We start from the raw sequence: 57671 nt of genomic DNA, 5'->3' as shown, positions 1-57671 counted from the left end.
GCCGTGCGTATTGCCGTGTCGTTCGTGCTGATCGTGTGCGTCGTGGTCGGCATGGTCGGCGCATCGCTCTATCACGCGACCAACTCCGCCCTCTCCACGCGTGCGGATTATCAGTTGATCGCCCGTGTAGAACACTATCGCGCGCTGCTGCACGACCTCTACACGATCAAGGAAATCGAAGCGCGGCCGCGGCTTTTCGAAACCATGCTCGGCGACCGGCAGGACGTGATCATCTTCCGGCGTGCGGGCGCGGCGCCGTTCATCGCCGTCAATCCCGAGAACATGCCGCTGCCGCCGCTGCAGACCGTGCCCGTGACACGCGCAGTCGCGCTCGACGATCTCTTCGAAGGCACGCGCGCCGATGGTGTGCGCATGCGCTGGCTCGGTGCGCAGGCGCGTATCGGCGAAAGCGGTGAAGTGGTTGAGATCATGGCCGCGCACGTGATGACGCAGGAAGCGCACGTGTTGTCGGCGTATCTCGTGCGCGTTTGGATCACCGTGATCGCCGCCGTGCTCGTTACGATGCTGCTCGCTTACTGGGTCACGAGCCGCGGGTTGATGCCGCTCAGGCTCATGGCGGACAAAGCCGCCGAGATCGCGCCGGACAGCATGTCGGCGAGACTCGACGTCGCGCACGCGCCGCAGGAACTCCAAAGCCTCGCGGCTTCGTTCAACGCCATGCTCGACCGGCTCGAACACGGCTATGCGCGCCTCGTGCAGTTTTCCGCCGATCTCGCGCACGAACTGCGTACGCCGATTGGCGTGTTGATCGGCGAGACGCAGGTAACGCTCGCGCATGAACGCAGCGTGGCGGAGTATCGCACCGTGCTCGAATCGCATCTGGAGGAACTGGAGCGAATCGCGCGCATTGCGCAGAACATTCTGTTTCTGGCGCAGGCGGATCACGAAACGCAACGCATCGAATGCGAGAAGCTCGATATCCGGGACGAACTCGACAACCTCGCCGCTTACTTCGAAGGCATCGCGGAAGAACGGCACATCAGCTTCGATATCGAGGCAAGCGGCCAGGTAGTTGCAAACGCAATCATGTGCCGCCGCGCGATCGGCAACGTGGTCGTCAATGCGGTGCGTTACGCGAGCGCAGGCACGGTCGTGCGCCTGTCGGGTCACGCGGATGCGGACGGCGCATGCATCGTCGTGGGCAATCGCGGCGCGCGTATAGAAGACGCCGAACTGGCGCGTCTCTTCGACCGCTTCTATCGTGGCGATGCGGCTCGTAGCGAGTTCACGGAGTCCAGCGGGCTCGGCCTTTCCATCGTCCAGGCAATCATGCGCATGCATGGCGGCAGCGCGTCGGCGCGTTGCACGCAGGACGGCTGGATCGAATTTGAACTGCGCTTTCCTGCCTCATCCTTGCTCAAGCTATAAAAATTCTTATAGCAAGTATTGTGGAAGAAAGGCTACAGCTTCCCCTCGAAGCGTTTACCGCTAGCTGACATTTCGCTATATTCCACGCGACATAACGATGGCGTTCATCGCGCAACGGTATGTCCGACGAAACCCTTCGGCGTGAACACAACAGCCGCACAAGCGGCGCCGCTTCGCATGGCAAATCGTCACTCGCGAACAGCAAATAACAAGGAAAGATCGATGAAGCAGAAAATCCTGGCGCTCGCCATCCTCGGGACCTTCGGCATGGCCGCGCATGCGCAAAGCAGCGTCACGCTTTACGGCCTGATCGACGCCGGTATCACCTATGCGAACAAGGTTTCGACCGGACCGAATAGCCACGACAGCCTCGTGAAGTACGGCGACGGCGTTGCATCAGGCAGCCGCTGGGGTCTGCGCGGACAGGAAGATCTGGGCGGCGGGCTCAAGGCCATCTTCGTCCTGGAAAGCGGCTTCAATAGCGGCGATGGCACGCTCGGCCAAGGCGGCGCGGAATTCGGCCGGCAAGCCTTCGTCGGTCTGTCGAAGAACGATGTCGGCGCGCTGACCTTCGGTCGCCAGTATTCGTTCTCCACCGATGTCATCGGCGGCAATTACACGATGGGCAGCCAAACGCCCGCCGGCAATTACGCGTACCACATCAACGATCTGGATCAGTTGACTTCGAGCCGTATCAACAACTCGGTGAAGTTCAACAGCGCGAGCTTCTATGGCGTAACCTTCGGCGCCATGTACGGCTTTTCCAATTCGACGCAATTCGCGGGCACGCCGACCACCACGGGCGCGGGCGCGACGCAAGGTTCGTCGAGCACGTACAGCTTCGGTTTGAACTACAACCAGGGACCGTTCGGCATCGGCGCGGCGTACACCAACATCCGCTTCCCGAATGGCGCGACGCCTGCATTCAGCACGAACATCGCGAACATCGCCACGGGCGGCCTGCGCGATCTCGAAACCTATGGCGTCGGCGCGCGCTACACGTTCTCCGCGGCCACGGTCTGGGCGAACTGGACGCATACGACGTTCGAACCGCTGGTCGCGGCATCGTCGAAGTTGAACAACTACGAAATCGGCGGCAAGTACAACATCACGCCGGCGTTCAGCGCGGGTCTCGGCTATACGTTCTCAAAGCTCGACGACAACTTCGAAGGCAAATGGCATCAGATCAACGGCGCGGTGGATTACGCGTTGTCCAAGCGCACCGATGTGTATTTGCTCGGCATCTATCAGAAGGCGTCGGGCAGCAACACGGTTGCCGGCCGCAATGTGCCGGTGCAAGCGGAAATTGGCTCGTCGACGGCCTTTATCGGCCAGAGTGCCGGAGCGAACACGCAGTTCGTCACGCGCGTCGGCTTGCGGCATCGGTTCTGACCGGCTTTCGAGCCTGCCTCAAACGAAAAGCCCCGCGAATGCGGGGCTTTTTCATCAAGCAACCGGTGCAGGCACCGCCTGTCGCCGGGCGAGCAAGCCGTGTATCTGCGCGACGACCGCCGCACCCTCGCCGACCGCGGCCGCCACGCGCTTGGTCGAACTCGAGCGGACATCGCCGATGGCGAACACGCCCTGCACGCTCGTCTCCAGCATCATCACGCCTTGCGTGCGGCCCTCGTGCGCTTCCGGCCCGGTCAGCACGAAACCCTTCTCGTCCGTGTTGACGTTGCAATTGGTCAGCCAGTCCGTGTTCGGGTCCGCGCCCGTGAAGAGAAACAGATGCCGCGATTCGAGCCGCCACGGCCCCTCCGGCGTCTTGCAGACGACGGCGCTCAACATGCGATCGTCGCCTTCGAGCGAGGCGATCTCCGTATGCGTGCGCACCGTCACGTTCGGCAAGGACGCAATGCGCTCGACCAGATAATGCGACATGCTGGCCGCGAGCCCCGCGCCGCGAATCAGCACATCCACGTGCTTTGCGTGCGAAGCGAGATACACGGCCGCCTGTCCCGCCGAGTTACCGCCGCCGACCAGCACCACTTCCGAGTTCTTGCACAACTTGGCCTCGACCGGCGACGCCCAGTAGTACGTGCCATGCCCTTCGTACTTTTCGAGCCCGGCAATGGCTGGCCGCCGATACGCCGCGCCCGATGCAATCACCACCGTCTGCGTCGCCACGCACGTGCCGTTCTCGAGTTCGATCCGAATGGGCGTCGCACCGCAATGCAGCGCCTTGATGCGCGTGGGAATGGCGATATGCGCGCCGAACTTCTGCGCCTGCACGAACGCGCGTCCGGCAAGCGCTTGCCCTGAAATACCGGTCGGAAAGCCGAGATAGTTTTCGATACGCGAACTCGCGCCCGCTTGTCCGCCCGGCGCGCGGCAGTCGAACACGGCAACCGATAATCCCTCCGACGCCGCATACACCGCCGTGGCGAGCCCGGCCGGTCCCGCGCCGACGATCGCGACATCGTAGACATGGCTCGGATCGAATTCCGGCAGCCAGCCGAGTTGCGTCGCCACCTGGTTCTCGGTCGGCGCGCGCAATACGGTGCCGTCCGGACAGATCACCAGGGGAAAGTCGGCTTTCGAAGCCGAGATGCGTTCGAGCAGCGCGATGGCATCGGGATCGGTACACGCGTCGATTACCGTGTGCGGATGGCCGTTGCGCCGCAAGAAACCTTGCAGCGAAACCAGACGCCCATCGTCGGACTGGCCGAGCAGCACCGGTCCGCTGCCTTTTTCGATCAAGCCGACGCGCCGCAGAATCAGCGCCCGCATGATGCGCTCGCCCAGTTCCGCTTCCGCGACGAGCAGCGCGCGCAGACGCTCGGGCGGGATCACCACGCCTTCGACATCCTCGGCGGCCATGCCATCGACGAGACACGGCTTGCCCGAAAGCTGCGCCACTTCCGCCAGGAAATTGCCCGGACCATGCTCGACAACCAGATGCACGCGGTCGAGCGCATCGCGCCGCGTCACGCGCACCGAACCGCTCAGCACGATCACCATGCCGCGCCCGAGATCGCCCGTGCGAAAGAGCCACTCGCCCTTGCGCCAGCGCGCCGCGCTGCCGAAGCGGCTCATGCGTTCGATCTCGTTCGCCGTGAGGATGGGGAACATCTGATGCATGCGCGAATTCAGCGGCGAATATGGCGCGTTTTCATCCGCTGCCGCAGGCTCGACGACGGTCGTCGACGGAACGACGTTCGGATCTTCCGACGACGGCACGCGCGCGCTCCATGCCACGACATTGGGCATATCCGCGCCGTGCTCGTTGTTCGGGGTTGTACTCATGCGCGATCTCCGTGTGGAAAACCAGCTTCATGCAAGGATGCGGAGCCCGTGGATGCCGCCGTCGCGGAAGACGCCGCAGCCGATGCGCCCGGCGCCTGTTTCACGGGCCACGGGCACATTGCCGCCATCTCGGCGACTTCTTCCGGCGTGGCCGCGACGATCTGGCCGAACTCGGTCAGCTTCGCGACATCGAAGCCGGCGAGACGCCAGGCATCGAGCCCGCCCGTGAGCGGCACGACATCGTTGAAGCCCGCGTTGCGCATGGTCTTCGCCATCCACGCAGCGGACACTTCATTCGGGCACGAACAGTAGATGACGATCTTGCGCGACTTGTCGTAGTTTTCAATGATCTTCGCCAACTCGCGTTCATCGGCGAACACGGAGCCGGGAATCGTGAACGGATCGAGCATGCGCTTTTCCGGCGAGCGGATATCGAAGATCACCGGCACGGGTTCGTCGCGCATCATCGTGTAAAGCGTGTCCACGCTGATGCGCGCTTTTTCCAGCGTCGCCATGAGCGCGCGGCGACGCCACCAGCGATACGCCACATACACCGCGAGCAGCACCGCGACGACCATGATGGCCTGCCGGCCGAGTTGCGAAATCATGGCGAAGACCATTTCCAGTTCGGCCGCGAACAGCACGCCGACCGTAAGGCCAACCGTGCCCCACAGCGCAATGCCAAGACCGTCCCAGGTAATGAAGCTGCGCAGCTTCACGCCCATGGCGCCCGCGAGCGGCACGGACACGAGCGACAAACCGGGAATGAACTTCGCCACGAGCAGAATGCGCACGCCCCACCGGCCGAAGAAGCGCTCGGTTTTCTTGACGCAGGTATCGCGCGACAGCGAGAGCTTGCAGATGGTCTTGAGCGTGCGGTCGCCGTATTTGCGGCCGCCTTGGAACCAGACGAGATCGCCGATCACGCCGCCCGCGACCGCCACGCACAGAACACCGATGAGCGGTGGCCAGAACGCCGCGCCATTCACCGCCATCAGCGCGATGGACGCGCCGACGACGATCATCGTTGGCATGGCGGGCACGGGCAGCCCGAGCGCCGCGCCCATCACATTGACGAATACGATCAACGGGCCGAATCGATCGACGAGCTGGTGGAGCAACATGGGATTCTCCGCGCAAGGGGCAGCCTGACGAGACGACGGGTTTTGCGCGTGGCGGCAGCGCAGATCGGCGCTGGAATGAGAAACGAGCAGGCTACCGCTCGTGGTTCACTGCGGTGCACGCGGCGCCGGACCGGCGTTCGTCACATTTAAGGGAGGAGTGTAGCGCGGAAAGGGGATACAAGCTTGCATCGTGCAACCTTTGGGGCGGTTGCCGGGTGCGCTGCGGGTTGGCTCGCGCGGACGCCGTGAAAACACGGCGCCCTGCCTCATTCAAACGCGCTGATCGGCGATATACGCGCGAATCACATCGGCGAAAGACTTGTCGCCCGTGAGCCCGAGTTCTTCAGCACGCGCTGGATTCCACGCGCCCGGCCAGCTTCCCACGATCTTCTCGATGCGCGGCTCCGGCTCGAAGTCGATGCGCGCCACGACTTCATCGCCCGCGACTTCACGCAGCGCCGCGACCATCTCGTTCACGCTCACCGAAAGCCCCGGCAGATTGATCACTGGCCGAAGACCCAGCTTCGCGCGCTCGATCTCGCATCCGGCGATGAGCGCGTCCACCGCGCTTTTCGGCGAGAGCAGCCAGACGCGCGTGTCGCCATCGACGGGACATACCGAGCGCTCGCCATTGAGCGGCTCGCGGATGATGCCGCTCGCAAACGACGACGCCGCCGCGTTCGGCTTGCCCGGCCGCACGCTGATGGTCGGCAGGCGCAGCACGCGGCCATCGACAAAACCACGCCGTGAGAAATCGGACAGCAGCAATTCCGCGATGGCCTTCTGCGTTCCATACGACGATTGCGGGTTGAGCGCGGTGTCGTCCTGCACGACTTCCGGCAGCGTTCCGCCATACACCGCGACCGAACTCGTGAACACGACGCGCGGCACGTGGCCCCGCGCGCGGCACACTTCGAGCAGCGCGCGCGAGGCATCGAGATTGATCTTCATGCCGAGGTCGAAGTCGGCTTCCGCCTGGCCGCTCACGATGGCCGCGAGATGAAAAATCGCTTCCGTCTTCGTATCGATGTAGCGCTCGAGCGTGGCCTTGTCCGAGATGTCGCCGGTTTCGGCTTTGACGCGCTTGTCGTCGAGAAGCGCGGCATCGCTCGGGCGCGCGACATCGAGCAATACGAGTTCGGTGACCGGCTTGCCGTCGAGTTCGCCTTTTTCCAGCAGACGTTTGGCGAGCTTTTGCCCGAGGAAGCCTGCGCCTCCCGTGATGAGAACCTTCATGTCGTCTCCTTTTTTATAGGTAAGGCTTGAGCCAGCCGAGGCCCGCGGACGTACCTGCTCTCGGGCGATACTCGCAGCCAATGTAGCCTTCGTAGCCCAGCGAATCGATGAGATCGAACAGATACGGGTAGTTGAGTTCGCCCAGATCCGGCTCGTGTCGATCCGGCACGCCCGCAATCTGAATATGGCCGATGCCCGCGTTCTCGCGTTTCATGTCGCGCTTGAGTTTGACCGCGATATCGCCTTCCACGATCTGACAGTGATAGATGTCGAATTGCACTTGCAGATTCGGCGCGCCGATTTCATCGCAGATAGCCTGTGCTTCGTCCTGACGATTGAGGAAGAAGCCGGGAATGTCGCGCGTGTTGATCGGCTCGATCACGACATCCACGTTCGCCGATTCCGCCTGCTTCGCCGCATACGCGAGATTTTTCAGGTAGATCGCCTTGCGCTCCTCGCGCGACTCGCCGGGCTTGATGAGTCCCGCCATGAAGTGCAGTTTCTTGTTGCCGAGCGCGGCGGTGTATTCGAGCGCCTTGTCCACGCTCTTCTTGAATTCGTCCTCGCGGCCCGGCAAGGACGCGATGCCGCGTTCGCCCGCGGCCCAGTCGCCCGGCGGCGCGTTGAAAAGCGCTTGCGTGAGGTTGTTGTCCTGCAATCGGGTTTTGATGTCCGATGCCGAGAAGTCATAGGGAAACAGGAATTCGACCGCCTTGAAACCGTCTTTCGCGGCTGCGCCGAAGCGGTCGAGGAACTCGTGTTCCGGGTACATCATCGTGAGGTTGGCTGCAAAGCGGGGCATTGCGGTTGTCTCCTTTTCAATGCGTTCGATTCCGGGTATTGACCACTAAAGTCAGCGCGTTACTTGCTCTTGGTTGCGGTCGCCGAGTGCCGCTGCGGCGTCGTTACCGCACGCGGCCTTCGCAACCTCGCACGGCTCTCACCAACGCGCACCGAACGTCGTGCGCAAATCCTCGAGCGCGCTGTCGGGCAACGGCGCAGGCCTCGGCATCGTCGATAAGTAAAGCTGCGCCGTCTCCTCCAGTTCCTCCAGCGCATACGACGCATGCGCCACCGACTTTTCCCACACCACCGGTCCGAGCCGCTCAAGCAAGACCGCGCGCACCGTCGATGCCAGCGCCGCCACTTCTTCCGCCACGGCCGGATCGCCCGGACGTCGATAGCGAATCAGCGGCACATGGCCGACTTTCATGACGTAGTACGGCGTGATCGGCGGCAACACGTCCTCGTTTTTCCAGACGCCCGCGAGCGTCAGCGCGACGAGATGCGTCGAATGCGTATGCACGACGCCGTGCGCATCCGCATTGTTCTCGTAGATGCGCCGATGCAGCGCCAGCGTCTTGGATGGACGTCCGCCCGACACATGCTTGCCTTCCAGATCCACCTTCGCGATATCCGCCGGATCGAGCCGGCCGAGGCACGCGTCGGTCGGCGTGATGAGCCAGCCATCGTCGAGACGCGCGCTGATATTGCCCGCGCTGCCCACGGTATAGCGACGTTCGTACAGGCTCGCGCCCGTCACGCAGATTTCCTCGCGGATACGGTTTTCGTTCGACGACATCATGCCACCCCGTCCAGCGCCTTCAAGGCCTTCGCGAAGAAATCCGTCGTGCCGAAGTTGCCCGACTTGAGCGCAAGCGCGAGCGGCGCATCGTCTGCATTGGCGCCGATGGATTGCGTCGCGGGCACACCCGGATCGATCTGCGGTCCGATACGCAACGAACGCACGTCGAGCGCCTGCACGACCGCGCCCGATGTCTCGCCGCCCGCGACCACGAACTTGCGCACGCCTGCGTCGCGCAGTTGCCGCGCAATCGCGGCGAGCGCGTCTTCAACCAGCTGTCCCGCCTTCTCCACGCCCAGTTCCTTCTGCACGGCCTTTACGTCATCCGGCGAAGACGTTGCGTAGATGAGCACGGTTTCATCGCCATGACTGCGCGCGAATTCCAGCGCCTGATCGACGACCGCTTCGCCGCGCGACAGCGCCAGCGGATCGACGCGAAAACTCGGCTTCGACGCGCGCCACGCCGCGACCTGCGCATTCGTGGCCTTCGACGCGCTGCCCGCGAGCACCACCGACCTGCCTTCGATCTTCGGCAGCTCGCCCGCATCTTCCGCATGAGCAAGCAGATTCGCCGCGCGATAATTTTCCGGCAGTCCAAGCGCGATACCCGAGCCGCCCGTGATGAGTTTGAGGTCACCGAGGGCGTCGCCGAGTACGAAGAGATCGGCGTCGGAAATGGCATCCGCGATAGCCAGGCGCACGCCATCCTTCTTCAGTTCGGCGATGCGCGCGCGTACCGCATCCGCGCCCTTCATGACCGTGTCGTAGCGAATCAGGCCGACCTTCGACTTCGTTTGCCGTTGCAGCACGCGCACGAGGTTGGGATCGGTCATTGGCGTGAGCGGATGGTTCTCCATGCCCGATTCATTCAGCAGCACGTCGCCGACGAAGAGGTTGCCGCGAAAGATCGTGCGGCCGTTTTCGGGAAACGCGGGGCAGGCAATGGTGAAGTCGTCGTTCAGCGCTTCGAGCAAGGCGTCCGCGACCGGGCCGATATTGCCCTTGTCGGTGGAATCGAAGGTCGAGCAATACTTGAAGATGAACTGGCGGCAGCCTTGCGCGCGCAGCCATTCGAGCGCTTCGAGCGACTGACGCACGGCGTCCTCGGCGGGAATCGTGCGCGATTTCAGCGCGACGATCAACGCGTCGGCTTCGATCTTCGTCCCGGCTGCCGGAACGCCGATGCTTTGCACCGTGCGCATGCCGCCGCGCACGAGCATGTTGGCGAGATCGGTCGCGCCGGTGAAATCGTCTGCGATGCAGCCAAGCAAGGCCTGCGCCATTATTTCGCTCCCTTCGGGACTTCGATGCCCGGAAAAATTTTGATGACTGCGGAATCGTCCTCGCCGCCGTGTCCGGCAGTCGAGGCCATCATGAACATCTGATGCGCGGCCGCCGAAAGCGGCAGCGGAAACTTCGACGTGCGGGCCGTATCGAGCACGAGGCCCAGGTCCTTCACGAAGATATCGACGGCGGATAGCGGCGTGTAGTCGCCCGAGAGAATGTGCGGCACGCGGTTCTCGAACATCCACGAATTGCCCGCGCTGTGCGTGATGACGTCGTAGAGCGCGTCCGGGTCCACGCCTTCGCGCAGGCCGAGCGCCATGGCCTCGGCGGCGGCGGCGATATGCACGCCCGCCAGCAACTGGTTGATGATTTTTACCTTCGAGCCCGCGCCGTGCTCCTCCGACAGCCTATAAACCTTGCCCGCGATGGCATCGAGCACGTCTTCGCAGGCGGCGTAGGCATCGGCGGGGCCGGAGGTCATCATCGTCATTTCGCCGGATGCCGCCTTGGCGGCGCCGCCCGATACCGGCGAGTCCAGCATCAGCACGCCGGTTGCCGCGACGCGCTTGCCGAGCTCCACCGCGAAACCCGGCGCGACCGTCGCGCAGGCGAGCACGACGCTGCCCGGTTTCATCGCCGGGACCGCGCCGTTATCGCCGAACAGAACGGCTTCGGTTTGCGCGGCGTTCACGACCAGCGTGACGACGACCTCACACTTGCCGCCCATTTCGGCCGGCGACGCGCATGTAATGCCGCCTTCGGCCGCGAACGAATCGAGCGCTTGCTGGCGGACATCGCATGCATGCACGGCGAAGCCCGCGCGCAATAGCGAGCGCGCGACGCCCAGACCCATTGCGCCCAGCCCGATGACTCCCACGTTTCTTGACATAGCGTTCTCTTGATTTTCGATGAAGCGGTTAGCAAAGGCCCGCTTCCGCCAGTCGGCGCGCGGCGTTGTAGAGATGTGTCTGAGCGGCGTTGCGCGCGGCCATGGGGTCGCCGGCGCGAATGGCCTCGGCGATGGCGGCGTGTTCCTCGCGGACTTGTCGCGAAAAGTCTTCGCGCAGCGCTTCGTTGCCGCGCGTGACGATGGTTCCGGCTTCGAGGTACTGGCTCAGGAAAGCGAGCGTCTTGAGGAAATAAGGATTGCCCGTGGCAGTCGCGATCTCGCGATGGAACGCCACGTCTTCCGCCACGCCGTTCTGGCCGGCGCGCACGGCTTCATCGATACGAACGAGCGCGGCGTCGATGGCGGCCATTTGCTCGTCGGTGCGGCGCATCGCGGCTTCGGACGCGACTTCGGCTTCGATCGCCCGGCGCAGCGCGAGGATATGCAGCACGGAGCCCGGCTCGACGGCCTGCGCGTAGTCGATCCGCAACGGCCGAATGCCCGCGCGCTCGACGATGAAGACGCCACTGCCTTGCCGAGGTTCGACCATGCCTTCGTTTTTCAGCCGCGAAATGGCCTCGCGAATCACCGTGCGGCTCACGCCGAACTCCTGCGCGAGCACGGCTTCGGTCGGCAACTTGCCGGTGGCAGTGAAACTGCCTTTCTCGATAAGCTTTTGCAATTGCTGCGCGACCGTATCACTCAGGGCGCGGGACGGAATCTTTTCGAACATACGGATGGACGGCTCTTGTACGGTCATCGGGTCATCATACAAGTTTGCATGGCCGAGATCGTATCAGCTTTAACCCCTAGCCGGGAAGCGGCTACTGCTCCAGAGGATCGTCGATCAGCGCCAGCGCATCGCGTATTTCGGACGCGTCGCCGGGACGAACGAGCCGCGCGACTTCCTTGCCGCCTGTCATGAAAATGAGCGTCGGCCACAGCTTGACGCGAAACGAGCGGCCGAGCGGTCGGCCGCTGCCGTCCTCGATCTTCATGTGACGGATATCGCGATGTTCCTGGAACGCCTGTGCGATCAGCGGCTGCGCGGCGCGGCAGAAGCCGCACCAGTCGGTGCCGAATTCGATGACGACGGGCGCCGTCGATGCATCGAGTTCAGCGCGCTCGGGCGCGGTTTTCGCGTATTCGGTGGTCATGGTCATGGCTTCGTCCTGGCTGTCTTGTCCGGTTCGATTTCAGCAGAAAGTGCGCCCGCGTGCTTGAGCCGGCCTTTGCGGAACCGCACTTCTAGCCCGGTTCACTGCCCGATTCCCGTCAGCCCGATCAGCGCTCCGCCCGCCAGCAACCACAGCGGATGCAGTTTCGTCTTGTACGACACGACCGCCACGACAGCGGTGATCGCGACCAGCATCCACGTCTGATCGGATGCCTCGGCGATCAGCAGCGCGCTCGCCGCCACGAGGCCCGCCGTGATCGGCACGAGACCGAGTTGCACATAGCGCCGCCACGGTCGGTCCCTGAACCGCTCCCACGCGTGCAGCGCGGCAATCGTCACGAGCGATGACGGCCCGAACTTCGCGATCGACGTGACCAGCACGCCCGGCCAGCCCGCGACATGCCAGCCGATCAGCGTGACGACCATCATGTTCGGCCCGGGCGCCGCCTGCGCCAGCGCAAAGAGCGCGGAAAAGTCGGCCTTCGTCATCCAGTCGTGTACTTGCACGACCTGCCGCTGCATCTCGGGAAGAATGGTGTTGCCGCCGCCGAACGCGAGCAGCGAGAGCTGGCTGAAGATGGCGGCGAGCGAAAGCAGATTCGCGATCATCGGCGCACCTTCCACGCAATGAGGACCGAGATCGGCGTGAGCACGAGCATCGACGGAAGCAAGGGCGTGCGCAGGAACGCGATGGCCGCGAGCATGACGAGCGCGATGACTGCCGCCTCGGGCTTCTTGCGCAGCGGCCACATGATCTTGATGGCCATCGCGATCAGCAGCCCGGCCGCCGCCGCCGCAAGCCCCGCGAACAGATGCGCGATACGAGGGTCCTGATGCGTGCGCTGATAGATCACGCCCAGCGCGATCACGATCAGCGACGGCCCGCCGATCAGCCCGAGCAGGCCCGCGAACGCGCCGGCCAGGCCACGAAAGCGCATGCCGATAGCCACCGACAGGTTGATCACGTTGCCGCCCGGCAGGAACTGGCAGAGGCCGAGGAGATCGGTGAACTCGTCGGCAGTCAGCCATTTACGGCGTTCGACGATCTCGCGCCGCGCGAGCGGCAACGCGCCGCCGAACGCGGTGAGGCCGAGCGTGAGAAAGCCGGTGAAGATCTGCGAGACGGTGGGCGGCGCGGCGGTGCGGCCGGTGAGAGCGGGATCGGATGACATGAGGCGCGAGCGTGAACGTTCATCGGGAAAGCCGAAAGGGTACAGCGTCCCGATGTGCGCCAGAAGAGGTGTTTATCGTTGTGGGTTGATTGAAAGCGATGCCGTACGCATGGCGGTTCGCCGCTCCGAAGGCGAAGGCGAAGGCGGCGGCATCGCCGTCCTCAGCCAGCCAGCCGCGCCCGCCGCGCTTCGTAAGCCTTCAGATTCGCAAACGCGATTGCCAGCACGGAAGCGCCATCCACCGGCGTCTTGCGCCGCGCCAGCAAGTCGCCGACGATATGATCCGCTTCGATCCGCGCGCCGTTTTCCAGATCGCGCAGCATCGACGCCGTCATCAGCGAACCGCGGTCCGTGAAGTAACCGCGTGCACGCGTGACGAGCGCCTCGCCCGGCGAATGACCGTTATCGGCCGCGATCCCGCTGCATTCGTCGAAGAGACGACGCAACACATCATCGCCACCCGGCGCGCTCACGATGTCGCCAACGGGCGCGCGCATCAGGCACGTTCCCGTGGCGAGCGTCGCCAAAAAGACCCACTTCTCCCACATCGCCTGGAGAATGTCCTCGCTCACCTGCAGATCGAACCGCGCGTCGCTCAATTGCGCGGCGATTGTGTCGATGCGCGCCGAACGCCCGCCCGCGCGCTCGCCGATGGTCATCGACTGCATCTCGTTCAGATGGAGCACTTCGCCTTCAGCGCCGAGCGTCGCGCCGATCACGCACTGCCCGCCGAGCACTTTTGCGGCGCCGAAGCGCGCATCGAGCACGTCGAGATGGCCCATGCCGTTCAGAAGCGGCAGGATGGCGGTGTCCGGTCCGACCGCGGGCGCGAACGAATCGATGGCGTTGGCCAGGTCATAAGCCTTGCAGCTCAGGATGACGAGATCGAACGGCTTATCGATGTCCCTTGCCAGCACGAGCGGCGGCGCGTCGAAATGGAGATCGCCGGCCGGACTTTTCACCACGAGGCCACTCTCGCGCAGCTTTTGCGCGCGGCGTTCGCGCACCAGAAAGGTCACGTCCCTGCCTGCTTCGAGTAACCGCGCGCCGAAGTATCCGCCGATGGCGCCCGCGCCCACTACCAGAATCCGCATGTCACGCTCCGTGTCGTTGATGGTGCTCGTGTTCGTGATCGTTCTTCACGCCTGCCAGACGCCATAACCCGCTTCGCGCAAGCCGATTGCAAGTTCCACTTCCATGTCGCGCGCGCCCTCGTAGGGCATCGGGTTGTACATCTCATACAGATGCGGCAAGAGCCGCAAGCCGAAATCGCGCACGAAGCGGTTCGACTGAATGCCCGCCTTGTGCTTGTCGAAGCGCACGTCGGGATCGATTCCCGTCATGCCGACATAGACGAACGGCTTGCCCAACACGTAATCCGGATTCGCACGACGAAAGCGCGCCTCGTTCCAGACTGCGTCCGCCAGCTCGACGACGTAGACCGAATAATGATGCGCTCGCGCGCGCCGGGCCTGCGCCATGAATGAATTGCCTCGCGGCGTGCTCGTTGGGCTGGTCATTCTATGACGACGCCGCGTGCGCTGCCCGAACGCCCTGCCGAGAGCGCGCTTTCCCTGCCGGATGGCGCTCAAAGTGGTAAATTCGGGTCGGTCTGCGTTCGCGTCAGCGGCCGCGCCGCCGGTAGAATTCCGGCCGCGCCGCAGCGCGTCGCACCGGGCCTTCAGCCGGCCCCGGCGCGATCCGCGCGTGAAGACGATCTCTTCATCCTGCGAACGCCGCATTTATCGATACGTTTCATCCCCGAAGCCTTGCGCCACGAGCCGCGGGCTTCGGCCATCCGGAGATCAAGCAATGAGCAAGCAAGCTATCGGCGTAGTGGGCCTCGCCGTCATGGGCCGCAACCTGGCCTTGAATATCGAGAGCCGCGGCCATGCCGTTTCGGTCTACAACCGCAGCCGCGAAAAAACCGATGAACTGATTGCCGAACATCCCGACAAGAAGCTCGTGCCCGCGTACACGCTCGAAGAGTTCGTCCAGTCGCTCGAAACTCCGCGCCGCATTCTGTTGATGGTCAAGGCCGGTGCCGGCACGGATGCCACCATCGACGCGCTGCGTCCGCTGCTGGACAAGGGCGACATTCTCATCGACGGCGGCAATACGCATTTCACCGATACCATTCGCCGCAATCAGGACCTCGCGAAGTCGGGGCTGCATTTCATCGGCACGGGCGTGTCGGGCGGTGAGGAAGGCGCGCTCAAGGGCCCGTCGATCATGCCGGGCGGCCAGAAGGAAGCCTACGAACTCGTCGCACCGATCCTCACCGAGATCGCCGCGAAGGCGCCGGACGGCGAACCGTGCGTCGCGTACATGGGCCCGGACGGCGCGGGTCACTTCGTGAAGATGGTGCACAACGGCATCGAGTATGGCGACATGCAATTGATCGCCGAAAGCTACGACGTGCTGAAGCGCGTGGCGGGTCTGTCGAACGAAGAACTCGGCAAGGTGTATGTCGAGTGGAATCAGGGCGAGCTGGACAGCTACCTGATCGAAATCACGTCGAAGATTTTCTCGAAGAAAGACGACGAAACCGGCAAGGATCTCGTCGATGTCATTCTGGATCGCGCGGCGCAGAAAGGCACGGGCAAGTGGACGAGCCAGAACGCGCTCGATCTCGGCGCACCGTTGCCGCTGATTACCGAAGCGGTGTTCGCGCGTGTTTTGTCGTCGCTGAAGGATCAGCGCGTGAAGGCGAGCAAGGTCCTCACCGGTCCGTCGCCGAAGTTCGACGGCGACCGTGAGGCATTTATCGAATCGGTGCGGCGTGCGCTGTATCTGAGCAAGATCGTTTCCTACGCGCAGGGCTTTGCGCAGTTGCGCGCGGCATCGGACGAATACGACTGGAACTTGCAGTACGGCACCATCGCCAAGATTTTCCGGGCGGGTTGCATTATCCGCGCGCGCTTCCTGCAAAAGATCACGGACGCATATGAGAAGGACGCGGGGCTAGCCAATTTGCTGCTCGATCCGTACTTCAGCGATATCGCCGCCAAGTACCAGGACGCATTGCGCGATGTCGTCGTGGCGGCGGTGAAGGCGGGCGTGCCGGTGCCGGCGTTTTCATCGGCGGTGGCGTACTTCGACAGCTACCGGTCGGAAACACTGCCTGCGAATCTCGTGCAGGCGCAGCGGGACTTTTTCGGTGCGCATACGTTCGAGCGCACGGATAAGCCGGGCAGCTTTCACGCTAACTGGGCTTGAGGGTGCTGGTTTGAGTTGAAGCGGGGCGGCTCTTTTGGAGCCGCTTTTTTTTTCGATGGTTCAGGCCGCACGCGCCCAGCCAAAAGAAATTCGAAGCTCGCGCAAAATGTCGAACGTGTCGCGAATCGGCACGCCGAAATTGACGCAGACATTCGGAATCTTTACTTTGGTCGTGTGCTCGTGGAAACGTTCGTGGGTCGCAACGCCGCAACCCATCGTTCGGGCTTTCGCAATGAGCCACGGGTCCGCGCCGCCAAGGAACTGATCTCTGCTCGGCCGGGTGTATCGGTCAATTGATTCGATATGCTGAACGATTTCGATAAAAGAAGATTGAGTTTCTTCGTCTGTCACATCCACGAACCAACCGGTTCCGCGCCGCGCCTCGATCCATTCCGCAAGACTGTCTCCCTTGCCCGCGAGTTCGTCGTAGACTTCGCCGATGCTCGCAATCAGCCCCTTCGCATTCGCGTCGTCCAGCCAATCCCAGAAGCCGGGGCAAATATCGCTTGCATAATACCGATTCTGCGCCTCGATAAAAATGTTGCTGTCCAACAGATACATGCTTACTTTTCCCCGTACACACTGTCCGCGAGTTGTCTGAGCTTTGCAGGACTGATTCCAAGCATGCTGCCTGCGTCGCGCAGCAGCATGCGGCCTTCGAGAGCCGATTCCAGTACCGCCTTCGTGAGTAACTTGCTGTTTCTGACCGCCAGCGTCTTGTAGGCATTGCCGCCGCGAGTCCTGCGCGCTCCGGCCGCGGCCCAGTCTCGACGTTCGGATTCGTAGAAGCGGCTGAATTCGTCCCACGTCGCGAAGCGCAGTTCGACCGCGCGACGACCGATCACGATTCCGCTTACCTTGAACATTCGCGCGAGCTCGCGCACTTGCGCTGCGAAGTCCTGACGCGGCGTCCAGCGGCCGCGAAGCTCCTCGGCGGGAACGAGGAATTCGGCCGCGGCAGCGTTGCATTGACGTTCGATGTCGCTATCGCGCGCCTTGACGTCCCCGAGCCGCTCGTTGGATATACCGCTCGCCCCGAGCCAGATATGAGCCAGTTCGTGTATCACCGTGAAGATCTGGGCGGCCTTTGCGTCCCTCGCATTCAGGAAGATGACGGGCGCAAGTTCATCGGCAATGGCGAAGCCACGAAACTCATCGACCGAAAGCGGACGATGCGTATTGTTCCCGACGATTCCCGAACGCATGACGAGAACGCCCGCCGCCTCGATGCGCCCGATCAACAAGCGCAAGTAGTCTTCCCAGTTGCCGCTTTCGGCGCGGTCCTGCGCGGTTATCTTGAGCGCGCGTTTCATATTGGCCGCGACGGTGGTGGCGGCGCTGCGCATGTCGAGCCGTCCGGGAAAATCTAGCGTTGGCTCGCCCTGCTGCTGCCGGTATTCCCTGAACCACGCTTGCTTCCTCAAGACGTCGTTTATCAACTCGCGGAAATTCGTGCTGAGCGGCTTGAGCGGACCATCGCCGACAGTCCGGAAATCTGCAATGGGCAGGGGTTCTTCAGGCGGCTCGGCAAGATAGAGGTAGCCAAAGGGTATATGCGTAAGCTCCGCAATCCGCTTGGCCTGCCTGAAAGTAGGCATTCGCACGCCGGCTTCCCACGAAGAGACGCGTGCAGCCGGTGTTCCCAGCTTGTCGGCCAGTGCGGGCGCGTCGATACCCGAACGCTCGAGCGCCCAGGAAAGTATCGCGGGATTGATTCGTGCCTCGGTCATTACAGGGAGTGTCGCTGCCACCTGCTGCCACCTCGATAGCGTCAAACGATGCTCAAGGTCCGGCCGCTAAGGAAACGCCTTGATCGTCATTCGGGAATGAATGACAAGAGCCTACCATTGGAAATAGCACTGTGTCGTTGACTTGAAGCAGGCACACCGCTTCAGTCAGATACCCCCACCCAAGCCCCATCCCTCCCACTACTCCTCAACACCGCCTCCACGAACCTCAACCCCGCGACGCCATCGTCGACCGTGGTCAACCAGTCATCCCCCTGCGTCGTCCCGCTAGCGATACACGCCGCCGCATCCGTATAAAGCTGCGCGAACGCCTCTAGATACCCTTCCGGATGCCCCGCCGGAACCCGCGTCGCGTGCAGCGCCTCGGCGCTTTGCACGCGTCCGCGCGTGATTCGCTGCGACGCGCCGCCCACCGGCGTGAACCACAATTCGTTCGGCTCCTGCTGATCGAACATTAAACCGGCCTTCGTGCCATAAACGCGCAGGCGCAACGCGTTCTCTTCGCCCGCCGCGACCTGGCTCGCCCACAACATGCCGCGCGCGCCGTTCGCGTAGCGCAGCATCGCTTGCACGTGATCGTCGATACGCCGCCCCGCCACGAACGTCGTCACTTCCGCCGCCAACTCCGACGGCCGCATCCCCGTCACGTAGTCGGCAAGCTGATACGCGTGCGTGCCGATATCGCCGAGGCATCCCGCCGGCCCCGCGAGCGCGGGATCGGTGCGCCACACGGCCTGACGGTTCGCCTGCGTTTCCACCGGCAACGAAAGCCAGTCCTGCGCATATTCGACCTGCACCACGCGGATATCGCCGAGCAATCCCTGCCGCACCATGCCGCGCGCATGCCGCACGAGCGGATAGCCCGTGTACGTGTATGTCACCGCGAACACCAGCCCCTTGTCGCGCGCGAGCTTTTGCAGCGCCTCGCCTTCGGCCAGCGATACCGCGAGCGGCTTGTCGCAGATCACGTGGATGCCGGCTTCGAGAAACGCCGTGGCAATGGGCGCATGCAGATGATTCGGCGTGACGATAGCCACCGCTTCCACGCCGTCCGAACGCCCCGCCTCGACTCGCGCCATTTCGCGATAATCGCCATAGCTGCGCGGCAAACCGATTGCCGATGCGCTCGCCGCCGCGCGCTGCGGGTCCGATGACAACGCGCCCGCCACCAACTCATAACGGTCGTCGAGCCGCGCCGCGATCCGGTGCACCGCGCCGATGAACGCGCCCTCGCCGCCGCCTACCATGCCCAGCCGCACGCGCTTCATCGCGTTTCTCCCATGCCGAGCACGCCGCGCAACTGCTCGCGATTCGCGCCGCTGCCCGCGAAGTCGTCGAAGGCGCGTTCGGCCACGCGGATGATGTGATCGCGGATAAACACCGCGCCTTCGCGCGCGCCGTCTTCCGGATGCTTCAACGCGCATTCCCATTCAAGCACGGCCCAGCCTGGGAAATCGTATTGCGCCATCTTCGAGAAGATCGCCTTGAAGTCGATCTGCCCGTCGCCTAACGAGCGAAAACGCCCGGCGCGCTCGACCCATCCCGAATATCCGCCGTACACGCCTTGGCGGCCATTCGGCCGGAACTCCGCGTCCTTCACATGAAACGCCTTGATGCGCGCGTGATAGATGTCGATGAACGCCAGATAATCGAGTTGCTGCAAAACGAAGTGACTCGGATCGAACAGGATATTCGCGCGCGGATGGTCATCCACCGCCGCGAGAAAGCGCTCGAAGGTCACGCCATCGTGGAGGTCTTCGCCGGGGTGCAGTTCGTAACACACGTCGACGCCCGCGTGCTCGAACTCATCGAGGATCGGTCGCCAGCGCGCGGCAAGTTCCTCGAATGCGGCTTCGACGAGACCCGCCGGACGCTGCGGCCACGGATAGAAATACGGCCACGCGAGCGCGCCCGAAAAGGTCACATGCGCGGCGAGCCCGAGCCGTTTCGATGCCGCCGCCGCGTACTTCAATTGCCCGGTCGCCCATTCGGTGCGCGCGGCCGGATTGCCTCGCACATGGGGCGCGGCGAAGCCATCGAACAAGGTGTCGTAGGCCGGATGCACCGCGACCAGTTGCCCTTGCAGATGCGTAGACAGTTCGGTGATCGCGACGCCCGCATCCTCGACGGTGCGGCGAATGTCGTCGCAATACGCATCGCTGGATGCGGCCTTCTCCAGATCGATCAGACGCGGATCCGCCGGCACCTGAATGCCCGCGTAGCCGAGTCCTTTCGCCCACGACGCGAGATGCGCGAGCGAGTCGAACGGCACGTCGTCGCCCATGAATTGCGCGAGAAAGATCGCGGGGCCCTTGATGGTCTTCATCTTTCGCCTCGATATTTGAACAACGCGAAGGGCCGGTCGAAACCGGCCCGCCACTCAGAACGGCGAGTTCGGGTAATAGAACTGCTTGGCGTTCTCCTTCGTGATGAGCACCGAGGGAATGATCGTGGTCGGCGGCAGCTTGTCGCCCTTCAGGCGCGCTTCGGCGGTGAGCTTGATCGCGTCGTAGATGAACTTCGGCGAGTACGAGACGTCGGCCTTTACGAGCTTGTCGCCATCCATGATGCGCTTGACCGCTTCCTTCGATCCCGCGCCGCCGAACACTTCCTTGATATCGGTGCGCTTTGCCTGCTCGATCGCCTTCAGTACGCCGATCATCATGTCGTCGTCGGCGGCCCACACGGCGTCGATGTGCTTGAAGCGCGTGAGATAGTCCTGCATGGTCTTGAAGGCGTCATCGCGATTCCAATTGGCGTATTTCGCATCGAGAATCTTCATGTCCGGATGCTGCTTGATCACGCCTTCGAACGCGGCCCAGCGTTCGTTGTCGAGGGTCGTCGGAATGCCGCGCAACGCGACGATATCGCCCTTGTTGTCCAGCGTCTTCGCGAGATATTCGGCGGGCAGCTTGCCGAACGCGGTGTTGTCGCCGGCGACGTACGCGTCCTGCGCGCTGGTGTCGGTCAAGCCGCGATCCACGACCGTCACGTACACGCCTTTCTTCTTCACCTGCGCGACCGGCTGCGTGAGCGACGCCGATTCGAACGGGAAAATCACGAGCGCATTGATCTTGTTGACCGTCACGAGATCCTGCAACTGGTTGGCCTGTTCGGGCGCGCCGGCCGCCGTCTTCACGATCACTTTGAGGTCGGGATGCGCCTTCTCCAGTTCCTTCTTCGCTTCGTTGGCCCACCAGACGATACCGCCCGTGAAGCCGTGCGTCGCGGTCGGAATGGCGACGCCGAGCACGACTTTATCGGCAGCGGATACGGACGTGGAAACGGCGAACGCGCTCGCCGTCAAGGTAAGCGCGGCGAGCGCGCGAAGCACGAGTTTCATGACGATGTCTCCTGTGTTTTAGATACTTCTATCGACGTCCACGCTGCAGGAAGGCCACGAAAATGATCACGGCGCCCTGCACCGCCGCATTCAGATACACGCTGATGATGCTCGTCAGGTTCAAGATGTTGTTGATGACCGAAAGCAGAATCGCGCCGATGACCGTGCCGATCACGCGCCCTTCGCCGCCTCTGAGCGCGGTGCCGCCCACCACCACGGCCGCGATGGCTTCGAGCTCCCATAAGAGGCCGGTGGTCGGCGTGGCCGAACCGAGCCGCGGCACGTAGAGCACGGTCGCGACCGCGACGCACAGTCCAAGCAGCACGTAGGTCGCGATCTTCACCTGATCCACGCGAATGGCCGCATAACGCGCAACCTGTTCGTTCGAGCCGATAGCCTGCACGTGACGCCCGAACACCGTGCGATTGAGCACGATAGCGCCGCCCGCCGCGACGATCAGGAACACCCAGATCGGCACGGGCACGCCGAAGAGACTCGCGTAATAGACCGGGCCGTAGAGATCGACGAGCGAATTGTCGAGCGTGAGCGCGCCGCCATCCGCGAGCCATGTCAGAAGCGCGCGAAACACGCCGAGCGTTCCCAGCGTGACGATGAACGGCTCGATGCGCCCCTTGGTCACGAGCAAGCCATGCGCGAGCCCGAACAACGCACCGAGCACGAGCGCCAGCACGATGCCGAGCGCGAGAATCGCGAGCGGCGGCACGGCATGTCCGCGCACGCCCTGCAGCAGCCCGTTCATCATGTAGATCATGCTGCCCGCGATGAGCGCGGCCATTGACCCGACCGACAGGTCGATCCCGCCCGAGATGATGACGAAGGTCATCCCCACCGCGATGATGCCGATGAACGATGTGCGCGTGAGCACGTTCATGGCGTTGTCGAAAGTGGCGAAGTCGCCGTTGAGCATGGTTCCGCCGACGCAAAGCGCGATCAGCCCGATCAGCGGCCCGACGCCGAACAGTATGCGTGAGTAGGCGGCGAGGCGGCTTTCCTGCGCGGTGTCTTCAGTGTGTGCCGGTCGCATGCGCGATCAACCTCTCTTCGGTCAGGAGTTCCATGCCGAGCGTCGCGACGAGCTCACCCGCGCGCATCACCGCGACGCGATGACAAAGCCCGATGAGTTCGATCAGCTCGGAAGAGATCACGATCACCGCGCGGCCTTCGGCGGCCAGGCGATGGATCAGGAAATAGATGTCGCGTTTGGCGCCGACATCGACGCCGCGCGTCGGCTCGTCGAGCACAATCACGCGCGGATCGGGATGCAGGAACTTGGCGAGCGCGAGCTTCTGCTGATTGCCGCCCGAGAGCATGCGCGCGCGGCTCTTCGCGTTGCCCGTGCGTATGCCGAAGTCCTTCACGGCGACATCGAGCGCCACGCGTTCCGCGTGCATGTCGACGAGCGGATGCGCGTAGCGTTCCAGCGTCATCATCGTGAGATTGTCTTTCAACGCCATGTCGACATGCAGGCCGCGTCCCTTGCGGTCTTCGCTCAAGTAAGTGATGCCGTGGCGCATGGCGTCGCGCGGGCTTTTGAGCTTCACGGTGCCATTTTCAATCGCGATGGTTCCCGCGCTCAGCGGCCGCAAACCCACGAGCGCTTCGAAGAGTTCCGTGCGTCCCGCGCCGACGAGACCCGCGAAGCCGAACACTTCGCCCGCGCGCACCGAGAAGCTCACGCCTTCCGCCCAGCCCGGCACCGACGCTTGATCGACCTTGAAGGCGACGGGCGCATCGGCGGCGAGCGGCGGCTTGTCCGGGAACATGTCAGAGACTTCGCGGCCGACCATCAGGTTCGCCATCTGATGACGCGTGATTTCATCGGTCGGCGAGCGCGCGACGAAGCGGCCATCGCGCATGACGATCACTTCGTCGGTCACGCGCTCCACTTCGTCGAGCTTGTGCGAGATATAGACGATGGTCACGCCCGCTTCCTTCAGCCGTGCCATCAGCGCAAAAAGACGCTGCGTTTCCGAAGGCGTGAGCGTCGCGGTGGGCTCGTCCATGATGAGCAGGCGCGCATTGCGCAGCATCGCCTTGGCAATCTCGACCAACTGCTTTTCCGCGACGATCAAGTCGCGCACGCGCGTGTCCGGGTTCTTGTGCAGGCCGACTTCGGTGAGCGCGTCGCGGGCGGCATCGCGCATGGCCGGTTCATCGAGAAAAAAGCCGCGCCGCAACTCGTGCCCGAGAAACATGTTCTGCGTGATGCTGAGATGATCCGCGAGGTTCAGTTCCTGGTGGATCAGCACGATGCCGGCATGTTCCGCTTCACGCGAACTTCTGAAGTCGGCTCGTCTTCCGTCGATCACCATCTCGCCTGCGTTGGCGCGCTCGTAGCCAGCGAGGATTTTCATGAGCGTGGACTTGCCCGCGCCGTTTTCGCCAAGCAAGCCGTGGATGCGTCCCGGCTTCAGATCGAAGCTCACGCCGTGCAGCACGCGCACCGGCCCGAACTGCTTTTCGATCCCCTCGAAGCGCACGGCAAGGCTCATTTTCACGCGCTCCTTCGTTGAATGAGTCGATGCGGCAGCAGCACGCCCGGCACGTCCGCGCGTGGATCGCGCAGGCGCTTGAGCAGCAGTTCCGCCGCCGTTTCACCGAGCGCCTGCATAGGCTGCGAGACAGTGGTAAGCGGCGGATAGACATGTGCGGCCACCGCGATATCGTCGAAGCCCACTACCGCGACATCTTCCGGTACGCGCAAGCCGACGCCGCGCAGACCGTTCATCACGCCGATGGCGAGCGTGTCTGAAACGGCGAAGATCGCGGTCGGTCTTGTGCGCTCGCCAAGCGAGGCAAGCTGCGTGGCCGCGCGTTCGCCGGCGTCGTAATCGAGGCTTTCGAGTTCGACCTGCCACGCCGGATTGGCTTCGATACCCGCGTCCCGAAGCGCATCGCGATAACCGGCCAGCCGCTGGCGTCCGTACAGATAGCCGTGTCCCGAGTTGATGAGCGCGATGCGTTCGTGTCCCTTGCCAAGCAGATACCGCACGACATCGCCCGCTGCAAGATGATTGTCGATGCCCACGTAAGGCACGCCCGCGCCCGGATCGAATTCGCAGCACGCTACCCACGGCAAGGTCGAGGCCTCTTCGGCAAGCGCCTTTTGCACGGCGGCGGGGTCGAGACAGATTGCGCCATCCGCGCGGCGTCCGCGTAACAGGTCGAAGTAACTGCGCTCGCGCAAGGGGTCGGCGCCGGTATCGCACATCAGCATGAAATAGCCGTTTTGTCGCGCCACGCTGTCGATGCCACGTACGATAGCCGCATAAAACGGATTGCCGAAGTCCGGCACCATGGTGAGCAGCAGACGGCTTTCCGCCGTGCGGAGATTGCGCGCAAGTTCGTTGATGCGGTAACCGCTCGCAGCGACCGCCACGCGCACTTTTTCGCGCGTCGTCTCGCGCACGTTCGCATGGCCGTTGAGCACGCGCGATACCGTCGCCACCGACACGCCCGCGCGCTCGGCGACATCCGCTATCGATACTTCCTCGCGTGTACGAACCGTATCCGACATGCTGCGCGCCACCGCGGCGAACGAGATGTAATGGATTACATTATTCGGCGCGAGACGCGCTTAAAGCAACCGGAATCGGCTAGGGATAAACGCTTAAGGCGCGCGTCTGTCGATTTGCTTGCGGCTGGCTCGTCGTATGGTGTGAGCGGGGAAATGCCACGCTTGCAACTTATCGAGGAGCATTCCATGCGTTTCATGATGCTGATGATCCCGCGCGGCTACGAAAGCGCGCAACCGGGCACGCTGCCCTCCGCCGAAGCCGTCGCCTCAATGATGAAGTACAACGAAGAACTGCAGAAGGCAGGCGTGTTGCTCGCGCTCGACGGACTGCATCCCCCTTCGATGGGCGCGCGCGTTTCGTTCGAAGGCGGCAAGCCGCGCGTCGTCGACGGCCCTTTCGCCGAAGCCAAGGAAGTGCTGGGCGGTTACTGGATGCTGCAGGTCAAATCGCGCGAAGAGGCGATCGAATGGGCGAAGCGTTGTCCCGCGTCGGACAACGAGGTGATCGAAGTGCGGCAAGTCATGGAGTTCGGCGACTTTCCGCCCGACGTGCAGGAAGCGGCGGCGGGCTTCGATGAAGCGCACAACAAGCCGCGCTCTTGAGCCAGACTTGCAGCACTCGTGCTTTCGCCTCAAGCCGTCGCGGTCAGTTCGAATAGCGATTGACGCAAGGCCTTCGCGCGCTTCTCTCCGAACTTCGCTTCGAACTCGGCCTGCGCGATGCGCCATTGCTCGACCGCTTTCTTGAGCGTCTCCTTGCCTTGCGACGTCAGCCGCAGCCCGACTGCACGCGAACTCGCCGCCTGCTGCTCCGCTTCGACGATGCCATCGCGTTGCAAAGGCTTGAGCGCGCGAACGAGCGTGGTGCGGTCCATGACCATGGCGTCGGCGAGATCCGCCATCGACACATCGGGCCGGCGCGCGATAGCCAACATGAGCGTGTATTGCGCGGCCGTGATGCCGGCCACGTTCAGATGCCGCTCGTACAACTGCGAGACATAGCGCGCGGCCTGACGGATTGCAAAGCAGTTGCAATCGAAGAGGGAAGAGTTCGGATTCGTAGCCATGCCGTTCAGCATATTTGTGCATATGCACTCTGTCAAGGGCCGCGTTTTCATCGACGCGACAGGAGGCTCTCGGGACGCGGCGCGAATCGTCGTGGCGCGACTTGCTCCAAATCCCGCAGTGCCGCATCCCGCTTGGGTATTCGGTCCGCCGACGCTATGCCGAAATCCGCATCCGTCACGCGACTTAACAACAAGACGCGGCGAATTTGGCTCCCTAAATTGCGCATGTCCCGCCTCGTTCACCGTGCGCCGGATGCGCGCGAGGGGAAAGCCCTTCTTGCCGGCGCACTTGTGGCGATGTCCCATTCGATAGTCGAAACAGTCAGTCAGACCAACAAGGAGAGGAAACCATGCGTATCCACACGAGCCTCAAGCTAGTCTGCGCCGCCGTCGCGCTTGCCGCGCTGCCGTTCGCCGCGGCCGCCGAGGACATGACGGTGAAAGTCGGCTTTGCCGCGCCGCTCACCGGCGCAAACGCGGGCTACGGCAAAGATCTCCAGAACGGCGTGCAGCTCGCGCTCGATGAAGCGAACGCCAAAAAGATCAGCATCGGCGGCAAGACGGCGAAGTTCGAAATCGCGGCGGAAGACGATCAGGCCGACCCGCGCATCGGCGTGCAGGCCGCGCAGAAGCTCGTGGATGACGGCGTGGCCGTGGTCGTCGGACACTTCAACTCGGGCACGACGCTGCCTGCATCGCCGATCTACAACACCGCCGGCATTCCGCTGATCGATCCCGCGGCGACTAACCCGACCATTACCACGCGTGGCCTGGAAAACGTCTTCACGGTCATTTCGAGCGATGCGCAGAACGCGGGCAACGCCGGCGCCTACGCGGTGACGACGACGAAGGCGAAGAAGATCGGCATCATCGACGACCGCACGGCCTTCGGTCAGGGCGAAGCCGACGAGTTCGAGAAAGCGGTGAAAGCGAAAGGCGGCACGATCGTCGCGCGCGAATTCAGCGACAACCAGACGGTCGACTTCAGCGCGCAGCTCACGCGTCTGAAGGCGGCCAACGCCGATCTGATTTTCTTCGGCGGACTGGATCGGCAAGCGGCAGCCGTGGTCAAGCGCATGAAGCAGCTCGGCATGACCGCGCAGTTCGTGGGCGGCGGCGGCGTGATGGATGCCGACTTCCTCAAGCTCGCCGGCGACGCGGCCGAAGGCGCGCAGGCGTGGGAATATGGCAGCCCGCTCGACAAGCTGCCGCAAGGCAAGGCGTTCAGCGACAAGTTCCAGAAGCGCTTCGGCGTGGCGATTCTCTCGTATGCGCCGTTCGGCTACGACGCCGCGTGGGCCGCGATCAACGCAATGGAGAAGGCCGGTTCCGCCGATCCCAAGGTGTATCGGCCGGCGCTAAAGAAGATTTCCTTCGATGGCATCACCGGTCCGATCGCATTCGATGACAACGGCGCGTTGAAGAACGCGTCATCGACGCTCTATCAGGTGAAGAACGGCCAGTGGGACACCGTGGTGACGAAGCACGGCATGTAAGCGTTGCACGTGCTCAGGCTTGCACGGCGTTCGTGTAAGCCTGGAGCGTCTCACGCGTCTGTGCCGCCTCCCCTTCCAGCCATGTCGCGAACTGCTGCAAGGTCGGCGACGGCGCGGGCCGCTCGGGGTAGACGAGGTAGTACGCCGCGCCGCTCGGCACACACAGCGAAAACGGCGCGATCACGCGTTTCGCGCGCAAGTCGTCCTCGATCAGCGACAAGTCGCCGATGGTTACGCCGAGACCCTGCATCGCCGATGTGATGGCGAGATCGAGCGTGTCGAAATGCTGCGCCTTCATCGAAGGAAGGCCGGCGTAACCATAAGCGCCGAGCCACAAGAGCCAGTCGCGCCGGTCGCGTGTGGGATGCAAAAGCGTCTTGCCGGCCAGATCGTCGGGCGTCGGTGCGCGGTCCCGCCGAACCTTGAACTGCTCGGGCGCACAGACGGGCGTCAACACTTCATCGAACAGATGGTGCGAGCTGACACCCTTCTGCGCTGGCGCCGGCGCGCCAAACACGATGGCTGCATCGAACTGTTCGGCGTTGAACTCGACACTGTGCGACACGGCTGCTGTCACTTCGATCACCAGTTCCGGACGCTCGTTCTGCAGACGAATGACACGCGGCAAGACCCAGCGCATGGCGCAGGTCGGACACTTCAGACGCAGTGTTCCGGACTGTGCGCCACCTTTCGCGAGCGCATCGGCGATCTGTTCGAAAGCCTGCTGCAACGGCGCAATGAGCAACGCGCCATGATGCGTGAGCGCGAGGCCGCGCGCCTGCCGCACGAAGAGCGCATAGCCGAGATGCGCCTCCAGTCCGGCAATCTGGCGGCTCACCGCGCCTTGCGTCACGTTCAACACATCGGCGGCGCGCGTGAAATTGAGCTTGCGCGCGACCACGAGGAAGGTCTTCAGCACGTCCAGGGATGGCAAAGGTTTCATGTGGTCGTTCGCGGGTTTATCTACGTAGCCATGAATTCGAAGCATGGCTAGTATGACAAAGTTTCGATTGTTCCGGCTTTATTGCCGCGGTTCAATCGACGAACTGCAATACCGGAGACATTTGCCGTGCAAAGCGCCTGCATCCCCGAGTCGAAGCTGCCGAGCGTCGGCACGACTATTTTCACCGTGATCGGCCAGCTTGCCGACGAACATCACGCGCTCAATCTTTCTCAAGGCGCGCCGAACTTCGCATGCGATCCGCGCCTGATCGAAGGCGTCGAGCGAGCCATGCGAGCAGGACATAACCAGTATTCGCCGATGTCGGGCGTGCTGGCGCTGCGTGAAGCCATCGCCGACAAGACGCACAAGCTGTATGGCGCGCAGTACGATCCGGGCACGGAAGTGACGGTTGTGGCGAGCGCGAGCGAGGGGCTTTACGCGACCATTAGCGCGCTCGTGCATCCCGGCGACGAGGTAATTTACTTCGAGCCGTCGTTCGACAGTTACGCGCCGATCGTGCAGCTTCAGGGTGCGACGCCTATCGCCATCCAGCTATCGGCGGAGAATTTTCAGATCGACTGGGACGAAGTCGCGGCGGCCATCACGCCGAAAACGCGCATGATCCTCGTCAACACGCCGCACAATCCGACCGGCAGCTCCTTCGCCGATGAAGACATCGCGCGTCTCACGGCGCTCACGCGTGACACGAAGATCATCGTGCTTTCGGACGAAGTCTACGAGCACGTAGTTTTCGACGGCGCGCCGCATCACGGCATGGCGCGCTACCCGGAACTGGCCGAGCGCAGCGTGATCGTGTCGTCGTTCGGCAAGTCGTATCACGTGACGGGCTGGCGCGTCGGCTACTGTCTCGCGCCAGCCGCGTTGACTGCCGAGATCCGCAAGATTCACCAGTTCATGACGTTTTCCGCCGATACGCCGATGCAAATGGCTTTCGCCGAAGCGCTCGCCGACGAATCGAGCTATCTCAACCTCGGACCGTTCTATCAGCACAAGCGCGATTTGCTGGCGACATCGCTCGCGGAATCGCGCTTCGAGTTGCTGCCGAGCGCGGGCAGTTTCTTCATGCTCGCACGCTACAGCGCGATTTCGGATGAAAGCGACAGCGACTTCGTGCTGCGCCTCATTCGCGAGGCGCGCGTGGCGACCATTCCGTTGTCCGCGTTTTATACCGACGGCACCGACAACCGCGTGATCCGGCTTTCGTTCGCGAAGGACGACGACACGCTGATCGAAGGCGCGCGCCGCCTTTGCTCCATCTAAAAACATTCGAGACACGACACGATGAAGATCAAATACGCCGCCACCGCCCTATTCCTTGCCTGCTCGTTCGCGAGCGGCGCGGCGTTCGCCGCCGATACCTTGCGTTTCGGGCTCGAAGCGCAGTACCCGCCGTTCGAGTCGAAGGCGTCGACGGGCGAACTGCAAGGACTCGATATCGATGTCGGCAACGCCGTGTGCGTGGCGGCGCAGATGAGCTGCAAGTGGGTCGAGACCTCTTTCGACGGGTTGATTCCCGCGCTGCAGGGCCGCAAGTTCGACGCCATCAATTCGGCGATGAACGCGACCGACCAGCGCCGTCAGGCCATCGACTTCACGACGGTGGTGTATCGCGTGCCGACGCAACTCATCGCGAAAACGGGCAGTGGACTCGAACCGACGCCCGCGTCGCTAAAGGGCAAGAGCGTGGGCGTGTTGCAGGGTTCGATCCAGGAGACCTTTGCCAAGGCGCATTGGGAAAACGAAGGCGTGAAGGTCGTGCCGTATCAGGATCAGAACCAGGTCTACACGGACCTCAAGTCCGGCCGGCTCGATGCCACGCTGGTGCTCGCGCCTGCGGGACAAACCGGCTTTCTGTCGAAGCCCGACGGCAACGGCTTTGCGTTCGTCGGCGCGCCGGTGCGGGATGACAAGATTCTCGGCAGCGGCATTGCGTACGGCGTGCGCAAGGGCGACGATGCGCTGAAGAGCAAACTCAACGCGGCCATCGCGAAGGTGAAGGCCGACGGCACGATCGACAAGTTCGCGAAGAAGTATTTGGGGGAAATCGATATTTCGGCGAAGTGAGGGATGAGCGGGCGTTCAGCAACTTTCCCACGGCACAGGCACACTGGCGGCTTGATTCACCACCCGCGGCGCGTCGAAGCGCCGCGGCGCCCTCACAGGAAAAGCATTGAGCACGCCGCCTCGAACGAACCCCGCCGCGCCTGGACAACCGGCCGCGCCCGCGCCACTGCAAGGCGGGCAACTGGTGCTCGCCACTTTCGCCGTGGCGCTCGCTACGTTCATGAACGTGCTGGATTCGTCGATCGCCAACGTCGCGATTCCGACCATCTCCGGCAATCTCGGCGTCTCGGTCAACGAAGGCACCTGGGTCATTACGGTGTTCGCCGCGTCGAACGCGGTTTCCATTCCGCTGACCGGCTGGCTCACGCAGCGACTCGGGCAAATTCATCTGTTCGTCGGCGCGATCCTCATGTTCGTGCTCTCCTCGTGGTTGTGCGGTCTTGCGCCCAATTTGCCTGTGCTGCTTTTCGCGCGCGTCTTGCAGGGCGCGGTGGCCGGGCCGCTGATTCCGCTCTCGCAAGCCATTCTGCTCGGCTCGTATCCGAAAGAGAAATCGTCGATGGCGCTCTCGCTCTGGGCGATGACCGCGACCGTCGGCCCGATCGCCGGTCCCGCGCTCGGCGGCTGGATCACGGATAGTTATTCTTGGTCGTGGATCTTCTATATCAACATCCCGGTCGGCATTTTCGCGGCGGGCGTGACGTGGATCATCTACCGCAACCGCGAGTCGCCGAGCCGCAAGGCGCCTATCGATATCGTCGGGCTCGGGCTGCTGATCGCGTGGGTCGCGTCCTTGCAGATCATGCTCGACAAGGGACGCGATCTGGACTGGTTCCAGTCGCCGGTCATCGTCATTCTCGCGATAACGGCAGCCATTTCATTCGCGTTTTTTGTCGTGTGGGAGCTGACGGCGGAGAATCCGGTCGTCGATTTGCGGCTCTTCGCGGGACGCAATTTTTTCGGCGGCACGGTGGCCATTTCGGTCGCTTATGGCGTGTTTTTCGGCAATCTCGTGTTGTTGCCGCAATGGATGCAGCAGTATTTGAACTACCGTTCCGTCGACGCGGGTCTCGTCACCGCGCCGCTCGGCATCTTCGCCGTGATTCTCGCGCCGGTAATGGGCAAGGTGCTGCCGCGCAGCGACGCACGCGTGATCGCGACCATGGCATTCGTCGGCTTCGCGTTCGTATTCTGGCTGCGCTCGAAGTATGTGATCGAGATCGATACCTGGCATCTCGTGCTGCCGACGCTCCTGCAAGGCATTCCGATGGCGATGTTCTTCGTGCCGCTCACGGCCATCGTGCTGTCGGGCTTGCCGCCATCGAAAATACCGGCGGCGGCAGGCTTGTCGAATTTCGCGCGGGTGTTTTGCGGCGCGGTGGGGACATCGCTTGCGGGCAACGAGTGGGATCATCGGATCGCGCTGCATCACGAGCGGCTGACGGAGCAGGCGAATATTTATAACCCGGCGTTCTTGCAGTCGCTCGGCATGTCGCAATCGACGCTGAATATCGGTGAAGCCCAGGCGCGTGGGATGTTCAACTTCACCGTCAACACTCAAGCCGCGATGATGGGACTCAACGATATCTTCCTCATTTCAGCGGTCATCTTCATTCTGATCATTCCGCTGATTTGGATTACGAAGGTGGCGAAGGGTGGCGGCGGTGGGGCGGCGGCGGGGGCGCATTAGATGGTGGCTCGCGGGCTGAGAAAGCCCGCGCATCGGGAAGTCAGCCGGGGTAGAACTCTGGTTCGAGTGCCTGGATCATTGGCCAAGCACACAATTCCGGAAATACGTCGATATCGATTCCCGTCTCCGCCTGCGCCAGATTTTTAGCCTTGGACCAAATAAGGTCGATCCAATCCGCGTCATCGAACTTAGCTTTAAGGCTCGGTGCTTCTCGCAAAACATACATTACGTCTTTGCGCTGCGTGCGGATCGTAAATCGCGAGCTTGTGCTACGCCTCTCCGGCTGAAACCGCCACTTCAACAAATGCGCTAGCAGCACCGACATGCGGCTTGCCAGTTCTCGTTGCTCGCTCTTGCCCACGTCTTCGATTTCCTCTGCGATATGCTCGATATCGATGGCCGAGAGCTTTCCTTCACGCAGCAGCGCGGCCTGTTCCTCGGCCCATGCCACCACGTCTTGCTCGTAACTCGTTCCCATCGGCTGACTCCCGTTCTTCAGCGGTTATCCGGTTCGAACCGGACATTGAAATAATAAACAATACTTGCAGCAGGCAAAGGTCGTCCATACAGCCAACGCTCACTTCAACCCTTCAACCCCAACTCCACCCGCTCCCCCGCGCCCTTATCCTTGATCCCGTCCGCGTTCAGCTTGGGCGCGACGACAAAAATCCGGCTGCTGTCGATCTTTCCGTCGAAGTACTCCTTCACCGCCTGCGCGCGGCGCTGCGCCAGATCGCGCAACGCGCCTTCATCGACCGGTGCGTTTTCAGTCAGCGCGCTCTTCATGTCCGCGTCCGGCACCGACTTCGTCAAGCCGATGAAGTTCTTCGGCTTCTTGAAATCCGCCGACTTATAAACCTTCGTCAGATACTTGTCGTAATCCGCATCCGATACCTTCACCGACTGCCAGTCCACATTCTCGCCGCCATCCGACATGTCGCGGACCTTCGCGCGTTTGATTTGGCCATCCAGCCAAGCGCTGCGTAACGCGGGTTCATCGACTTTCGGATCGACGCGCCCCGTCACATCCAGCCTGATCGACGTTTTGTCCGCGAGCGCCTTCGAAATCGTCTCCAGCTTCTTCTGCGCGGCATCGTTGAGCGTCGCCGAGCCTGCGTCGAATTCGACGTAATTCAGCTCCTCGCCACTGCCGCCGAACGCATGTGCGAGCAGCGAGAACGGCGCGGTCACCGCCTTTTGCACCAGATTCAATATGGCCTGCCAGACGAGCCCGCCAATAGAAAACTCCGGATTCGAAAGCGATCCCGAAATGGGAATGTTCACGTCGATCTCGCCGCGCGAATTCTTCAGCAACGACACGGCGAGCCGCACCGGCAACTTCGTCGCCGTCGAATTGTCGACGTGATCGCCGAACGTCAACTGGTCGATGAACAGGTGATTGTTCGCCGTGAGCTTGTCGTCGCCGAGCATGTAATGCAGATCGACGTTGAGCTTGCCCTTCGTGATCGGATAGCCCGCATACTTCGACGAATACGGCGTGAGGTTGGTGAGTTCGACGTCGTGCGCGCTCGCGGTCAAGTCGAGCGCGGGCTTTTCGATGAGCGGATTCACCTGTCCCTTGATCGAAACCGGTCCGTTCGCGGCGAGCTTGGCGGCGACATCGACGGGCGCGGGCGTCGTCGAATGCGTGCCGAATGCGCCGATGGTCCCGTTGATCGACACGAGATTCGCCGTGAAGTTGGGCTTGATGAAGTTGTCGGTGTAGGTGACACGGCCGTTCTGCAGAACGAGCTGACCGAAGCGCATGTTCACCGGAGGACCGGAGGCAGCCGCCGTCTTGACCGGCGCACTCGCCGCGACCGGCGCGGATGCCGCCGCCGATGCCTCGGGCTTCGACTGATCGCGCGTCACCGATTGCCGCGGGCCGTTGTCGCTTGCCACGACGCTCTTCAGGTTCAGCTTGCCTTGCGCGTCGAGCAACACGCGGCCGTAGAAGTTCGCGAAGGTCACGCGCGCCGCGTCAACGTCCGTGCCGCGCTCGCCATAATTCACCTTTACGTTGGTGAGGCCGAGCAGTTTCCAGCCGGCGAAACGGTCGGACGTCGCTTTGTCCTGCATGCGCACGTCTGTCAGCGAAACATCGCCCTTGTAGGAAGCCGCGAGCGTCTTGCCACTGCCCGACAAGCCGACATCGCCATTGGCGTTGAGGAACGCGCTTGCGATATCGACGTTGAGTTTGTCGCCGAAATACGGTTCGAAGGCGGCGGCATCGACCTGATCGCCCTTCACATGCAGCGCGAGCTTGAGCGGTGTGACCGTGACCGTGCCATTTATATCGAGCGCGCCACGCCCGTTGAGCGTGAGCTTGCCGGTAACATCGAGCGGTTTTGAAAGATCGTCGCTGAACTGCTTCACGGCAACCGACATCGGCGCAATGCGCAGCTTCACGGGCGTCGTGGGCGTCAAGTCGGTGACATTAGCCGAGGCGTTATCGAGCGCGATCTGGCCAATTTGATAGCGCCACGCCGGTCCCGCTTCCTGCGCCTTCTGAATCTTGCGCGTGGCGCTCGGCTCCGGCGCAACCTCATGCGCTCCAGCGAGCGCGGCCAGGTCGATACTGCCGTCCTTGCGGCGCGTGGCATCGAGCGAAAGTCCCTTCAACTGCACGCTGTCGAGCGCGACCTGACGCGCGGGCACATCCACCTTGACGATCTTCGCGAGCGCGGCATCGAGCTTGATGGGCGCGGCGGCATCCGCGCCATTCGATGCATTCGGCACGAGCGTGAGCGCGTCGAGTTTCACATCGCCCGCGCCGACCTGCACGTTGGCATCCGGCTTCGACCAATCGACCGACACCGGCAGATTCGCGCCGAGCGTGCCGCTCGTCACGCGCGCCGCCAGCGAATTCGCGATATAAGGCTGCAACGGCGGCAGCGCCAATGCTTCGAGCGCCAACTTGACGTCGGCGGTCTTGGCGGCCAGCGCGACGTTGCCGGAAGCACCGAGCGAACCGCCGTGACCGAACGCCGTCTTGAGCGTGTAGCGCGCGGGCGTCTTGTCGAGCGTCGAAAAACCATCGAGCGTGACGGCTAGACCTGTCAGTGTTTCCTGCACGCGCTGCTTCATCAACTGGTCATCGAACGCGATCTTGCCGTCGTCGATGGCAACGTGCTTGATGGCCAGATCGAGCGGCGGCGTGTCCTTCGCTTCGGGCTTCTTCACCTCGGCCTTCGCGGGCGGCGGCGCGAGTTTCTGCACGTTGAGCGTGCCGGACGGATCGCGCGCGAGCCGTACATCCGGGCCCGCAAGCGTCACTTCGTCGAGATGATAGATATCGCGCAACGGCTCGGCGTTGGCAATCTTCACATGCAACGCGCGCGCGGCGACGAGCGGTGCGTTCGCTTTATCGGTGACGGCGAGATCGGCCAGATCCGCAGTGCCGTCGATACGAATGGTCGGTGCATCGCCGGCAATGGCAAAGCGCACGTTGAGGTCGGTCGTGAGCTTGCCGCTCTTCACCGCGACGGGCACGGAAGCCGGCGCGTAAGACGCCATCTGCGGCACGTCGAGCCCGTCGAGCGTGAGCGCGATCTCCGACTCGCGCGACTCCGAAAACGGCTTCGTGCGGCCCTTCACGACGAGCGGCGAGCCGTCGATGTGCGCCTGCAATAACGGCGTCACGAAAATATCGGTGGCCGAGGGCAGCGTCGCGATGAAGGGGATACCGAGCGCGAACTGGTCGATGGTGTGCTTCGCCTTCAGGAGCCGGTCGTCGAACACGATCCGGCCGTTCTCCACGCGAATGTTCGACACGGAGAAGCGCGCCGGCTTGTCCGATGGAGGCGACGAAGGCTTCGAGAATTTCTCGATCAGATCGGAGAAATTGAAATGCTCGCCGTCGAATCGCACGATGCTGATGCGCGGCGAATCGATCTTCAGTTCATTGACGACGGGCGCGAGCCGGAAGATGGACGACCACGACGTGCGCACGACGAGCCGCGACACATCGACGAAACCGGCCGCCGCGCCGGGCGCTTTCGCGAGATTCGCGGGCGCTTCGCCGATATGCACGTCATCGGCTTCGAAATCGAGCGAATAGGGATTGAGCCAAATGCGCCGGATGGTCACCGGCCGGTCGAGTTGCTTGCCAAGCTGTTGCTCGGCGATATGACGAATGACCGGCGGCGCGACGAAGAAGCCGAGAAGGCCGATGACCACCACGAAGACGATCAGGCCAATCGCGATTCGCCGCGTACGCCGTGCATGCACGACGCCGCGCAGGGTTTGCCCGGCCGAGGCCAGTGAAGACTTGGTGACGCTTGCCATTCGATGCGCGCTGCGACGCGCGGCGGCGCATCGCCCTGTCAGGTAGAGGATGCTTCGAGTATACGACGAGGCATCGCGCAAACGTTCATCAAATGCTTCACTGCCGTTCGACGGCCGGCGGCGTCCACGTGCCGTCGCTTGCCTGCGGTTTGGGCGCGTAGAGGCGCATCGTCAGCTGAAAGTCGCCGTCGGGCGCGGGCAGCCAGTTCGATGCGCGCGCACGCGGCGGTGCTTCGGCCGATACGGTGACATCGACCGAACCGTCGCGGTTTTTCTTGAGGCGGTCGCGGTCGCTTAGCGACAGACGCGGCAGCTTGCCGTTGGCAAACGCGCCATCTTTCGTGTAGGCCGCGAGCGTCCAGAAACCGCGCACCGGCGGCAACTGGTTCGGCGCGAAGTGCAGCACGTAGGTGTTCGCGCCGTTGAGCGGATGGCCGTCGCTGTCCACGCGCGCAACCGGCTTCGCTTCGCCCGCCTTCGTCCCCGAAAACGGCTGATGGCGCGCGAGATAAGCCCGCAGAATGTAATCCGTGCCGTAGTTGCCGACATCGTCGCCGAACCACGTCCAGCCGTTCTTCGTGATCGCGTTCGATGGCGCCGTCGCGAGATGCGCGCGGCCATCCGCGACACCGGACGCCAGAAGCGGCGCATCGGCCTTCTTGAACTGCACCGGTTCGCCCGGCTTCACGCCGAGATCGGCGAGGCGGGACATCGCGGGCGCATCGTCGGCGGCGGGCGGATTGTCGTCGAGCGAGCGGGCAAGGCGCGCGAAAAACGCATTGGCGTCGAGCGCTTCGGCCTGCGCGCCGGGCGATGCCGTCGGCGCCGCGCTCGGCAAAGGCGGCACGCTAGGCGTCTGGCCCGTGGCATTGCCCGGCCACGCGCCCGTCACGGTCGAAGTAGGATCGGCGAGCGAGCCCTTGGTGGGCGTAAGCGTATCGATGCGCATCGACGTCTGCAGCTTTCTGACTTCGCGCACGTCGCGCATGCCGTTCACCCGCACGCGCACCGAAAGCCAGACGTAGCGCGTGCGCGTTTCGACGCGCGTTGCACCGGCGGGCAGCGTGCCCGTAAAGCCGGCGGGCACGAAGGCGATGAGTTGCGCCTTCGGAAACGGCGTCGTGTCGGCGCTCGAATACAGCGCGTTGCTCCATGCATCGAACGCGCGGGTATCGAGATAGCGTGCGCGCGGCGCGGCGGGCACGGTCACGATCACGGGATCGGCGGAGACATCGAGCCACGCGGAGGAATCGAGCGTATCGACGCTCGGCCAGCCGGTCGCGCCCGCGGGCGGCAACGCGATGGCGTGGCGGAACGTGTTGAGCGGCGCCTGACCCGGCCGCGCCGCCCCGCTTGCACGTTCCCGCGCGATGTCCGACGCGACGAGCGGAAAGCCGAACGTGTAGGCATCGACGACCTGGTTTTTTACCCAGCCGCCCGTATTTGCCGCCTCGGGCGTCGCGGTTCCCGCGCAGCCGGCGAGCAAGGCCGCGGCAGAAAGGCTCGTGCTGACCCATAAAGCGGCGTTGAGCGGAAACGTCCAGCGTCGGTGCTTATTCATTCGAATGGAAATCCGGTTTTATTTCGATGGGTTCGCAGACGAGCAGCCCGCCGCCGTCCTGATCCCCGAGGTAGCGCGCCGAAAATTCGATCTCGAAATTGGGGTTTTAACGTATCCGCTGATGATAGGCAAGACAACACGCATAAAAGGCGCTACTCGTCGCGCAAATACGTCTGACCACTCGTCGAGACTCGCTTCACGGCATCGCGTAACATGAATGTTTTGGAACCTTTCGAACGAGTCCGACGCATGTATATTCCCGCCCATTTCGAGGAAAACCGCCCGGAAGCCCTGCGCGCGCTGATCGCCGCGCATCCTTTTGGCGCATTGGTCACGCGTGGCCCGAATGGGCTTGACGCCAATCACATTCCTTTCGAACTCGATCCCGCCATCGGCGAACACGGCACCTTGCGCGCGCACGTGGCGCGTGCAAATCCCGTGTGGCGCGAAGTCGGGGCGCGCGAGGACGTGCTGGTGATCTTTCAGGGCGCGGAAGGTTATATCTCGCCGACTTTCTATCCGAGCAAGCAGGAAACCCACCGTCAAGTGCCGACGTGGAATTACCTCGTCGTGCATGCGCATGGCCGAATCACCGTGCGTGACGACGAAGCCTACGTGCGCGGCGTCGTTGCGAAACTCACGCGCAAGATGGAAGCGGGCGAAGCAATGCCGTGGAAAATGGGCGACGCGCCGCGCGATTTCATCGATCAATTGCTGGGCGCGATCGTCGGCATCGAAATCGAGGTGACGCGGCTGGTCGGCAAGGCAAAACTGTCGCAGAACAAGGCTGAAGCGGACCGCATCGGCGCGGTCGAGGGCTTGCGTCAGCGCGGCGGCGAGGAAGCCGGCGCGCTCGCCGACGCCATGTTCGGCTCGATCGAACCGCCTCGCGACTGAAATGCGCTCTTGACCTTCCAATCGTTGGAAGGTCGATACTGGCTTCATGCGTGGCCAGAAGGAGCGTTTCATCATGTCATCGGCACCAGTCAATCAAACCAGAACCGCGGAATTCGCCGTGAGCGGCATGACGTGCGCGTCGTGCGTCGCGCGCGTCGAGAAAATGCTCGGACGCGTGCCGGGCGTGGAATCGGTCGCCGTGAATCTCGCGACCGAAAAAGCCACCGTCCATACGAACGATGCCGTCACCGACCAACAACTGGTCGCGGCCATTACGAAAGCCGGTTATGAAGCGGCGAAGGTCGAGCCGGACGCGCCGCCTGTCGATGCGAAAACGCCGCAAGCGCTCGATGCCGAACTCGTCGCGGTGGTCGCGAGCGCGCTCGTCACGCTGCCCTTGCTTGCGCCGATGTTCGGCGCAGCGCTCTCGCCGTGGCTGCAACTGGCGCTCGCGAGCATCGTCCAGTTTGGCTTCGGCGCGCGTTTCTACGTCGGCGGTTATCGCGCGCTGCGGGCGTTCGCGGGCAACATGGATTTGCTCGTGGCGCTGGGGACATCGGCGGCGTGGGCGCTGAGTGTCTATCAGATGTTCGCGCACGGCGGCATGCCGATGCATCTGTTCTTCGAGGCATCGGCGGTCGTCATCACGCTGGTGCGCTTTGGCAAATGGCTGGAGACGCGCGCCAAACGCCAGACCACCGACGCCATCCGCGCCCTGAACGCGCTGCGTCCGACCACGGCGCGCGTGCGCGATCGCGCCGATCCTTCGCATGAAAGCGAGATTGCGCTCGCCGATGTGCGCGTGGGCGACATCGCCATCGTGCGGCCGGGCGAGCGCGTGCCGGTGGATGGCATCGTGCGCGAGGGACGCACGCATGTCGACGAATCGCTGATCACGGGCGAGAGTCTGCCGGTTGCGAAAGAGCCGGGCGCGCGCGCGACGGGCGGATCGATCAACGGCGAAGGCGCGATCGCGATCGAAACGACGGCCATTGGCGCGGAAACGACGCTCGCGCGGATCATCCGGCTGGTCGAATCGGCGCAAGCGGAAAAAGCGCCGATCCAGCGCCTGGTCGATCGCGTGTCCGCCGTTTTCGTGCCGGCAATCTTGGTAATCGCGCTCATCACGCTGGCGGGCTGGCTTCTGCATGGCGCGGATGCCGAGACCGCCTCGCTCAACGCCGTCGCCGTGCTCGTGATCGCCTGCCCGTGCGCGCTCGGCCTCGCCACGCCGACCGCCATCATGGCCGGCACGGGCGTCGCAGCGCGTCACGGCATCCTGATCAAGGACGCGGAGGCGTTGGAACAGGCGCATGCCATTAGCGTCGTTGCGTTCGATAAGACCGGCACGCTGACGGCCGGCCAACCGAGTCTCGTCGCGTTCGAAGCCGCGCCGGGATTCGAGCGCGCGGAAGCACTCGCGCTGGCGGCGGCGGTGCAAAGAATGAGCGAGCATCCATTGGCGAAAGCGGTAGTCGGTTTCGCCGATAGCACGCCGGACATTGCGCGATACGAGGCGACGTCGGCGAAAGCAATTGCCGGACGCGGCGCGGAGGCTTTCATCGGCGCGCGCAACGTGGCGATAGGCAGTGCGCGCTGGGTCGAGGAATTGCATGCGGCCTTGCCCGAAGCGCTTGCCGTCGAGGCGCGCAACCTCGAAGCGCAGGGCAACACGGTGTCATGGCTGATGGACCGCGCTGACGGCAAGGCGACCGTCCTCGCCCTGCTCGCGTTCGGCGACACGATCAAGCCGACGGCGCGCGCCGCCATCGAAAGACTCGCGCAACTGGGCGTGAAGGCCGCGCTCGTTACGGGCGATAACGCGGGTAGCGCGCAGGCGGTTGCGCGCGCGCTCGGCATTCCGTCGGCGCTGGTTTTCTCGCAGACCTTGCCCGCGGACAAGGCGCGCGTGATCGCGGAATTGAAGGCATCGAACCACGGCATCGTGGCGATGGCGGGCGACGGCATCAACGACGCGCCCGCGCTCACCGCCGCCGACGTCGGCATCGCGATGGGCAGCGGCACGGACGTGGCGATCGAAGCGGCGGGCATCACGCTCATGCGTGGCGACCCGGCGCTCGTGGCGGATGCCATCGATATTTCGCGCCGGACGTATCGCAAGATTCAGCAGAATCTTTTCTGGGCGTTTGTGTACAACCTGATCGGCATTCCGCTTGCCGCATTCGGCATGCTCGACCCGATGTTCGCCGGCGCGGCGATGGCGTTTTCGAGCGTGAGCGTGGTGGCGAACGCGTTGTTGTTGCGGCGCTGGCGTGCTCAGGCGGGAACCGAGGTGCCAGCGGAACGCGCGGGCAAACCAATTACCCGCCCCGCATAACGCGCATCGCACGCGGCAATCACCGCGTGCATATCGATACTTCGCGCCACGTCCTCATCGAACGAAGCCGACTTCGGCGCGCCGCTCGAATCGATGTGCATCATCATCTGCTCGCATGCCGATACCGGCTCCGCCTCGTCCGCTTCAAACATCTCCAGATAAAGATGCACGCGCTTCCTGTCGCGCGCGACAACCCACGCGTCCACTCGCACCGCCGCGCCTTCCTTGATCTCGCGCAGATAGCTCACATGGGCTTCGAGCGTGTAGAGCGTGCGCTGCCGCGCGCGTCTGCCCGCGTCGTCCAGACCGATGCCGTCCATGAACGCATCGGTCGCGAGGCTATAGATCAGCATGTAGTACGCGTCACGCAGATGGCGGTTGTAATCGACCCATTCGGCCTTCACGCTGTCGCGATAAATCGTGCTCATGAATCTCGCCCCGTTAGTCTTCGATACCGTGCCGTGCCTTCGCCTGCGCAATCGCCTCGATCACGCTCGTGATGCAGTCGTCGCGATACCGCTCCAGTTCCTTGATGCCGCGTCCGTTCGTCTGCCGCGACGTGCCGTCCACCACGCGGTCGATGAGTTCATCGGTGAGCGTCGGCGCGACGAGCTTCGTCCACGGCAATTCGAGCGCGGGGCCGAATTGCTGCATGAAGTGTCGCATGCCCGCCTCGCCGCCCGCCAACGTATAGGTCAGGAACGTGCCCATGAACGACCAGCGAATGCCCGCGCCGTACCGAATTGCATCGTCGATCTCGCCGGTCGTCGCCACGCCTTCGTTCACCAGATGCAACGCCTCGCGCCACAACGCTTCGAGCAATCTGTCCGCGATAAAGCCCGGCACTTCCTTCTTTACGCGAAGCGGCCTCATGCCGATGGATGCGTAGAAGCTCATCGCGGTATCGATCGCGTCGCCGGAAGTCAACTCGCCGCCAAGCACTTCGACGAGCGGCAAAAGATAAACCGGATTGAACGGATGCCCGACCACGCAGCGCTCGGGATGTACGGCGCGTGCGTAAAAATCGCTGGGCAGAAGGCCCGAAGTGGATGACGCGATAATCGCATCGGCCTTCGCCGCGCGGCTCACGCGTTCGTGCAGCGCGAGCTTCAGTTCCTCGCGTTCGGGCGCGCTCTCCTGAATGAAATCCGCATCGGCGACGCACTCCTCGACAGTTTCCACCACGCGCAGGCGATCCTGCGACGCGCCTTTCGCCAGTCCCACGCGTTCCAGCGCCGGCCACGCATTGGCGACGTTCGCGCGTAACTGCGCTTGAGCGCCAGGCGCCGGGTCCCACGCGGTGACATCTAGCCCATGCGCAAGCGCGCGCGCCACCCAGCCGCTGCCGATCACACCCGCGCCGAGCGCGGCGAATTGCCTGACTTGCATATCGTCCATCCGAATGTAGTGATCCTGAACCTATGCCAACTGCCCGAGTGCGCGACGCTCCAACAAGCGTTCGCCGCGCGCCGGCAAACCGAGCTTGCGACGCCCTTCCGCCGGCGTGAGCGCGCGTCCGCCAAGACGTTCGATGATCTCCACCGCGCGCTGCACGAGCGAACCGTTGCTCGCATGCACGCCGCGATCGAGCCACAGATTGTCTTCGAGACCCACGCGCACATGACCGCCGAGTAGCATGGCTTGCGCGACCATCGGCATCTGCATGCGGCCGATACCGAAGCCCGCCCAATGCGCGCCAGGCGGCAGGTTATCGACCATGGCCTTCATGGTGCCCGTGTCGGGCGGCGCGCCCCAAGGAATGCCCATGCAAAGCTGAAAGAGCGGCGGCGCATCGAGCAGGCCTTCCTTCAGCAACTGATTCGCGAACCAGAGATGACCGGTATCGAAAATCTCGAGTTCCGGCTTCACGCCAAGCTGCTGGATGCGCTTTGCCCCGGCTCGGAGTTGCGCGGGCGTCGAGACGTAGATGTAGTCGCCATCGCCGAAATTGAGGGTGCCGCAATCGAGCGTGCAGATTTCCGGAAGCAGTTCCTCGACATGCGCAAGACGCGTGAGACCGCCGACGAGATCGGTGCCCTTGCCGAAGCGCATCGGCTCTTCGCCCGCGCCGATTTCCAGATCGCCGCCCATGCCCGCCGTCAAGTTGATGATGACATCGACATCCGATGAACGAATGCGATCCACTACTTCGCGATACAGCGCCGGGTCGCGGCTGCCGCGCCCGGTTTGCGGATCGCGCACATGGCAATGCGCCACGGTCGCGCCCGCACGCGCGGCCTCGATAGCCGCTTCGGCAATCTGCCTGGGCGTGACGGGTATTGCCGGATGTCTGGCCGTTGTGTCGCCTGCTCCCGTTACCGCGCAGGTCACGATCACGTCATGGTTCATGGTGGCGCTTGTCCTTATTCAGTTCAAAGTCCGAGGTATTGCTTCACCGCTGGCAGACCATCCTTGCCATCGACGGTCTTCACGCCCGCAAGCCATGAATCGAGCACCTGCGGATTCTTCTTGAGATACGCCTTTGCCGCTTCGGCGGGGCGTTCCTTGTTCATCACCGGTTCCATGAGACGGTTTTCGAGATCGGTATTGAACTTGAGATTCGATACGAACTTGCCGGCGTTCGGGCAGCGCGTGAGGAAGTCGGTATTCGTGAGCGTGTAGACGCGCGCTTCGCCATAGTTGGGGCCGAAGACTTCATCGCCGCCGGCTAGATAGTTGATCTTCATCTGAATGTTCATGGGATGAGGCTCCCAGCCCAAAAACACGACCGGCTTCTTGTCGCGAATGGCGCGTTCCACCGTCACCAGCATGCCCGCCTCGCTCGATTGCACGAGCTTGAATCCGCCGAGCCCGAACTGATTCGTGTCGATCATCTTCTGAATCTTGGCGTTTGCGCTGCTGCCCGGTTCGATGCCGTAGATCTTGCCGTCGAGCTCATCGCGATGCTTGGCGATATCCGCGAACGACTTGATGCCCGCGTCATACGCATAGCTCGGCACGGCAAGCGTGGCCTTCGCGCCAGAGAGATTCGGCGGATCGAGCTTCTGAATGCTCTTCGATTCGAGGAACGGCTCGACCGCCTTTTCCTGCACCGGCCACCAGTAGCCGAGCGACACGTCGATCTGCTTGCTCTTCAGACCCGCGAGCGAAATGGGCACGGAGGCGACCGTGGTCTTCGGCGCATAACCGAGCCCTTCGAAGACGACGGAAGCGAGCGCGGTCGTCGACGTGATGTCCGTCCAGCCGATATCCACGAAGCGGACGTTGCGGCAGCTCGCGTCATCGGCGGCAAGCGCGAAGGCGCCGTGAGTCAGTGCGGTCGCGGCACAGACGCCGGTCAGGAGCAGTTTCGAAACCAGGCGATGTCTCATGGCGTGCTGTTCCGGTGAGGGTTCATTGGATGCCGGTTCGTCGTGCCGGCGTGCATCAAAAGTAACGCCGCATAAAGGCAAACGAACGACCGCTTGCGACCGCGACTTGACCGCATGCGACGTGCTAGAAGAAAGGCCTGCGAATACGGGCCACGCCGGATTGCGCGGGCTTTTTGTGCTTGCTAGCGTGGAGCGTTCGTCCAAAGTGCCACACGCCATTCGATGCCCGTTCCCCAAGACTTCCACTTCCTGCTGCTGCCCGAGTTCTCGTCCATTGGCTTCATGTCGGCGATCGAGCCCTTGCGGGTTGCAAATCGCTTCAGCGGCGAGTTGTATCGCTGGCATATCCTGTCGCCCGATGGCGGGCCGGTGGCCGCGAGCAACGGCATCTCGCTGAATGCGGAAAGCGCGTTCGACAGCGTGACGCACGCGGATACCGTGTTCGTCGTATCGGGATTCGAGCCGCTCGCGCGCTATACACGCGGCATCGGCGAGTGGTTGAAGCGGCTGGATCGCGCGGGCGCGACGCTTGGCGGCATCGATACGGGCAGCTTCATTCTCGCCGAAGCCGGCCTGCTCGCGGACAAGCGCGCGACGTTGCACTGGGAAGCGGCGGCGGCCTTCGCCGAGCGCTATCCCGCGATAGAAACGAGCCAGGAGTTGTTCGAGATCGATACGCGGCGCATTACGTGCGCGGGCGGCACTGCGTCCATCGACCTCATGCTGGATCTGATCGCGCGCGATCATGGCGCGGAACTCGCGGCGCAAGTGTCGGAGCAGTTCGTGCTGGGGCGCATCAGGCAGCGCTCGGACCATCAGCGCATGAAGATCGCGGCGCGCTATGGCATTCACAATCGCAAGTTGATTCAGGTGATCGGCGTGATGGAGCAGCATATGGAAGAGCCGCTTTCGCCCGATGAGCTCGCGCAATCCATCAGCGTCACGCGACGTCAGCTCGAACGCCTGTTCTGCACCGCGCTAAAGGACACGCCGACGCATTTTTATCTCGGGCTGCGTCTCACGCGCGCACGCGAGCTGCTGCAGCAAACCGATATGTCGATACTTGCCGTGTGTGTCGCGTGCGGGTTCGAATCGCCGTCGCACTTTTCGCGGACGTATCGCGCGCGCTTCAATGCGAGTCCGCGGCAGGACCGCAGCGCGTTGCGCGCCGTGCCTGCCGCCGCATGATCTTCGTCTCGCCTAGAACGAGTGCCGCATGCCGATGCGCACATCCGACTGCGTATTCGAAGTCGACGGCGTGAAGCTATAACCGATGACGGCATCGATCGGACCCGACGCACGCAGATAATCGCCGGATACATAGACGTCGGTACGCTTCGAAAGCAGATAGTGCAGTCCGAGCGAACCCTGGTTCCAGTGATTGCCTTCGAAGCGCGTGTGCTGATAACCGCCGTAAAGCGCGAGATCCGGCCTGAACGAATACGACGCGCCGCCTTCGTAGACTTGCATATGCGAGGTCACGCCGAGGCCCTTGATGGTCGTGTACGTGAAGTTGCCCGAGAGCATCAGGTCGCCGAGCGTCCACGCGCCGCCGACTGCAAAGGCGCCTTGTTTATCGACGGGAAACGAATTCGTGCTGTAGAGGTCCGTGACTGCGCCCGTGGCCGGATCGACCGATACCGTCGGCTGGCCCAAGAACGTGCGCGCGCCGATCATCGCGTAGGGATCGAACGCGTAAATGCCGAACGGGTTGTTCAATTGCGTATAGGCCGCGCCCACGTTGAAGGTGTTGGCCGCATAGTGCGCGCCCACGCTCCACGCGCTGTTGCGATGAAAGTCGCCCGCGTTATTGCCGAACGAATACATGCCGCCGAAGGTAAAGCCCGCGATATTGTTCGAGAGGAACTTGACCGAGTTCGGCAAGCGGTCGCCGTTCATCCGGTCGAAGTCGCCCTGGTGGATGGCATAGCCGCTTCCCCATGCCGAGATGTTGTAGAGGTAGACCATCTCCTCGGTCATATCGAGCTGATTACCGAACGAGATTTGCCCCCACGGGTTCTTGAGGCCTACATAGGCTTGCCGTCCAAACTCCGCGCCGCCGAATGCATAGCGCCCGGTCCCGAGGCGGAAGCCCGATTCCAGCGCGAAGATCGCCTGCAGTCCGCCGCCCAAATCTTCCACGCCACGAAAGCCGATGCGGTTGCCGTAGGACACGCCATCGTCGAACTTCACGACATGCGAGCCACCGGTGTTGTTCACATAGGTGATGCCTGCATCGAGAATGCCGTAGAGCGTCACGCTGCTCTGCGCGTGCGATAGGGCCGGCGCGCCTGCCGCGCTCGCCGCGAGCGCGAGTCCCGCAAGACTGGCACGACGGCCGCGGGCGAGTCTCGAAACGCTTCGTGCGGCATGTCCTCGTCTCATCTGCTGCTCCTCTTCTTGTGGGTTGTCGTGTCGTTGAAGGTTGCTGATCGTTCGTCGTGTCCTGCTGAAAGTGCTGAAGACTGCCGCTGAAACGCTGCATTTCGATGCATCGGCGTGCGTGCGCCAACGTCGTAAAAGTAAGGCCACATATAAGCCACGGCTCGACCCGGTGCGACGCAAACATGTCCAGTTGCGACTCGCGCTCATTTGCAGCCCTTCTATTTCGGACATGCCCGATATCGGATTCCTCTGCTCCTACCCATACTTCTGAATCTGTAAAAAAGCGCTACATCGCAACATCTGCATCAACCACTGATCGAACATGACCACTCGCTGCCTGAGCATCTTCCACGTCGACGCCCCTCACGTTCTTGCCAATCACAAGCACTACAGCTCTCGCATGGGCTATGAGCACACCGCTGTTTCCATGGCGGGTATGCAGGGCAAAGCCCAACGAACGCTTCTCAAGTACGAACTCGTGCTGCATTACTTGCGGCAGATGCCTGAAATGGCTTTGCTCGTCTGCTTCAGCGAAGACTGCCTCGTGCTGAACATGTATCCCGTCGAACCCATGGCCGAAGGAAGGCAACATCTGCTTCCTTCGCTCAACGGCAACACGGGCAGTCATCAGGCCGCCGTGCAGGTCTGGCGTAACACGAAGGACATTCGCAACTTCATCGTTCGTTGCATCGGCGAATGCAAGATCGGCGGCGCAACCGATGACGAAGAAACCTTGCTCGCCCCGCTCGACGTCATCGAACCGATGGGCGAGCGCGGTGGTGTCACGTGCGCCATGTTCTGCAATCCACGCTTCACGCCTGTCTGGGCTACGTATCCGAATCTGTGGACCATCGTGATGGACGAAGAGAAGATGTACGGCTACATTCATCCGAGCTTTCGCAACGCGCTCGCCGAGCACATCAACGATTGCCAGCAAAAAGGCGCGCGCCTGCTCGATTTTTCGGCCCATGCGAATGTGCCCGCCGAACCCTTCAGCGTCTACAACCCCGGCCAGCCCATCGCGCTCGTGACCTACTACACGGCTAACGTGCGCGAGTACGGCGCAATCGCCGAGTTGAACTTCAAGCGTTATTGCGAGCGTCACGGCTACACGCTCTACGTCTATCGCGATACGCCCGCCGAGGTGGAACCAGGCACGACGGGCACCTGGCTCAAGCCGTGGTTCCTGCGCAAATATCTGCCGCATCACGAATGGGTCATGTGGGTCGATGCCGACATTCTTTTCGTCGATCAATCCAAGCCGCTCGAACCGCTCTTCGCGAATCGCGATCTTCTCGCCGCGCACGACATCGGTCCTTGGATCATCAATGCAGGCGTGCTCGGTTTCAAACGCACGGACCACAATGTCGAGTTCGTCGAAGAGATCTATCGCGCCGTGAGCGCCGCGCCCGACAAGTCGAGCACGTATGCGAACGGCGGCGATCAGACGATCATTGCAAACCTCTTGCGCGAACGTCTCGACTGGGCGCTCGAGGACGGACTGGACTGCATCGGCATCAATACGCCGTGGTATTTTCAGCAGCCTTCCAGCCTGATGGTCCACTTCCTCGCCATCCAGTCGCCCATGCGCGCCATGCTGATGTCGCAGCAGGAACGCGTCAGCTTGCAACTCAACTGAACGTTTTCGATCACTTCACCCCGAGCGCGGTCTGAACGGCTTCCAGGCCGTTCCCGCCGCTCGCAGTCGTCACACCATCGAGCCACGTCTTCAGCAGTTCCGGATGCCGTTTCAATGCGTCCGTGGCGGCTGTATCGACGCGCGTCTTCTTCTCCAGCACGTCGGTTATCACGCCGTTTTCCAGATCTACGTTGAACGCCATCTGCTTGAACAGGCGGCCGACGTTCGGGCATTGCTGCTCGTAGCCGTTACGAGCCACCGTGTTGACCGTCGCGCCGCCGAAGTTCGGGCCGAAGTATCGATCCCCGCCATCGAGGTAGGCGAGCTTGAACTTGGTGTTCATGAGATGCGGCTCCCAGCCCAGAAACACGATCCACTTCTTGTCCCGCACCGCGCGATCCACTTGCGTGAGCATGCCCGTCTCGCTCGATTCCACGAGCTTCCATCCGCCCAGCCCAAAGGCTTTGTCGTCGATCATGCGTTTGATGTTCTGATTCGCGGGCGCGCCCGGCTCGATACCGTAGACGCGGTCATCGAACTTGTCGGCGTTCTTTGCGAGATCGGCGAACGAATGCACGCCGGCTGCGGCGACATAGTCGGGCACGGCCAGCGTGAACTTCGCGTTGGATAGATTGGCGCGCAACACCTGCACCGATTTGTCGTCGATGAACGGCTTCACGAGCGGCGCCTGCGCCGGCATCCAGTTGCCAAGAAACACGTCGATCTGGCCTTTTTTGAGGCCTTGATACGTGATCGGCACAGACAGGTTCGCCACGTTCTGCCTGTAGCCGAGCGCTTTCAGAATGACGCCGCTCATCGCATTGGTGGCGTCGATGTCTGTCCATCCCGGACCTGCCATGCGCACCTGCGTGCAGGTCGAGGGATCGGCGGCGAATGTGGGCGAGACCACGGCGACGAGCGCGGCAACAATGAGCGCATGAAACAAGGGCTTTTTCATGGGGCGTTCCTGTCGTTGGAGTTGCGGGTGACTAGCGCGGGACTAGCGCTCGACCGCTGGGAAGCGCGCCATGGCTTCGAGCGTATCGAGGTCGATGTGATTGCGCATGTAGCGCTGGCTCGCATCGACATGCGGCTGCCAGTCCCACGACTGGATCGCACCTTGCGTGGTCGCGGCGAAATGGAAATGGCGGCGGCGCTGACTCTTGAGCACATCGCGATGCAGCGCTTCCAGGTCCCAGCGTCGCGCGATCTCATCGCGGAACGCGGTGACCTGCGACGCGTGCCGCGCATCGCTCGCGAGGTTATTGCGTTCGAGGGGATCGGCGGCGACATCGTAGAGTTGATCGGGATCGACACTCGTATGGATGAACTTGTAGCGCTCCCGCCGGATCATCACGATAGGCGCGATTGCACCTTCCGCGAGGAACTCGCCGATGGCTTCGTCATGGCCGTCCGCGCCCGCGAGATGCGGCACGAGGCTTTGCCCATCGAGGCTATCCGGCCACGCTGAAGGCGCATCGCCGCGCGCAAGATCGACGAGCGTGGGCAACACATCGAGATGCGATACCGAAGCGCTCACGCGATGCGCATCGAAACGCTTCGGCGCATGCACGATCAAGGGCACACGGCAGCCGCCCTCGAAAAACGTCATCTTGTACCAGAGGCCGCGCTCGCCGAGCATCTCGCCGTGATCCGACGTCACGACGATGGTTGTGTCATTTGCGAGACCCGCCTGTTCCAGCGCTTCGAGTATCGATGCGAATTGATCGTCCACATACGACACCGCGCCGTAATACGCACGGCGAGCATTGCGAATCTGTCTCTCGGTTGGCGGCGTGCGATCCGTCTCGCAGACATGACGCAGGCGCTGCGAATGCGGATCGCTGGCTTCGAGCGAATCGCGATACGAAGGCATGTCGATGTCGTCATCGCCATACAGGTCCCAGTATTTTTTCGGAATGGCATACGGGTCATGCGGATGCGTCAGCGACGCGACCATCATGAACGGTCGTACGTCTTTGCCCGCATTGCGCTCGCGCGCGATATCGAACAGCTTCTGACGCGTGGTGAAGGTCACTTCGTCGTCGAAGTCGAGTTGATTCGTGCGCACGCACGGACCTGCGTCGATCACGGAACTCATGTTGTGATACCACGAGGGACGCGCCTCGAAATTCTCCCAGTCGGGCGTCCAGCCGAAATCGGCGGGATAGATGTCGGTCGTCAGCCGCTCCTCGAAGCCGTGCAACTGGTCCGCGCCGCAGAAATGCATCTTGCCGGAAAGAATCGTGCGATATCCCTCGGCGCGCAAGTAGTGCGCGAACGTGAGCGTCTCCGAAGGGAACTCGGCCGCGTTGTCATAAGCGCCGATTTGCGAAGGCAGCTTACCCGCGAGCAACGAAAAGCGTGACGGCGCGCAGAGCGGACTCGCGCAGTAGGCCGATTCGAACACCACGCCTTCACGCGCGAGCGCGTCGATGCACGGCGTCTTCGTCACTCCGTTGCCGTATGCCGCAAGCGCGAACGGCGTGAGCTGATCGGCCATGAGAATAAGGATATTTTGTTTTGTCTCAAGCATGAATGCATACCTCGAATAGAATCGACAGCGGACACGCGCATGGCGATGCGGGTTCGCTTCATGTGACTATTGCCGTTCAAATGGCCGCTGTGAAGAGAGCAAATCGTTATGCGCCCATAAGGGGGATTTATGCCGCGCCAGGACCGTCTACCGCCCATGCAGGCGCTCTCGATGTTCGAGTCCGCCGCGCGTCTCGCGAGCTTCACTGCCGCCGCGCGTGAACTCGGCTCGACACAGCCCGCCGTGAGCCAGCGCGTGGTGCAACTCGAAGAAGCGCTCGGCGTGCCGCTTTTCGAGCGCGGGCACCGGGGCGTCACCTTGACTGAAGACGGCGCGCGTCTCTTCGAAGCGGTCCGTCAAGGCCTCGATATCATCCGCACGGCTACCGGCGAGATTCGCGCGCGTAACGCTCAGCGCACGCTCACGCTGTTGACCGATTTTGGCTTCGCGACTTACTGGCTCATGCCGCGCCTGCCGCAATTCAAGGCGCTGATGCCCGATGTCGACGTGAAGATCGTCACCTCGCAAAATGTATCGGATGCCGACGGCGAACCGGCGGACGTGGTGATCGCATTCGGCAGCTCGCGCGCGCAGTGGAGTTCGCCGCACGCCATCCGGCTCTTTCCTGAAAGCGTCGTGCCGGTATGCAGCCCGGCGCTCGTGGCACGCAACAAGCCGTCGAGTGCCGCCGATCTCCTCGACTTGCCGCTCTTGCATCTGCAGGCTACCTTGCCCGAACGCTGGCTTTCATGGGCCGGCTGGTTCGAGGCGCATGGGCTGAGCGCGCCGCCGGCGCAAGGCGGCTTCACCTTCAACAGTTACGCGCTCGTCACGCATGCGGCCGTGATGGGCCAGGGCGTCGCGCTTGGCTGGGCGCCGCTCGTCGATGACCTCATCGCCAAAGGTCATCTCATCGCGCTAGACGATACTCCGCTCGTCACCGATCGCGGCTACGTGCTCGTCACGCAACGCGAGCCGTCTGCCGTCGTGCGCGCGTTCAGCAACTGGCTGCTCGATGAATGCGACGTGATCGCCTGACGCTTGCATACCAGCGCGACGGCGCTTCGCTTCTATCCGTCGTGCCCGCGCATTTGCTCTACTAGCGATAACGTTCGCCGCACGAGCGGCGTGGCGACCTTTATCGAATGTGGAGCGTGCATGTCCGCTGAAACCCGTCCCAATCAACTGGTGCTGACCGTTGCGTGTCCTAGCGCGGCGGGGCAAGTCGCCGCCATCGTCGGCTTTCTCGAACGCCATCATGGTTATATCGACGAACTCACCGTGTTCGACGACGACCTGAGCGAACGCTTCTTCGTGCGCTGCGTGTTTCATGGCGCAAGCCGAGACGACACGCTCGATCTGCCGATGCTGCAGCGCGAGTTCGAACCCATCGCCCAACGCTTCTCGATGAACTGGTCGATGCACGATCTCAACGCGCGGCCCAAGGTGCTCATCATGGTGTCGAAGCTCGAACACTGCCTCGCGGACCTGCTGTTCCGCTGGCGCATGGGCGAACTGAAGATGGATATCGTCGGCATTGCGTCGAATCATCCGGACCTGGCGCCGCTTGCGGAACAACACGGTCTGCGCTTTCATCATCTGCCGATCGCGGCCGATACCAAGGCGCAGCAGGAAGCGCGTCTGCTCGATCTCTTCGAGACATCCGGTGCGGAACTGATGATTCTCGCGCGCTACATGCAGATTCTTTCCGGCGATACGAGCCGCAAACTCAAGGGCCGCGCGATCAACATCCATCATTCGTTCTTGCCTGGCTTCAAGGGCGCAAAGCCCTATCACCAGGCGCATACGCGCGGCGTAAAACTGATTGGCGCCACTGCGCACTTCGTCACCGACGATCTCGACGAAGGCCCGATCATCGAACAGGAAGTGGAGCGCGTGGATCACTCCTATAGCCCCGAGCGGCTGCTTGCAACGGGACGCGATGTCGAATGCATCACGCTTGCGCGCGCCGTCAAGGCGTTCACGGAACGGCGCGTGTTCATCAACGGCGAACGCACTGTCGTTCTACGGTAAGCACAAAAAAGGGGTGCCGCGGATTCGCGGCACCCCTTCTTGATCCAGGCGCTGAGACCTTACTTCACCCAGCTGTCCACGCGATCGCCATGCGCGCCGATCCATGCATCGGCGGCGGCTTGCGGCTTCTCACCGTTTTGCGTCGCGAGCATCACGCTGTCGATTTCACCCGGCTTCCACTGGAATTTCTTCAGGAAGGCCACGACCGGCGGAGCCTTCTTTTCGAGTTCCGGATTCACCACGCTATCGACGTGTTCCGCTTCGCCGAAGACCTTCTTCGGATCTTCGAGGAATTTCAGCTTGTACTTCGCGAACATCCAGTGCGGCTTCCAGCCGGTCACGATGATCGGCTTCTTCGCCGCTTCCGAACGCGCAAGTTCAGCGGTCATCGCGCTGCCCGAACTCGGCATCAGCCTGTAGTCGAGGTTATAAGCCTTGATGGCTTCGCTCGTCTTTTGCATCACGCCCGCGCCCGCATCGATACCGACGATGCGCGAATCGAATTCGGCCTTCTTCGCTTCGAGGTCGGTCAGGCTGTTGGCATCGACATTTTCAGGAACGATCAGACCAATCTTCGCATCATTGAAGTTCGGTCCGAGGTCGACGACCTTCGTCTTGAAGTTGTTCCAATACGCACCGTGCGTCACCGGCAGCCACGCGGACAGCGTCGCATCCAGATCGCCGCGCGCCACGCCCTGCCACATCACGCCTGCCGCCACCGGCACGAGTTGCACCTGATAGCCCAGCTTCTTTTCGATGATGCGCGCCGCCACGTTCGACGTCGCCACGCTGTCGTCCCAGCCTTCGACGTAGCCAATCTTGATGGTCGGTTTATCTTCGGCGTTTGCGCCCATGCTCGTGGCCAGTGCCGCAGCCATGGCGCTCAGCACGAACAGTCTTCTCATCGCTTTCATTTGATTTCCCCTTTGCGGCCCCACGCCGTAGCGTCCAGAATCACCAGCCAGAATTGGCCAGTAACGCACTTTTCCGACACTCAGTTGTCCAGAAGCGACGCCGAGTTTTATTTATCCACCACGAGGTCGCTCAAGGGCTTGCTGCAGCACAACAGCACCATGCCCTGATCGATTTCGCGCTGACGAATGCCGCCTGCGTGCTTCATGCTTACTTCGCCCGATACGAGCTTGACCTTGCATGTGCCGCACATGCCTTGCGTGCACGATGAGGGTAAACGCACCCCGGCTTTCTTCGCGGCATCGAGCACGTTCTCGTTGCTACCGCATTCAATGTCGCGCCGGATCTTGGCGAAGCTGACTTTGTATGTCGTATCGACAGGCGCCGCTGGTCGAGGCGCAAAGCCGACTGCCTCTTCACGCGCTTCGACGAAATCGGTCTGTGTGGCGATGGCGTCGGCCACGTGCGCGGTCGTCAACTGCGATGCGACCTCCGCAATGGTCTCGAACGAGAAGCTCTCTTCGTGATAATGCTTGCGATCGAAACCGCCTTCATCGAGAAGATCGCGGACCGCCTTCATATAAGGCGCGGGACCGCACGTGAAGATCTCGCGTTCTAGATAGTCCGGTGCAATCAGCTTCAGAAGCGGCAAGCTGAGAAAGCCCGTCACACCGGCCCAGTTCGTGCGCGTGCCCACGCGCTCGCAAACGAAGGCCGTGCGAAAGTTCGTCTGATTCGATGCAATGAGATCCAGCTCGCGCGAGAAGATGATGTCGTCGGGCGTGCGCGCGCTGTGCACGAAAACGATATCCGCGTCCTCGCCGAGTTCGTGATGCGCGCGGCTCATCGACATGAGCGGCGTGATACCCGACCCCGCCGAAAGAAACAGGAACTTGCGTGCCGGATGCCGCGCACAGGTGAACTCGCCCGAAGGCCCGAGCACACGCACGCGCGATCCCGCAATCACGTTGTCATGCAGCCAGTTCGAAACCTTTCCGCCCGGTACACGCTTGACCGTGATCGAAATGGTGTGCGGCCGCGTGGGCGAAGAGGAAATCGTATAGCAGCGATTGATCTGCTCGCCGTCGATATCGAGTTCCAGTGTAATGAACTGCCCGGGTTCGAACACGAAGCTGCGTTCGCTCGGCGCCTTGAAGAAAAAACTCTTCACGTCGTGCGTTTCCTGCCGGACGTGACAGCAGACGAGTGTGTCGTCGGTATCGCTATTCCAGCGCGCGGGCAGCGTCCCCCAGAAGCGCGGCTGGGTGACACGGCTTGCAGTCGGCTCGAACGTGGCCTGATCGCGCATCATGTTTTGCCTCTCGAACGCGCTTAGCGCATGAAGGAAACGACTTTCTCGCCATGCGTGACCACGTCCTTGTCGGGCGTGTTCGCATAGTTATCGAGGCGGCCGATATACCACTCGCAGAACTTTTCCACGAGCCCTTCGGTGAACGGCGAATACGGGCCCGGCTCGTAAGCGCTGCTCGTTGCACCCAGCTGCGAATACTCGACCAACGTGCGGTCCTGTTCGTTCGTTGCGCGCCACACGGCGGTGAGATTGTCGACGTCGTAATCGATACCTTCGCGCGCGTCCTTATGCACGAGCCACTTGGTGCGCACGAGCGTTTCGCCCGCGGACAGCGGAATCACGCTGAACGTGACGATGTGATCGCTCATGAAGTGATGCCACGAATTCGGTTGCGTCCAGAACGACAAGCCGCCCAGGTCCGCGCGCTCGAAGCCGCCAAGCAGCTTCTTCGATGCCACCTTCGCGTCGAGCGTCTGCGATTCGCCATCGCGGTCGAGTGGCAGACGTTGCGTGCGAAAACCGGTGACGAGATCCGCCAGACGTTCGATCTCGGCGGAAGGCAGGTTCATCGCTTCCCATTGCTTCGTGCGTTCGCTCACCGTGCGTTCGAACGCGGCCATGCCGTCCTCGTTCGCAGGGGTGCGTTGATAACCGAAGCCGTATTCATAGAGCGAAATGGTCAACTCGGGATGGTTCGCCACGCAGTGATAGCACTCGCGGTTGTTCTCCATCGTGAGCTTCCAGTTGCCCTTTTCCACGATGTCGATGCTCGCCGCGATCTTGCAATCGGCGAGACCGTGCGGCAAAAGATACGGCTCCATCGACTCGCGCAGCACGGAGAAATCGGCGGGCGGTTCATCGGCGAGACAGATGAAGATCAGGCCCGCGAGGTTCTGCACATGAACCTTCTTGAGGCTATGTTTGCAGCGGTCGAACTGGTCGCCCATGTGTTCGGCGAACATGAGGTCGCCGTTGAGGTTATAGGTCCAGCTGTGATACGGGCACACGATGTTGCCGAGCGAGCCTTTCTCCTGATTGCAAAGACGCGCGCCGCGATGACGGCAGACGTTGTGGAACGCGCGAATCTGCATGTCGTCGTCGCGCACGATCAGGATCGAATCGGGGCCGATATCGACGGTCGTATAGTCGCCCGGCTCCGGCACGTCCGGCTCGATCGCAACCTGTATCCAGTGCTGCCGGAAGATCGCGTCCAGGTCGAGCGCGTGAATCTCGTCGCTCGTGTAGAACGGCGCTTCGAGCGTGTGGCCCTTTTTGCGGCGTTCGATCATTGCGCGAACGTCTGCCGAAACTTTCATCGTGTGCTCCGTTGTGCGTCACGTCTGGTGCCCCGCCAACACCCCTGAAATGCGGGCTTGCTGCGCTTTGAACTTAATAATCCACCAGTTGATGCTCGCGCAAATACGCCAGGATCACTTGTGCTTTTTCGACGGAACTCCCTTCAATTACGACGCTTCCGCCACGGCTTTCGGTCGTGGTCGCGGAAAGCATGCGGGCATGGCCGGTGCGCTTTTCGGGCGCGGCGAGGCGCTTGGGCTTCGCGCTCACGGGGCCGACGCTCCATGCGCTCGCTTTCGGATCGACAGGCGCGGTCGCTGCAACCGGTGCTACGCGTCCTTCGCGCATACGCGCATACGCGTAGCGCGGTGTTGCGTTGGCGAGCGGATGCACGGCGATGAGCGCGGGCAACTGCACGCGCACACGGCGACGCAAGCCCTTCGGCATGAACTGGCGCACTTCGACGCCTTCGTTCGTCACGTCGATATCGACAGCCGAGCCGACGAGCGCGACGTTCAACGCATCGGCAAGCCGATACGGCAACGTGCCGCTATCGAACGCGCCTTCGGCACGCGTGCCGGTCAAGACGAGTCGATAACCCGCGAGACGTTGCGCGAGTGCCGCGCAGGCATCGCCCGGTGTGTTGAGCACTTCGACGCACGGCGCGCCCAGTGCGAGATATTCGGCAAGCGCGGGATTGGCGGGGTCGCCTGCATGCAGCACATCGAGTTGCGCACCGTGTTGCTTCGCAATGTCGATACCGAGGGCGAGCGCGGCCGCGTCGTTGCGGCTATAACGCGCCGTGCCGCTGATAGGATGCCGGCCAGTAGAAACGAGAACGGCTATTTTCATGCGTACGCTCCTTCGGCAAGCGTCGCCGTCTGCAGGATCGGGCTGCCATTGGT

At 62.6% G+C, this 57671-nt stretch carries 52 protein-coding genes (2 of these 52 only partly in view); 14 read left to right on the top strand and 38 right to left on the bottom strand.

What is annotated here, in order from left to right; genetic code table 11:
* Together LDZ28_RS14590 and LDZ28_RS14585 are read left to right on the top strand one after the other, a co-directional pair.
* Positions 1–1389 carry the 3' portion of a heavy metal sensor histidine kinase gene (locus LDZ28_RS14590; RefSeq protein WP_244829091.1) on the top strand. The gene continues 51 nt to the left of window position 1, outside the view, so the window shows 1389 of its 1440 coding nt (coding positions 52–1440); its start codon lies beyond the left edge, outside the window; it ends in the stop codon at positions 1387–1389.
* Positions 1390–1611: 222 nt separating this feature from the next.
* Positions 1612–2781: a porin gene (locus LDZ28_RS14585; protein ID WP_244829090.1), complete on the top strand. Its 1170-nt coding sequence runs from the start codon at positions 1612–1614 to the stop codon at positions 2779–2781.
* Positions 2782–2835: 54 nt separating this feature from the next.
* On the opposite strand, the gene LDZ28_RS14580 is transcribed toward LDZ28_RS14585, so the two are convergent.
* From LDZ28_RS14580 to LDZ28_RS14520, 13 genes are all read right to left on the bottom strand, one after another.
* Positions 2836–4638, bottom strand: a complete 1803-nt coding sequence (locus tag LDZ28_RS14580) for an FAD-dependent oxidoreductase (protein WP_244829089.1) — start codon at positions 4636–4638, stop codon at positions 2836–2838.
* Positions 4635–5759: a DedA family protein/thiosulfate sulfurtransferase GlpE gene (locus LDZ28_RS14575; RefSeq protein ID WP_370652223.1), complete on the bottom strand. Its 1125-nt coding sequence runs from the start codon at positions 5757–5759 to the stop codon at positions 4635–4637. The genes LDZ28_RS14580 and LDZ28_RS14575 overlap by 4 nt, the downstream gene beginning before the upstream one ends.
* Before the next feature lie 273 nt (positions 5760–6032).
* Entirely contained in the window at positions 6033–6998 is a 966-nt protein-coding gene (gene denD / locus LDZ28_RS14570; protein ID WP_244829087.1) for a D-erythronate dehydrogenase, read from the bottom strand.
* A gap of 13 nt (positions 6999–7011) precedes the next feature.
* Complete coding sequence (otnI, locus tag LDZ28_RS14565; RefSeq protein WP_244829086.1) at positions 7012–7800, bottom strand: 2-oxo-tetronate isomerase; 789 nt, start codon at positions 7798–7800, stop codon at positions 7012–7014.
* A gap of 138 nt (positions 7801–7938) precedes the next feature.
* Complete coding sequence (locus tag LDZ28_RS14560) at positions 7939–8580, bottom strand: aldolase (RefSeq protein WP_244829741.1); 642 nt, start codon at positions 8578–8580, stop codon at positions 7939–7941.
* Complete coding sequence (otnK, locus tag LDZ28_RS14555) at positions 8580–9866, bottom strand: 3-oxo-tetronate kinase (RefSeq protein WP_244829085.1); 1287 nt, start codon at positions 9864–9866, stop codon at positions 8580–8582. Before otnK ends, LDZ28_RS14560 begins: the two co-directional genes overlap by 1 nt.
* Positions 9866–10759, bottom strand: a complete 894-nt coding sequence (gene ltnD / locus LDZ28_RS14550; protein ID WP_244829084.1) for an L-threonate dehydrogenase — start codon at positions 10757–10759, stop codon at positions 9866–9868. The genes otnK and ltnD overlap by 1 nt, the downstream gene beginning before the upstream one ends.
* Positions 10760–10787: 28 nt before the next feature.
* A complete protein-coding gene (locus LDZ28_RS14545; RefSeq protein ID WP_244829740.1) occupies positions 10788–11492 on the bottom strand; it encodes a FadR/GntR family transcriptional regulator in 705 nt (234 codons plus the stop codon).
* Positions 11493–11583: 91 nt separating this feature from the next.
* Complete coding sequence (locus tag LDZ28_RS14540; RefSeq protein ID WP_244829083.1) at positions 11584–11922, bottom strand: thioredoxin family protein; 339 nt, start codon at positions 11920–11922, stop codon at positions 11584–11586.
* 95 nt (positions 11923–12017) lie between these two features.
* The gene (locus tag LDZ28_RS14535; protein WP_244829082.1) at positions 12018–12545 is read right to left on the bottom strand and encodes a chromate transporter; all 528 of its coding nucleotides are present in this window, start codon (positions 12543–12545) and stop codon (positions 12018–12020) included.
* Positions 12542–13108, bottom strand: coding sequence for a chromate transporter (locus LDZ28_RS14530; RefSeq protein WP_244829081.1), 567 nt, complete (start codon positions 13106–13108; stop codon positions 12542–12544). The genes LDZ28_RS14535 and LDZ28_RS14530 overlap by 4 nt, the downstream gene beginning before the upstream one ends.
* Positions 13109–13269: 161 nt before the next feature.
* A complete protein-coding gene (gene panE / locus LDZ28_RS14525; protein WP_244829080.1) occupies positions 13270–14202 on the bottom strand; it encodes a 2-dehydropantoate 2-reductase in 933 nt (310 codons plus the stop codon).
* 45 nt (positions 14203–14247) lie between these two features.
* Complete coding sequence (locus tag LDZ28_RS14520) at positions 14248–14589, bottom strand: hypothetical protein (protein ID WP_244829079.1); 342 nt, start codon at positions 14587–14589, stop codon at positions 14248–14250.
* A gap of 331 nt (positions 14590–14920) precedes the next feature.
* Here LDZ28_RS14520 and gndA point away from each other — a divergent pair, with 331 nt between their 5' ends.
* Positions 14921–16327 (top strand): NADP-dependent phosphogluconate dehydrogenase, encoded by a 1407-nt coding sequence (gndA, locus tag LDZ28_RS14515; protein WP_244829078.1) that lies wholly within the window; start codon positions 14921–14923, stop codon positions 16325–16327.
* Between the two features lie 60 nt (positions 16328–16387).
* Here gndA and LDZ28_RS14510 read toward each other — a convergent pair whose 3' ends face one another.
* The 8 genes from LDZ28_RS14510 to LDZ28_RS14475 form a co-directional block, all read right to left on the bottom strand.
* Positions 16388–16888, bottom strand: coding sequence for a DUF4411 family protein (locus LDZ28_RS14510; protein ID WP_244829077.1), 501 nt, complete (start codon positions 16886–16888; stop codon positions 16388–16390).
* A 2-nt stretch (positions 16889–16890) separates the two neighbouring features.
* Positions 16891–18057 (bottom strand): XRE family transcriptional regulator, encoded by a 1167-nt coding sequence (locus LDZ28_RS14505; RefSeq protein WP_244829076.1) that lies wholly within the window; start codon positions 18055–18057, stop codon positions 16891–16893.
* A gap of 161 nt (positions 18058–18218) precedes the next feature.
* Positions 18219–19343, bottom strand: coding sequence for a Gfo/Idh/MocA family protein (locus tag LDZ28_RS14500; protein ID WP_244829075.1), 1125 nt, complete (start codon positions 19341–19343; stop codon positions 18219–18221).
* Complete coding sequence (locus LDZ28_RS14495; protein ID WP_244829074.1) at positions 19340–20401, bottom strand: sugar phosphate isomerase/epimerase; 1062 nt, start codon at positions 20399–20401, stop codon at positions 19340–19342. Before LDZ28_RS14495 ends, LDZ28_RS14500 begins: the two co-directional genes overlap by 4 nt.
* Before the next feature lie 54 nt (positions 20402–20455).
* Positions 20456–21418 (bottom strand): substrate-binding domain-containing protein, encoded by a 963-nt coding sequence (locus tag LDZ28_RS14490; protein WP_244829073.1) that lies wholly within the window; start codon positions 21416–21418, stop codon positions 20456–20458.
* Positions 21419–21446: 28 nt separating this feature from the next.
* A complete protein-coding gene (locus LDZ28_RS14485) occupies positions 21447–22463 on the bottom strand; it encodes an ABC transporter permease (protein WP_244829072.1) in 1017 nt (338 codons plus the stop codon).
* On the bottom strand, positions 22444–23931 hold the full coding sequence (locus LDZ28_RS14480) for a sugar ABC transporter ATP-binding protein (RefSeq protein WP_244829071.1): 1488 nt from the start codon (positions 23929–23931) through the stop codon (positions 22444–22446). Before LDZ28_RS14480 ends, LDZ28_RS14485 begins: the two co-directional genes overlap by 20 nt.
* A 2-nt stretch (positions 23932–23933) precedes the next feature.
* The gene (locus tag LDZ28_RS14475; protein ID WP_244829070.1) at positions 23934–24956 is read right to left on the bottom strand and encodes a LacI family DNA-binding transcriptional regulator; all 1023 of its coding nucleotides are present in this window, start codon (positions 24954–24956) and stop codon (positions 23934–23936) included.
* A gap of 186 nt (positions 24957–25142) precedes the next feature.
* On the opposite strand from LDZ28_RS14475, the gene LDZ28_RS14470 reads away from it, so the two are divergent.
* Complete coding sequence (locus tag LDZ28_RS14470) at positions 25143–25559, top strand: YciI family protein (RefSeq protein WP_244829069.1); 417 nt, start codon at positions 25143–25145, stop codon at positions 25557–25559.
* A 29-nt stretch (positions 25560–25588) separates the two neighbouring features.
* On the opposite strand, the gene LDZ28_RS14465 is transcribed toward LDZ28_RS14470, so the two are convergent.
* On the bottom strand, positions 25589–26023 hold the full coding sequence (locus LDZ28_RS14465) for a MarR family winged helix-turn-helix transcriptional regulator (RefSeq protein ID WP_244829068.1): 435 nt from the start codon (positions 26021–26023) through the stop codon (positions 25589–25591).
* Positions 26024–26373: 350 nt separating this feature from the next.
* Here LDZ28_RS14465 and LDZ28_RS14460 point away from each other — a divergent pair, with 350 nt between their 5' ends.
* Positions 26374–27519: a branched-chain amino acid ABC transporter substrate-binding protein gene (locus LDZ28_RS14460; protein WP_244829067.1), complete on the top strand. Its 1146-nt coding sequence runs from the start codon at positions 26374–26376 to the stop codon at positions 27517–27519.
* A gap of 13 nt (positions 27520–27532) precedes the next feature.
* Here LDZ28_RS14460 and LDZ28_RS14455 read toward each other — a convergent pair whose 3' ends face one another.
* Entirely contained in the window at positions 27533–28462 is a 930-nt protein-coding gene (locus LDZ28_RS14455) for a LysR substrate-binding domain-containing protein (RefSeq protein ID WP_244829066.1), read from the bottom strand.
* 126 nt (positions 28463–28588) lie between these two features.
* Between LDZ28_RS14455 and LDZ28_RS14450 the strand changes: the two genes are divergently transcribed.
* The 3 genes from LDZ28_RS14450 to LDZ28_RS14440 all read left to right on the top strand — a co-directional run bounded on the left by LDZ28_RS14450 (position 28589) and on the right by LDZ28_RS14440 (position 32237).
* Positions 28589–29743, top strand: coding sequence for a methionine aminotransferase (locus LDZ28_RS14450; protein ID WP_244829065.1), 1155 nt, complete (start codon positions 28589–28591; stop codon positions 29741–29743).
* Between the two features lie 21 nt (positions 29744–29764).
* Complete coding sequence (locus LDZ28_RS14445) at positions 29765–30547, top strand: ABC transporter substrate-binding protein (RefSeq protein WP_244829064.1); 783 nt, start codon at positions 29765–29767, stop codon at positions 30545–30547.
* 106 nt (positions 30548–30653) lie between these two features.
* Complete coding sequence (locus tag LDZ28_RS14440) at positions 30654–32237, top strand: DHA2 family efflux MFS transporter permease subunit (protein ID WP_244829063.1); 1584 nt, start codon at positions 30654–30656, stop codon at positions 32235–32237.
* Positions 32238–32277: 40 nt separating this feature from the next.
* Here the strand turns inward: LDZ28_RS14440 and LDZ28_RS14435 are convergent, their stop codons facing one another.
* From LDZ28_RS14435 to LDZ28_RS14425, 3 genes are all read right to left on the bottom strand, one after another.
* Complete coding sequence (locus LDZ28_RS14435; protein WP_244829062.1) at positions 32278–32715, bottom strand: DUF29 domain-containing protein; 438 nt, start codon at positions 32713–32715, stop codon at positions 32278–32280.
* 104 nt (positions 32716–32819) lie between these two features.
* Positions 32820–36524: a DUF748 domain-containing protein gene (locus LDZ28_RS14430; RefSeq protein WP_244829061.1), complete on the bottom strand. Its 3705-nt coding sequence runs from the start codon at positions 36522–36524 to the stop codon at positions 32820–32822.
* Positions 36525–36621: 97 nt separating this feature from the next.
* Complete coding sequence (locus tag LDZ28_RS14425; protein ID WP_244829060.1) at positions 36622–38085, bottom strand: DUF1254 domain-containing protein; 1464 nt, start codon at positions 38083–38085, stop codon at positions 36622–36624.
* Positions 38086–38334: 249 nt separating this feature from the next.
* Here LDZ28_RS14425 and LDZ28_RS14420 point away from each other — a divergent pair, with 249 nt between their 5' ends.
* Together LDZ28_RS14420 and LDZ28_RS14415 are read left to right on the top strand one after the other, a co-directional pair.
* Positions 38335–38982: an FMN-binding negative transcriptional regulator gene (locus LDZ28_RS14420; protein WP_244829059.1), complete on the top strand. Its 648-nt coding sequence runs from the start codon at positions 38335–38337 to the stop codon at positions 38980–38982.
* Positions 38983–39145: 163 nt separating this feature from the next.
* Positions 39146–41320 (top strand): heavy metal translocating P-type ATPase, encoded by a 2175-nt coding sequence (locus LDZ28_RS14415; RefSeq protein ID WP_370652222.1) that lies wholly within the window; start codon positions 39146–39148, stop codon positions 41318–41320.
* Here the strand turns inward: LDZ28_RS14415 and LDZ28_RS14410 are convergent.
* Genes LDZ28_RS14410 through LDZ28_RS14395 form a run of 4 tightly spaced genes read right to left on the bottom strand, consistent with a single transcriptional unit; the run spans position 41260 to position 44652 of the window.
* Positions 41260–41748, bottom strand: a complete 489-nt coding sequence (locus LDZ28_RS14410; RefSeq protein ID WP_244829057.1) for a thioesterase family protein — start codon at positions 41746–41748, stop codon at positions 41260–41262. The two genes, LDZ28_RS14415 and LDZ28_RS14410, sit on opposite strands and share 61 nt — an antisense overlap.
* A gap of 13 nt (positions 41749–41761) precedes the next feature.
* Positions 41762–42709: an L-carnitine dehydrogenase gene (locus tag LDZ28_RS14405; protein WP_244829056.1), complete on the bottom strand. Its 948-nt coding sequence runs from the start codon at positions 42707–42709 to the stop codon at positions 41762–41764.
* A 30-nt stretch (positions 42710–42739) separates the two neighbouring features.
* Positions 42740–43669 carry a 3-keto-5-aminohexanoate cleavage protein gene (locus LDZ28_RS14400; RefSeq protein WP_244829055.1) on the bottom strand — a complete coding sequence of 310 codons (930 nt, stop codon included), beginning with the start codon at positions 43667–43669 and terminating at the stop codon, positions 42740–42742.
* A 23-nt stretch (positions 43670–43692) separates the two neighbouring features.
* Positions 43693–44652 (bottom strand): choline ABC transporter substrate-binding protein, encoded by a 960-nt coding sequence (locus LDZ28_RS14395; RefSeq protein ID WP_244829054.1) that lies wholly within the window; start codon positions 44650–44652, stop codon positions 43693–43695.
* A 222-nt stretch (positions 44653–44874) separates the two neighbouring features.
* Here LDZ28_RS14395 and LDZ28_RS14390 point away from each other — a divergent pair, with 222 nt between their 5' ends.
* Positions 44875–45840, top strand: a complete 966-nt coding sequence (locus LDZ28_RS14390; RefSeq protein ID WP_244829053.1) for a GlxA family transcriptional regulator — start codon at positions 44875–44877, stop codon at positions 45838–45840.
* 12 nt (positions 45841–45852) lie between these two features.
* On the opposite strand, the gene LDZ28_RS14385 is transcribed toward LDZ28_RS14390, so the two are convergent.
* A complete protein-coding gene (locus tag LDZ28_RS14385) occupies positions 45853–47037 on the bottom strand; it encodes a porin (RefSeq protein ID WP_244829052.1) in 1185 nt (394 codons plus the stop codon).
* A 322-nt stretch (positions 47038–47359) separates the two neighbouring features.
* Here LDZ28_RS14385 and LDZ28_RS14380 point away from each other — a divergent pair, with 322 nt between their 5' ends.
* Positions 47360–48676, top strand: coding sequence for a hypothetical protein (locus LDZ28_RS14380; protein ID WP_244829051.1), 1317 nt, complete (start codon positions 47360–47362; stop codon positions 48674–48676).
* A gap of 10 nt (positions 48677–48686) precedes the next feature.
* Here the strand turns inward: LDZ28_RS14380 and LDZ28_RS14375 are convergent, their stop codons facing one another.
* Both LDZ28_RS14375 and betC read right to left on the bottom strand, forming a co-directional pair.
* On the bottom strand, positions 48687–49634 hold the full coding sequence (locus tag LDZ28_RS14375; protein ID WP_244829050.1) for a choline ABC transporter substrate-binding protein: 948 nt from the start codon (positions 49632–49634) through the stop codon (positions 48687–48689).
* A gap of 42 nt (positions 49635–49676) precedes the next feature.
* Positions 49677–51212: a choline-sulfatase gene (gene betC / locus LDZ28_RS14370; protein ID WP_244829049.1), complete on the bottom strand. Its 1536-nt coding sequence runs from the start codon at positions 51210–51212 to the stop codon at positions 49677–49679.
* 129 nt (positions 51213–51341) lie between these two features.
* Here betC and LDZ28_RS14365 point away from each other — a divergent pair, with 129 nt between their 5' ends.
* Entirely contained in the window at positions 51342–52250 is a 909-nt protein-coding gene (locus LDZ28_RS14365; protein ID WP_244829048.1) for a LysR substrate-binding domain-containing protein, read from the top strand.
* Positions 52251–52370: 120 nt separating this feature from the next.
* On the top strand, positions 52371–53246 hold the full coding sequence (gene purU, locus LDZ28_RS14360) for a formyltetrahydrofolate deformylase (protein WP_244829047.1): 876 nt from the start codon (positions 52371–52373) through the stop codon (positions 53244–53246).
* Between the two features lie 59 nt (positions 53247–53305).
* On the opposite strand, the gene LDZ28_RS14355 is transcribed toward purU, so the two are convergent.
* The 5 genes from LDZ28_RS14355 to LDZ28_RS14335 all read right to left on the bottom strand — a co-directional run.
* Complete coding sequence (locus LDZ28_RS14355; protein WP_244829046.1) at positions 53306–54160, bottom strand: glycine betaine ABC transporter substrate-binding protein; 855 nt, start codon at positions 54158–54160, stop codon at positions 53306–53308.
* A 107-nt stretch (positions 54161–54267) separates the two neighbouring features.
* Positions 54268–55470 (bottom strand): FAD-binding oxidoreductase, encoded by a 1203-nt coding sequence (locus tag LDZ28_RS14350; RefSeq protein ID WP_370652179.1) that lies wholly within the window; start codon positions 55468–55470, stop codon positions 54268–54270.
* 20 nt (positions 55471–55490) lie between these two features.
* Positions 55491–56786: an SRPBCC family protein gene (locus tag LDZ28_RS14345; protein ID WP_244829045.1), complete on the bottom strand. Its 1296-nt coding sequence runs from the start codon at positions 56784–56786 to the stop codon at positions 55491–55493.
* 73 nt (positions 56787–56859) lie between these two features.
* Positions 56860–57618 (bottom strand): electron transfer flavoprotein subunit beta/FixA family protein, encoded by a 759-nt coding sequence (locus LDZ28_RS14340; protein WP_244829044.1) that lies wholly within the window; start codon positions 57616–57618, stop codon positions 56860–56862.
* Positions 57615–57671, bottom strand: the end of a protein-coding gene (locus LDZ28_RS14335) for an electron transfer flavoprotein subunit alpha/FixB family protein (protein WP_244829043.1). 1104 nt of this gene lie beyond the right edge of the window; 57 of the gene's 1161 nt are visible here — the last part of the coding sequence; its start codon lies beyond the right edge, outside the window; its stop codon occupies positions 57615–57617. The genes LDZ28_RS14340 and LDZ28_RS14335 overlap by 4 nt, the downstream gene beginning before the upstream one ends.

The sequence above is a fragment of the Caballeronia sp. TF1N1 genome (assembly GCF_022878925.1).
In the GTDB taxonomy this organism is placed as follows: domain Bacteria; phylum Pseudomonadota; class Gammaproteobacteria; order Burkholderiales; family Burkholderiaceae; genus Caballeronia.
Note: the sequence above shows the minus strand (reverse complement) of the source record. Positions and strands in the feature narration are given on the sequence as shown.

Bases quoted from the DNA above. Each gene is read 5' to 3' on its own strand.
- otnI (WP_244829086.1), bottom strand. From the start codon at position 7,800: ATGCCCCGCTTTGCAGCCAACCTCACGATGATGTACCCGGAACACGAG.
- LDZ28_RS14350 (WP_370652179.1), bottom strand. From the start codon at position 55,470: ATGATGCGCGATCAGGCCACGTTCGAGCCGACTGCAAGCCGTGTCACC.
- LDZ28_RS14490 (WP_244829073.1), bottom strand. From the start codon at position 21,418: ATGAAACTCGTGCTTCGCGCGCTCGCCGCGCTTACCTTGACGGCGAGC.
- LDZ28_RS14485 (WP_244829072.1), bottom strand. From the start codon at position 22,463: ATGCGACCGGCACACACTGAAGACACCGCGCAGGAAAGCCGCCTCGCC.
- LDZ28_RS14470 (WP_244829069.1), top strand. From the start codon at position 25,143: ATGCGTTTCATGATGCTGATGATCCCGCGCGGCTACGAAAGCGCGCAA.
- LDZ28_RS14530 (WP_244829081.1), bottom strand. From the start codon at position 13,108: ATGTCATCCGATCCCGCTCTCACCGGCCGCACCGCCGCGCCGCCCACC.
- LDZ28_RS14375 (WP_244829050.1), bottom strand. From the start codon at position 49,634: ATGAAAAAGCCCTTGTTTCATGCGCTCATTGTTGCCGCGCTCGTCGCC.
- LDZ28_RS14410 (WP_244829057.1), bottom strand. From the start codon at position 41,748: ATGAGCACGATTTATCGCGACAGCGTGAAGGCCGAATGGGTCGATTAC.
- LDZ28_RS14435 (WP_244829062.1), bottom strand. From the start codon at position 32,715: ATGGGAACGAGTTACGAGCAAGACGTGGTGGCATGGGCCGAGGAACAG.
- LDZ28_RS14580 (WP_244829089.1), bottom strand. From the start codon at position 4,638: ATGAGTACAACCCCGAACAACGAGCACGGCGCGGATATGCCCAATGTC.
- LDZ28_RS14475 (WP_244829070.1), bottom strand. From the start codon at position 24,956: ATGTCGGATACGGTTCGTACACGCGAGGAAGTATCGATAGCGGATGTC.
- LDZ28_RS14500 (WP_244829075.1), bottom strand. From the start codon at position 19,343: ATGAAGCGCGTGCGGCTGGGCATGGTAGGCGGCGGCGAGGGCGCGTTC.
- denD (WP_244829087.1), bottom strand. From the start codon at position 6,998: ATGAAGGTTCTCATCACGGGAGGCGCAGGCTTCCTCGGGCAAAAGCTC.
- LDZ28_RS14425 (WP_244829060.1), bottom strand. From the start codon at position 38,085: ATGAATAAGCACCGACGCTGGACGTTTCCGCTCAACGCCGCTTTATGG.
- LDZ28_RS14495 (WP_244829074.1), bottom strand. From the start codon at position 20,401: ATGAAGACCATCAAGGGCCCCGCGATCTTTCTCGCGCAATTCATGGGC.
- LDZ28_RS14420 (WP_244829059.1), top strand. From the start codon at position 38,335: ATGTATATTCCCGCCCATTTCGAGGAAAACCGCCCGGAAGCCCTGCGC.
- LDZ28_RS14560 (WP_244829741.1), bottom strand. From the start codon at position 8,580: ATGTCGTCGAACGAAAACCGTATCCGCGAGGAAATCTGCGTGACGGGC.
- LDZ28_RS14545 (WP_244829740.1), bottom strand. From the start codon at position 11,492: ATGTTCGAAAAGATTCCGTCCCGCGCCCTGAGTGATACGGTCGCGCAG.
- LDZ28_RS14400 (WP_244829055.1), bottom strand. From the start codon at position 43,669: ATGAACCATGACGTGATCGTGACCTGCGCGGTAACGGGAGCAGGCGAC.
- panE (WP_244829080.1), bottom strand. From the start codon at position 14,202: ATGCGGATTCTGGTAGTGGGCGCGGGCGCCATCGGCGGATACTTCGGC.
- LDZ28_RS14390 (WP_244829053.1), top strand. From the start codon at position 44,875: ATGCCCGTTCCCCAAGACTTCCACTTCCTGCTGCTGCCCGAGTTCTCG.
- LDZ28_RS14415 (WP_370652222.1), top strand. From the start codon at position 39,146: ATGCTCGGACGCGTGCCGGGCGTGGAATCGGTCGCCGTGAATCTCGCG.
- LDZ28_RS14405 (WP_244829056.1), bottom strand. From the start codon at position 42,709: ATGCAAGTCAGGCAATTCGCCGCGCTCGGCGCGGGTGTGATCGGCAGC.
- betC (WP_244829049.1), bottom strand. From the start codon at position 51,212: ATGCTTGAGACAAAACAAAATATCCTTATTCTCATGGCCGATCAGCTC.
- LDZ28_RS14445 (WP_244829064.1), top strand. From the start codon at position 29,765: ATGAAGATCAAATACGCCGCCACCGCCCTATTCCTTGCCTGCTCGTTC.
- otnK (WP_244829085.1), bottom strand. From the start codon at position 9,866: ATGGCGCAGGCCTTGCTTGGCTGCATCGCAGACGATTTCACCGGCGCG.
- LDZ28_RS14340 (WP_244829044.1), bottom strand. From the start codon at position 57,618: ATGAAAATAGCCGTTCTCGTTTCTACTGGCCGGCATCCTATCAGCGGC.
- ltnD (WP_244829084.1), bottom strand. From the start codon at position 10,759: ATGTCAAGAAACGTGGGAGTCATCGGGCTGGGCGCAATGGGTCTGGGC.
- LDZ28_RS14380 (WP_244829051.1), top strand. From the start codon at position 47,360: ATGACCACTCGCTGCCTGAGCATCTTCCACGTCGACGCCCCTCACGTT.
- LDZ28_RS14540 (WP_244829083.1), bottom strand. From the start codon at position 11,922: ATGACCATGACCACCGAATACGCGAAAACCGCGCCCGAGCGCGCTGAA.
- LDZ28_RS14455 (WP_244829066.1), bottom strand. From the start codon at position 28,462: ATGAAACCTTTGCCATCCCTGGACGTGCTGAAGACCTTCCTCGTGGTC.
- LDZ28_RS14365 (WP_244829048.1), top strand. From the start codon at position 51,342: ATGCCGCGCCAGGACCGTCTACCGCCCATGCAGGCGCTCTCGATGTTC.
- LDZ28_RS14395 (WP_244829054.1), bottom strand. From the start codon at position 44,652: ATGAGACATCGCCTGGTTTCGAAACTGCTCCTGACCGGCGTCTGTGCC.
- LDZ28_RS14460 (WP_244829067.1), top strand. From the start codon at position 26,374: ATGCGTATCCACACGAGCCTCAAGCTAGTCTGCGCCGCCGTCGCGCTT.
- LDZ28_RS14585 (WP_244829090.1), top strand. From the start codon at position 1,612: ATGAAGCAGAAAATCCTGGCGCTCGCCATCCTCGGGACCTTCGGCATG.
- LDZ28_RS14520 (WP_244829079.1), bottom strand. From the start codon at position 14,589: ATGGCGCAGGCCCGGCGCGCGCGAGCGCATCATTATTCGGTCTACGTC.
- purU (WP_244829047.1), top strand. From the start codon at position 52,371: ATGTCCGCTGAAACCCGTCCCAATCAACTGGTGCTGACCGTTGCGTGT.
- LDZ28_RS14480 (WP_244829071.1), bottom strand. From the start codon at position 23,931: ATGAGCCTTGCCGTGCGCTTCGAGGGGATCGAAAAGCAGTTCGGGCCG.
- LDZ28_RS14430 (WP_244829061.1), bottom strand. From the start codon at position 36,524: ATGGCAAGCGTCACCAAGTCTTCACTGGCCTCGGCCGGGCAAACCCTG.
- LDZ28_RS14465 (WP_244829068.1), bottom strand. From the start codon at position 26,023: ATGGCTACGAATCCGAACTCTTCCCTCTTCGATTGCAACTGCTTTGCA.
- LDZ28_RS14355 (WP_244829046.1), bottom strand. From the start codon at position 54,160: ATGAAAGCGATGAGAAGACTGTTCGTGCTGAGCGCCATGGCTGCGGCA.
- LDZ28_RS14505 (WP_244829076.1), bottom strand. From the start codon at position 18,057: ATGACCGAGGCACGAATCAATCCCGCGATACTTTCCTGGGCGCTCGAG.
- gndA (WP_244829078.1), top strand. From the start codon at position 14,921: ATGAGCAAGCAAGCTATCGGCGTAGTGGGCCTCGCCGTCATGGGCCGC.
- LDZ28_RS14345 (WP_244829045.1), bottom strand. From the start codon at position 56,786: ATGAAAGTTTCGGCAGACGTTCGCGCAATGATCGAACGCCGCAAAAAG.
- LDZ28_RS14510 (WP_244829077.1), bottom strand. From the start codon at position 16,888: ATGTATCTGTTGGACAGCAACATTTTTATCGAGGCGCAGAATCGGTAT.
- LDZ28_RS14385 (WP_244829052.1), bottom strand. From the start codon at position 47,037: ATGAGACGAGGACATGCCGCACGAAGCGTTTCGAGACTCGCCCGCGGC.
- LDZ28_RS14535 (WP_244829082.1), bottom strand. From the start codon at position 12,545: ATGATCGCGAATCTGCTTTCGCTCGCCGCCATCTTCAGCCAGCTCTCG.